This is a genomic window from Rhodoferax sp., assembly GCF_034519335.1.
Taxonomy (GTDB): domain Bacteria; phylum Pseudomonadota; class Gammaproteobacteria; order Burkholderiales; family Burkholderiaceae_C; genus Allorhodoferax.
Map to the genome: position 1 here is coordinate 57,672 of NZ_JAXHOL010000030.1, position 57,367 is coordinate 115,038.

53 protein-coding genes and 1 pseudogene (2 of these 54 only partly in view) are annotated in these 57,367 nt (G+C 60.3%); 19 read left to right on the forward strand and 35 right to left on the reverse strand.

The features are described 5' to 3' along the window. From U5O12_RS13195 to U5O12_RS13230, 8 genes are all read right to left on the reverse strand, one after another. Nucleotides 1-588, reverse strand: the 5' portion of a protein-coding gene (locus tag U5O12_RS13195; protein ID WP_322579083.1) for an L-fuculose kinase. It extends 843 nt beyond the left edge of the window; the window shows 588 of its 1,431 coding nt (coding positions 1-588); the start codon lies at nt 586-588; its stop codon lies beyond the left edge, outside the window. Nucleotides 589-592: 4 nt separating this feature from the next. Then, nucleotides 593-925 (reverse strand): L-rhamnose mutarotase, encoded by a 333-nt coding sequence (gene rhaM, locus U5O12_RS13200; RefSeq protein WP_322579084.1) that lies wholly within the window; start codon nt 923-925, stop codon nt 593-595. Further along, entirely contained in the window at nt 922-1,884 is a 963-nt protein-coding gene (locus tag U5O12_RS13205) for an ABC transporter permease (protein WP_322579085.1), read from the reverse strand. The genes rhaM and U5O12_RS13205 overlap by 4 nt, the downstream gene beginning before the upstream one ends. Next, a complete protein-coding gene (locus tag U5O12_RS13210; RefSeq protein ID WP_322579086.1) occupies nt 1,881-2,888 on the reverse strand; it encodes an ABC transporter permease in 1,008 nt (335 codons plus the stop codon). Before U5O12_RS13210 ends, U5O12_RS13205 begins: the two co-directional genes overlap by 4 nt. Further along, nucleotides 2,885-4,429 (reverse strand): sugar ABC transporter ATP-binding protein, encoded by a 1,545-nt coding sequence (locus U5O12_RS13215; RefSeq protein WP_322579087.1) that lies wholly within the window; start codon nt 4,427-4,429, stop codon nt 2,885-2,887. The genes U5O12_RS13210 and U5O12_RS13215 overlap by 4 nt, the downstream gene beginning before the upstream one ends. Nucleotides 4,430-4,622: 193 nt before the next feature. Next, entirely contained in the window at nt 4,623-5,615 is a 993-nt protein-coding gene (gene rhaS, locus U5O12_RS13220) for a rhamnose ABC transporter substrate-binding protein (RefSeq protein ID WP_322579088.1), read from the reverse strand. A gap of 130 nt (nt 5,616-5,745) precedes the next feature. After that, nucleotides 5,746-7,035, reverse strand: a complete 1,290-nt coding sequence (rhaI, locus tag U5O12_RS13225) for an L-rhamnose catabolism isomerase (RefSeq protein WP_322579089.1) — start codon at nt 7,033-7,035, stop codon at nt 5,746-5,748. Between the two features lie 24 nt (nt 7,036-7,059). Further along, entirely contained in the window at nt 7,060-9,165 is a 2,106-nt protein-coding gene (locus U5O12_RS13230; protein WP_322579090.1) for a bifunctional rhamnulose-1-phosphate aldolase/short-chain dehydrogenase, read from the reverse strand. Between the two features lie 188 nt (nt 9,166-9,353). Here U5O12_RS13230 and U5O12_RS13235 point away from each other — a divergent pair, with 188 nt between their 5' ends. Beyond that, a complete protein-coding gene (locus U5O12_RS13235) occupies nt 9,354-10,382 on the forward strand; it encodes a LysR family transcriptional regulator (protein WP_322579091.1) in 1,029 nt (342 codons plus the stop codon). Nucleotides 10,383-10,446: 64 nt separating this feature from the next. On the opposite strand, the gene U5O12_RS13240 is transcribed toward U5O12_RS13235, so the two are convergent. Beyond that, nucleotides 10,447-11,400 (reverse strand): chemotaxis protein, encoded by a 954-nt coding sequence (locus U5O12_RS13240; protein WP_322579092.1) that lies wholly within the window; start codon nt 11,398-11,400, stop codon nt 10,447-10,449. A gap of 59 nt (nt 11,401-11,459) precedes the next feature. Continuing rightward, a complete protein-coding gene (locus tag U5O12_RS13245; RefSeq protein ID WP_322579093.1) occupies nt 11,460-12,659 on the reverse strand; it encodes a murein transglycosylase A in 1,200 nt (399 codons plus the stop codon). Between U5O12_RS13245 and U5O12_RS13250 the strand changes: the two genes are divergently transcribed. After that, nucleotides 12,592-12,732, forward strand: coding sequence for a hypothetical protein (locus U5O12_RS13250; RefSeq protein WP_322579094.1), 141 nt, complete (start codon nt 12,592-12,594; stop codon nt 12,730-12,732). The two genes, U5O12_RS13245 and U5O12_RS13250, sit on opposite strands and share 68 nt — an antisense overlap. Nucleotides 12,733-12,799: 67 nt before the next feature. On the opposite strand, the gene U5O12_RS13255 is transcribed toward U5O12_RS13250, so the two are convergent. Then, nucleotides 12,800-13,618 carry a carbon-nitrogen hydrolase family protein gene (locus tag U5O12_RS13255; protein WP_322579095.1) on the reverse strand — a complete coding sequence of 273 codons (819 nt, stop codon included), beginning with the start codon at nt 13,616-13,618 and terminating at the stop codon, nt 12,800-12,802. Between the two features lie 22 nt (nt 13,619-13,640). Continuing rightward, the gene (locus U5O12_RS13260) at nt 13,641-17,609 is read right to left on the reverse strand and encodes a YhdP family protein (protein ID WP_322579096.1); all 3,969 of its coding nucleotides are present in this window, start codon (nt 17,607-17,609) and stop codon (nt 13,641-13,643) included. 63 nt (nt 17,610-17,672) lie between these two features. Between U5O12_RS13260 and glnE the strand changes: the two are divergent. Continuing rightward, nucleotides 17,673-20,397 (forward strand): annotated as a pseudogene (glnE, locus tag U5O12_RS13265) (bifunctional [glutamate--ammonia ligase]-adenylyl-L-tyrosine phosphorylase/[glutamate--ammonia-ligase] adenylyltransferase). 131 nt (nt 20,398-20,528) lie between these two features. On the opposite strand, the gene U5O12_RS13270 reads toward glnE, so the two are convergent. Further along, the gene (locus U5O12_RS13270; RefSeq protein ID WP_322579097.1) at nt 20,529-21,023 is read right to left on the reverse strand and encodes an adenylyltransferase/cytidyltransferase family protein; all 495 of its coding nucleotides are present in this window, start codon (nt 21,021-21,023) and stop codon (nt 20,529-20,531) included. Nucleotides 21,024-21,087: 64 nt separating this feature from the next. On the opposite strand from U5O12_RS13270, the gene U5O12_RS13275 reads away from it, so the two are divergent. Continuing rightward, on the forward strand, nt 21,088-22,317 hold the full coding sequence (locus tag U5O12_RS13275; RefSeq protein ID WP_322579098.1) for a hypothetical protein: 1,230 nt from the start codon (nt 21,088-21,090) through the stop codon (nt 22,315-22,317). Here U5O12_RS13275 and U5O12_RS13280 read toward each other — a convergent pair. Then, a complete protein-coding gene (locus tag U5O12_RS13280; RefSeq protein WP_322579099.1) occupies nt 22,300-23,166 on the reverse strand; it encodes a ferritin-like domain-containing protein in 867 nt (288 codons plus the stop codon). The genes U5O12_RS13275 and U5O12_RS13280 overlap by 18 nt on opposite strands. Nucleotides 23,167-23,377: 211 nt before the next feature. Here U5O12_RS13280 and U5O12_RS13285 point away from each other — a divergent pair, with 211 nt between their 5' ends. From U5O12_RS13285 to U5O12_RS13320, 8 genes are all read left to right on the forward strand, one after another. Further along, a complete protein-coding gene (locus U5O12_RS13285) occupies nt 23,378-24,673 on the forward strand; it encodes an NAD(P)/FAD-dependent oxidoreductase (RefSeq protein WP_322579100.1) in 1,296 nt (431 codons plus the stop codon). A gap of 4 nt (nt 24,674-24,677) precedes the next feature. After that, nucleotides 24,678-25,469 (forward strand): DUF1365 domain-containing protein, encoded by a 792-nt coding sequence (locus U5O12_RS13290; RefSeq protein WP_322579101.1) that lies wholly within the window; start codon nt 24,678-24,680, stop codon nt 25,467-25,469. A gap of 32 nt (nt 25,470-25,501) precedes the next feature. Beyond that, nucleotides 25,502-26,737, forward strand: a complete 1,236-nt coding sequence (locus tag U5O12_RS13295) for a cyclopropane-fatty-acyl-phospholipid synthase family protein (protein WP_322579102.1) — start codon at nt 25,502-25,504, stop codon at nt 26,735-26,737. A gap of 34 nt (nt 26,738-26,771) precedes the next feature. Further along, nucleotides 26,772-27,350, forward strand: a complete 579-nt coding sequence (locus U5O12_RS13300) for a chalcone isomerase family protein (protein WP_322579103.1) — start codon at nt 26,772-26,774, stop codon at nt 27,348-27,350. Continuing rightward, entirely contained in the window at nt 27,347-28,642 is a 1,296-nt protein-coding gene (locus tag U5O12_RS13305; RefSeq protein ID WP_322579104.1) for an MFS transporter, read from the forward strand. Before U5O12_RS13300 ends, U5O12_RS13305 begins: the two co-directional genes overlap by 4 nt. Then, entirely contained in the window at nt 28,639-29,178 is a 540-nt protein-coding gene (locus U5O12_RS13310; protein WP_322579105.1) for a DUF3833 domain-containing protein, read from the forward strand. Before U5O12_RS13305 ends, U5O12_RS13310 begins: the two co-directional genes overlap by 4 nt. A 79-nt stretch (nt 29,179-29,257) precedes the next feature. Then, the gene (locus tag U5O12_RS13315; RefSeq protein ID WP_322579106.1) at nt 29,258-30,037 is read left to right on the forward strand and encodes an SDR family NAD(P)-dependent oxidoreductase; all 780 of its coding nucleotides are present in this window, start codon (nt 29,258-29,260) and stop codon (nt 30,035-30,037) included. Beyond that, complete coding sequence (locus tag U5O12_RS13320) at nt 30,034-30,483, forward strand: nuclear transport factor 2 family protein (RefSeq protein ID WP_322579107.1); 450 nt, start codon at nt 30,034-30,036, stop codon at nt 30,481-30,483. Before U5O12_RS13315 ends, U5O12_RS13320 begins: the two co-directional genes overlap by 4 nt. 7 nt (nt 30,484-30,490) lie before the next feature. Here U5O12_RS13320 and U5O12_RS13325 read toward each other — a convergent pair whose 3' ends face one another. Both U5O12_RS13325 and U5O12_RS13330 read right to left on the reverse strand, forming a co-directional pair. Then, nucleotides 30,491-30,724 (reverse strand): hypothetical protein, encoded by a 234-nt coding sequence (locus U5O12_RS13325; RefSeq protein WP_322579108.1) that lies wholly within the window; start codon nt 30,722-30,724, stop codon nt 30,491-30,493. A gap of 107 nt (nt 30,725-30,831) precedes the next feature. Beyond that, nucleotides 30,832-31,446, reverse strand: coding sequence for a glutathione S-transferase N-terminal domain-containing protein (locus U5O12_RS13330; RefSeq protein WP_322579109.1), 615 nt, complete (start codon nt 31,444-31,446; stop codon nt 30,832-30,834). A gap of 96 nt (nt 31,447-31,542) precedes the next feature. On the opposite strand from U5O12_RS13330, the gene purB reads away from it, so the two are divergent. Both purB and U5O12_RS13340 read left to right on the forward strand, forming a co-directional pair. Next, complete coding sequence (purB, locus tag U5O12_RS13335) at nt 31,543-32,922, forward strand: adenylosuccinate lyase (protein ID WP_322579110.1); 1,380 nt, start codon at nt 31,543-31,545, stop codon at nt 32,920-32,922. Further along, nucleotides 32,922-33,482 (forward strand): YaeQ family protein, encoded by a 561-nt coding sequence (locus U5O12_RS13340; RefSeq protein WP_322579111.1) that lies wholly within the window; start codon nt 32,922-32,924, stop codon nt 33,480-33,482. Before purB ends, U5O12_RS13340 begins: the two co-directional genes overlap by 1 nt. Before the next feature lie 73 nt (nt 33,483-33,555). Here the strand turns inward: U5O12_RS13340 and U5O12_RS13345 are convergent, their stop codons facing one another. Next, complete coding sequence (locus U5O12_RS13345) at nt 33,556-33,996, reverse strand: DUF3717 domain-containing protein (protein ID WP_322579112.1); 441 nt, start codon at nt 33,994-33,996, stop codon at nt 33,556-33,558. A 344-nt stretch (nt 33,997-34,340) separates the two neighbouring features. On the opposite strand from U5O12_RS13345, the gene U5O12_RS13350 reads away from it, so the two are divergent. Together U5O12_RS13350 and U5O12_RS13355 are read left to right on the forward strand one after the other, a co-directional pair. Continuing rightward, a complete protein-coding gene (locus U5O12_RS13350) occupies nt 34,341-35,051 on the forward strand; it encodes a TerC family protein (protein ID WP_322579113.1) in 711 nt (236 codons plus the stop codon). A gap of 72 nt (nt 35,052-35,123) precedes the next feature. Then, entirely contained in the window at nt 35,124-35,474 is a 351-nt protein-coding gene (locus U5O12_RS13355) for a phage holin family protein (RefSeq protein ID WP_322579114.1), read from the forward strand. Here the strand turns inward: U5O12_RS13355 and U5O12_RS13360 are convergent. The 16 genes from U5O12_RS13360 to sucC form a co-directional block, all read right to left on the reverse strand. Continuing rightward, nucleotides 35,445-36,131 carry a hypothetical protein gene (locus U5O12_RS13360; protein ID WP_322579115.1) on the reverse strand — a complete coding sequence of 229 codons (687 nt, stop codon included), beginning with the start codon at nt 36,129-36,131 and terminating at the stop codon, nt 35,445-35,447. The genes U5O12_RS13355 and U5O12_RS13360 overlap by 30 nt on opposite strands. Continuing rightward, nucleotides 36,124-36,930, reverse strand: coding sequence for a M48 family metalloprotease (locus U5O12_RS13365; RefSeq protein ID WP_322579116.1), 807 nt, complete (start codon nt 36,928-36,930; stop codon nt 36,124-36,126). Before U5O12_RS13365 ends, U5O12_RS13360 begins: the two co-directional genes overlap by 8 nt. A 71-nt stretch (nt 36,931-37,001) precedes the next feature. Beyond that, nucleotides 37,002-37,706, reverse strand: a complete 705-nt coding sequence (gene tfpZ, locus U5O12_RS13370) for a TfpX/TfpZ family type IV pilin accessory protein (RefSeq protein WP_322579117.1) — start codon at nt 37,704-37,706, stop codon at nt 37,002-37,004. Nucleotides 37,707-37,849: 143 nt separating this feature from the next. Then, entirely contained in the window at nt 37,850-38,971 is a 1,122-nt protein-coding gene (locus U5O12_RS13375) for a PglL family O-oligosaccharyltransferase (protein ID WP_322579118.1), read from the reverse strand. Nucleotides 38,972-39,205: 234 nt separating this feature from the next. Then, on the reverse strand, nt 39,206-39,538 hold the full coding sequence (locus U5O12_RS13380; protein ID WP_322579119.1) for a hypothetical protein: 333 nt from the start codon (nt 39,536-39,538) through the stop codon (nt 39,206-39,208). 60 nt (nt 39,539-39,598) lie between these two features. Beyond that, nucleotides 39,599-40,195: a pilin gene (locus U5O12_RS13385; protein WP_416221489.1), complete on the reverse strand. Its 597-nt coding sequence runs from the start codon at nt 40,193-40,195 to the stop codon at nt 39,599-39,601. Nucleotides 40,196-40,260: 65 nt separating this feature from the next. After that, the gene (locus U5O12_RS13390) at nt 40,261-41,352 is read right to left on the reverse strand and encodes a GspE/PulE family protein (protein WP_322579120.1); all 1,092 of its coding nucleotides are present in this window, start codon (nt 41,350-41,352) and stop codon (nt 40,261-40,263) included. Then, entirely contained in the window at nt 41,345-42,703 is a 1,359-nt protein-coding gene (locus U5O12_RS13395; protein ID WP_322579121.1) for a GAF domain-containing protein, read from the reverse strand. Before U5O12_RS13395 ends, U5O12_RS13390 begins: the two co-directional genes overlap by 8 nt. Next, nucleotides 42,700-43,491 carry a 3',5'-cyclic-nucleotide phosphodiesterase gene (locus U5O12_RS13400; RefSeq protein WP_322579122.1) on the reverse strand — a complete coding sequence of 264 codons (792 nt, stop codon included), beginning with the start codon at nt 43,489-43,491 and terminating at the stop codon, nt 42,700-42,702. Before U5O12_RS13400 ends, U5O12_RS13395 begins: the two co-directional genes overlap by 4 nt. A gap of 10 nt (nt 43,492-43,501) precedes the next feature. Next, nucleotides 43,502-45,751, reverse strand: coding sequence for an adenylate/guanylate cyclase domain-containing protein (locus U5O12_RS13405; RefSeq protein ID WP_322579123.1), 2,250 nt, complete (start codon nt 45,749-45,751; stop codon nt 43,502-43,504). Nucleotides 45,752-45,808: 57 nt separating this feature from the next. Continuing rightward, the gene (locus tag U5O12_RS13410) at nt 45,809-46,474 is read right to left on the reverse strand and encodes an FHA domain-containing protein (RefSeq protein ID WP_322579124.1); all 666 of its coding nucleotides are present in this window, start codon (nt 46,472-46,474) and stop codon (nt 45,809-45,811) included. 46 nt (nt 46,475-46,520) lie between these two features. Beyond that, a complete protein-coding gene (locus U5O12_RS13415) occupies nt 46,521-47,306 on the reverse strand; it encodes a Stp1/IreP family PP2C-type Ser/Thr phosphatase (RefSeq protein WP_322579125.1) in 786 nt (261 codons plus the stop codon). An 8-nt stretch (nt 47,307-47,314) separates the two neighbouring features. After that, a complete protein-coding gene (locus tag U5O12_RS13420; protein ID WP_322579126.1) occupies nt 47,315-49,993 on the reverse strand; it encodes a serine/threonine-protein kinase in 2,679 nt (892 codons plus the stop codon). Between the two features lie 183 nt (nt 49,994-50,176). Next, nucleotides 50,177-50,878 carry a TerC family protein gene (locus U5O12_RS13425; protein ID WP_322579127.1) on the reverse strand — a complete coding sequence of 234 codons (702 nt, stop codon included), beginning with the start codon at nt 50,876-50,878 and terminating at the stop codon, nt 50,177-50,179. A gap of 110 nt (nt 50,879-50,988) precedes the next feature. Beyond that, entirely contained in the window at nt 50,989-51,882 is an 894-nt protein-coding gene (gene sucD / locus U5O12_RS13430; protein ID WP_094481373.1) for a succinate--CoA ligase subunit alpha, read from the reverse strand. A 9-nt stretch (nt 51,883-51,891) separates the two neighbouring features. Then, nucleotides 51,892-53,055, reverse strand: coding sequence for an ADP-forming succinate--CoA ligase subunit beta (gene sucC, locus U5O12_RS13435; RefSeq protein ID WP_322579128.1), 1,164 nt, complete (start codon nt 53,053-53,055; stop codon nt 51,892-51,894). A gap of 199 nt (nt 53,056-53,254) precedes the next feature. On the opposite strand from sucC, the gene argC reads away from it, so the two are divergent. Continuing rightward, entirely contained in the window at nt 53,255-54,190 is a 936-nt protein-coding gene (gene argC, locus U5O12_RS13440; protein ID WP_322579129.1) for an N-acetyl-gamma-glutamyl-phosphate reductase, read from the forward strand. Between the two features lie 105 nt (nt 54,191-54,295). On the opposite strand, the gene recX is transcribed toward argC, so the two are convergent. Together recX and recA are read right to left on the reverse strand one after the other, a co-directional pair. Continuing rightward, nucleotides 54,296-54,754 (reverse strand): recombination regulator RecX, encoded by a 459-nt coding sequence (recX, locus tag U5O12_RS13445; RefSeq protein WP_322579130.1) that lies wholly within the window; start codon nt 54,752-54,754, stop codon nt 54,296-54,298. Nucleotides 54,755-54,792: 38 nt separating this feature from the next. After that, a complete protein-coding gene (recA, locus tag U5O12_RS13450; RefSeq protein WP_322579131.1) occupies nt 54,793-55,893 on the reverse strand; it encodes a recombinase RecA in 1,101 nt (366 codons plus the stop codon). Between the two features lie 145 nt (nt 55,894-56,038). Here recA and U5O12_RS13455 point away from each other — a divergent pair, with 145 nt between their 5' ends. Together U5O12_RS13455 and U5O12_RS13460 are read left to right on the forward strand one after the other, a co-directional pair. Then, the gene (locus U5O12_RS13455) at nt 56,039-56,518 is read left to right on the forward strand and encodes a helix-turn-helix domain-containing protein (RefSeq protein ID WP_322579132.1); all 480 of its coding nucleotides are present in this window, start codon (nt 56,039-56,041) and stop codon (nt 56,516-56,518) included. A 186-nt stretch (nt 56,519-56,704) separates the two neighbouring features. Beyond that, on the forward strand, nt 56,705-57,367 hold the 5' portion of the coding sequence (locus U5O12_RS13460; RefSeq protein ID WP_094481361.1) for a response regulator transcription factor. It continues 12 nt past the right edge of the window; 663 of the gene's 675 nt are visible here — the first part of the coding sequence; the start codon lies at nt 56,705-56,707; its stop codon lies off the right edge, out of view.

Sequence of the window (57,367 nt, forward strand, 5' to 3'; positions counted from 1 at the left end):
CTGCGCCAGCGCCGAGAAGCCGCCCTCTTGCGGGCACCACAAATGGGTGTGACAGCCGAGGGAAGACACCTCACTGGCCGCCACGCCGCTCAGAAGCCAGGCCCAGTACTGCGCGTAGGGCAGCAGGCAGCGTGTGCGCCGCCAGGCTTCAGGGTGCAGGTGTTGCACCTGGAACAGCTGGCGCGCCGCATTCAGGCCGGCTGGCAGGTCCGGAGACAAGGTGTGGGCAAAGCCGTCCGCCGCCGCCTCAAACGCCTGGGCCAACAGCGGGTGCTGCGCCAGTCCTTCAAATTCGTAATCCACCGGGTCCCATGCCAGACCCTCGTCCCCCAGCGCTACCAATGCAGCGCCGTGGGTGGAGGTGATGACACGGCCGCAATGCGCAGTGTGCGCGCTGCTGCGCAGGGTCTGCGCCATCCAGTCTTCCAAGCCCTGCACGTCGAGCGCGGGGTAGCCCAAGGGCGAAGGCACACTGGCGTTGGCACGCCCATGGCGCTCCACCACCGCACCCTGAGCGTCCACCATCAACAGCTTGGCGTGGCTTTTGCCGATGTCAATCACCAGCGTCAGTTCGTCATTCACCGCCACGCCCTCAGTCCATGTGAAACATGCACGGCAACGGCTCGGCCACGGGCGAACCATCGGGGTTGGCACGCATGATGTCGGCCATATAGGCCCACCAGCGCTGCATCACCGGGTGCTGCGGCAGTGCGTCCATGGTGTGGCCCGCCTTGCGACGCAGCACGGCGAAGAGCACATGGTGCTCCTCGTCGAGGTAGATGCTGTAGTCGCGCACGCCGGACTCGGTCAACAGGGTGCTGAGTTCCGGCCAGATCTCGTCATGGCGCTTTTTGTACTCCGCCACGCAGCCCGGATTCAGGAACATGCGGAAGGCGTATTTTTCGGTGTGTTCAACAGCGCTCATGCACGGGCTCCCTGGCGGCGGAAGAATCGGGGCAAGACCATGGACACGATGAGCAGCGCGCCGATCACCATACTCATGACGATGCCGGTGACATTGGCCATGCCCATGGCGAAGGTGAACAGGCCCAGCAACAACACGGCCAGCATGGTGCCGACGATGCTGCCACGCCCGCCTTCAATCGCCACGCCACCCAGGATCACCATGGTGATGGCATCCAGCTCCCAGCCCATCGCAATGTTGGGGCGGGTGCTGCCGATGCGGCCGGTCAGCATGAGCGCTGCGAGCGCGGCCATGAGGCCAGCAAACACGAACAGTGCCATGCGGTAACGGTCTACCTCGATGCCCGAGAAGCGCGCCGCGACGGGGTTGGCGCCAATGGCATACAGGCGTCGGCCAGCCACCGTGCGGTGCAGCACCACGCCCACCGCAATGGCAGCCACCAGCAAGATGGCGAACTCGATGGGCACCGTGAGCCAGCGCACGCCAATCACTTCACCCACGTAGCTGTTGCCCAGCGTCGAGAACACCTCGGGGTAGCCCGAGATGGCTTGGTCACCCAGCGCCACCAGCGCCAGGCCGCGGTACAGCGACAGAGTGCCGATGGTGACCACGATGGACGGCAGCTTGTAGCGCGTGACCAGAATGCCGTTGATGGCGCCAGCCACACCACCGGTGGCAAAGGCTGCCAAGGTCATCCCCAGGGGACCAGCACCCGCCTTCATCGCATAGCCCATGGCCAGCGAGCACAGAGCCAGGATGGCCGCAATCGACAGATCAATCTCGCCCGTGATGATGAGCAACGCCAAGGCCAGCGCGAGGATGCCTTTTTCGCTGAAGTTGAAGGTGCTGTCTGCCAGCGCGTCGGGCGTCATGAAGCCCGGCTGCGCAATGCCAAACACCACCAGCAGTAAAACCAGCAGGGCCAGCAGCACCCGCTCCCATGTGTTCCAGGCCTTCATGCTGCCGCTCCTTGTGCAGCGCCCGACGGCGCTGCCTTGTGTTCCAGAATCTGGCGCCCTGCGCGCCGCTCGGCACGGGCGTTCACCGTCACCGAAATCAATATCACGGCACCGGCAATCGCCTGCTGCCAGAACGGTGACACCTGGATCACCGGCAGTGCGCCGTTGACCACGCCGATGAAGAGCACGCCCAGTGCTGCGCCCAGCACGCTGCCCACACCGCCACCAATGCTCACCCCGCCAATCACGCAGGCGGCCACCACGGTGAGTTCATAGCCCGCGGCCAGCTCGGTGTAGGCAATGGAGTAGCGCCCCACCCACAGCAGACCGGCGAGGCCCGCCAGCATGCCGGAAAGGGTGTAGACCATCATGAGGCGCTTGTTGGCGGAGATGCCCACATAGGCTGCTGCATGCGGGTTGCCGCCCAGCGCATAAATTTCGCGGCCTTCCCGGCGCAGCTTCAAAAACACCGCCGTCAAGGCCAGCACGGCCAGTGCAAACCACACCAGCGCGGGCAAGCCCAGCCACTCCTGGCGCGGCAGGCCCTTGATCACTTCATGGATGTCTTGGTCCGACACCCAGGCGCCCTTACTCGCCACAAAGATGGCACCGCGGTAGGCCGACAGCGTGCCCAGCGTCACCACAATGGGCGGCAGCTCGAAGCGCGTGATGAGCCAGCCGTTCACCGCGCCCAGCAGGGCGCCCACCCCCAGGGCCAGCACCAGCAGCACAGGCACCGAAGCACCGGGCCAGGCCTTGCCGATGAGCGCACACACCATGCCGGTCAGCGCCAGGTTGGAGGCTACGGACAGGTCAATGCCGCGCGTGAGCAGCACCAGCATCTGGCCCATCACCAGAATGGCGAGGATGGCCGAGTCGTTGGCGATGTCCAGGCCGTTGCGCCAGGTCAAGAACACGGGCGCGCGAGCACCCACGGCCAGCGCAATGGCCACGATGATGGCCAAGAGCAGCCACTCCCGGCGTATGGATTTCAAAGCGTTCATGCTGCCAACTCCTCCTGCGCGGGCGCTGGTTCGGCCGCACGGGGCGCGGGCACGGTGACCAGGCCCGAGGCCGCGGCCACGATCTGTTCTGCGTGCGCATTCGCACGGTCAAATTCCGCCACCTGCACGCCGCGGCGCATCACGATGGTGCGGTGCGCGAGGTGCATCACCTCGGGCAATTCGCTGGACACGAGGATCACGGCCAAGCCCTGCTCCACCATCTCGGCAATCAGCTGGTAAACCGCCTGCTTGGCACCTACGTCGATGCCCTTGGTGGGTTCGTCCAGAATCACAATGCGCGGATCCAGCCCCAGCCACTTGGCGATCACCACCTTCTGCTGGTTGCCGCCCGACAGGCCCGACAACAGCGTGTCGCTTGAGTGGGTCTTGATGCGCAGGCGCTCAATCATGCGCTGGCACAGCGCGGACTCCCGCACCTTGGACAGCCACACACCGCGCGCAAAGCGCGAGAGGCCGGCCAGGCTGATGTTGTGCTCCACCGAGAAGCCCAGAATGCCGCCTTGGCGCTGGCGCTCTTCGGGCACATAGGCAATACCGGCCGCAATCGCGTCACCGGGACGGCGCGCATGCAGCGTCTGGCCACACACCACGAACTCGCCCTGAGCGGCAGGGTTCAGGCCCATGATGGCCAGCATGGCCTCGCTGCGGCCCGAGCCCACCAGGCCGTAGAAGCCCAGGATCTCGCCACGGCGCAGCTCAAAGGCCACGTTGTTGAATTCGGTGGGGTGCGACAGGTTCTTCACCGTCATCACCACCTCGCCGGGTGTGGAGGCAATGTGCGGGTAGATCTGATCAATGGCACGCCCGGCCATGAGCTTGACCAGCTCCTGTTCGGTGGCGTCGGCAATCGCACCGTTGCCCACCGCAGCGCCGTCGCGCAGCACCACATAGCGGTCGGCCACGGCAAAGATCTCATCGAACTTGTGGGTAATGAAGATGACACCCACGCCTTGGTCGCGCAGCTGGCGCACGATGCCATAGAAGTCGCGGATCTCGGCCTGCGACAGCGCGGCCGTGGGTTCATCCAGGATGACCACCAGCGCTTTTTGTGACAACGCGCGTGCAATCTCCACCAGGTGGCGCTCGGCCAGGCTCAGGTCCTTGACCAGCGTGGTGGCCTTGAAGCGCGCGCCGATCTGGTCCAGCACGGCCTGGGCCTGCGTGTTCATCGCTTTCCAGTCGATGAAGGGGCCGCGCATGAGGTGGCGACCCACGTAAATGTTTTCGGCCACGCTGAGTTCTTCGAACATCACCGTTTCCTGGTGCACGGCCAGGATGCCTGCGGCCTGCGAGGCCTGTGCATTGGCGAAGGTCTGCACCTTGCCATTGAGCGTGATCACGCCCTCGTCCACCGGCACCACGCCGGTGAGCATCTTGACCAGCGTGGACTTGCCCGCGCCGTTTTCGCCCACCAGGGCCAGCACTTCCCCGGCCCGCAAATCCAGATCCACCCCGCGCAGCGCGTGGGTTGCGCCATAGCGCTTGTGGATGGTCCGCAGACTCAGCAATACATCAGACATGATGAGAATCCAACATTCCAAAAAAGAGGGGCATCTACCCGAGAGCGATGCCCCACGAACTTACCCACTGAAGGAGCTGTCAGCTGGAGCGCACCCTCACCAGAAACACCGCAGAGCCGGCTATGCCGGGCTGCTGGTGTTGCCCCCTGCAAGGGGGAAGGCGAAAGTGCGCAGCACTACAGCCACGGGGGTGTTAGAAAAACTTGGCGAACTTCTCGACGTTGGAGGCATCGTACGTGAAAGGCTCGGCCATGGCGGCTTCGCCATTGGCGTCCAGGGTCACAGTGCCCACGCGGCCCAAGGAGACCTTGTCACCGGCCTTGCCGGTTACCTTGCCGGAGATGAATTGGCTGGCTGCCATGATGGAGGAGTAGCCCAGGTCGATGGGGTTCCAGATGGCGAAGGACTTGACGGCACCGCTCTTGACGTGACCGGCCATCTCAGAGGGTAGACCCAAACCGGTCACGAAGATTTTCCCGACCTTCTTTTCATCCTGCACGGCCTTAGCCGCTGCGGCCACACCCACGGTGGTGGGAGCGATGATGGCCTTCAGGTTGGGGTAGCTCTTGAACAGGCCTTGGGCTTCGCGGTAGCTCTTGTCGGTCTGGTCGTCACCGTAGACCACGCTCACCAGCTTCAGGCCCTTGTAGGCGGGCTGTGCCAGCACCTTCTTGGCTTCCTCGATCCAGATGTTCTGGTTGGTCGCTTGTGCGGTCGCGGACAGCACGGCCACTTCGCCGGTGGCGCCAATGGCGTCCGCCGTCATCTTCACCAGCTTCTCGCCGATCAAGGGGTTGCTGGAGGGGTTCAGGTGCATCATGCGGCCATCTTTGCGCACGCCGGAGTCAAACGACAGCACCTTGATGCCGCGGTCCATGGCGCGCTTGAGCACAGGGGCCAGGGCGTCCGGGTCGTTGGCAGAGATGACGATGGCGGAGACCTTTTGCGCGATCAGGGAGTTGACGATTTCGATCTGGCCTTCGGCAGTCGCCTTGGCGGGGCCGGTGTAGATGATTTCGACGTTCTTGAGCTCCTTGGCGGCTTCCTGGGCGCCTTGGTTGGCAGCGTCAAAGAAGCCGTTACCCAGGCTCTTCACCACAAGGGCGATCTTGTCGGCCGCAAAGGCGGGGCTGACCAACGCTGCGCTCAAGGCCACAGTGAGCAGGGTTTTGAGGTGTTTTTTCATGCGTGTCTCCTGGAATTGTTAGTAGGGAAAATTGGCCCTAAGGCCGGTCTCGATACCGAATGCACACACCAAGGCTTGGTGGCGTGAACCGGGGTCGAAGGGGAGTGCGACATTGCTGATGCAAGTTCGCTCAAACAATGCCGCTGCTTGGGCCGCTGGCCGGGCGGATCGCCGCCATCTGCTTGCGGTAGCCGCTGGCGCGGTAGGCCTGCACCGGGTCGGCAGCGCCGCCCGCGTCCATGCGGATCTTTTGCAGCAGGGGCGTCACATCGGTGTGGAAGGCCTGCTTCAGGGTTTGCGCAGCCATCAGCACATCGTTACTGTCCTGGTAGGCGGTGAGCGCCTTGCGGTCCACCAGCAGGGCCTGGGCATAACAGCGCTGCACGGTCACGGCGCTGGTCATCAGGCTCTCGATGGGGTCGGTCACGTTGTGCGATTGGTCCAGCATGTAGGCGGGATCAAAATTGGCGGCTTGGCTTTGCGCAGCGTCCACCAGTTCGTTGAACACCAGAAACAGCTGGTAGGGGTTGATGCTGCCGCTGTCCAGATCGTCGTCACCGTACTTGCTGTCGTTGAAGTGGAAGCCAGCCAACTTTTGCGCATGCACCAGGCGCGCCACGATCAATTCGATGTTGGTGTTGGGCGCATGGTGGCCCAGGTCCACCAGGCAGCGCGCCTTGGGACCCAGGGTTTGCGCGGCCAGCAGGCTGCTGCCCCAGTCCTGGATGACGGTGGCGTAAAACGCGGGCTCGAACATCTTGTGTTCCAGGAACATGCGCCAGTCGGCCGGCAGCGCGGCGTAGATCTGGCGGTTGCTGTCCAGATAGCGTTCGAACTGGCGGCGGAAGTGGCTTTGGCCGGGGAAGTTGGAGCCGTCGCCAATCCACACGGTCAGCGCCTTGCTGCCCAGCTGCTTGCCAATTTCAATGCACTCCAGGTTGTGCGCCACGGCTTGGGCACGCACGCTGGCGTCGGCATGGGTCAGGCTGCCGAACTTGTAGGACAGCGGCTGGTCTTTCTGGTCGGAGAAGGTGTTGGAATTGACTGCGTCAAAAGCCACGCCATTGGCTTCGGCGTGCTGGCGCAGCTCCTTGTAGTCGCTCACCTTGTCCCAGGGGAAATGGGGGGACACGGTGGGCGTGCAGCGCACCAGTTGCTGGATCACGCCGCAGTCCTGGATCTTGTCGAACACATGGCGCGGCTCACCCAGACCGGGGAAGCGCGCAAAGCGGGTGCCGCCGGTGCCCACACCCCAGCTGGGCACGGCCACAGCAAACTTGGCCACCTGCGCCTGTAGCACGGCAATGTCCACACCGCGGCGGGCCAGTTGCTCGCCCAGGTTTTCGTAGTCCAGGTTGACGCGCGCAGCGGCTTGGGCGTTATGTTCCGCAATCAGGGCGGCGTTGATCAGTTGTGTCATGGTGTGTCTCGGATGCGTGTTGTCTTAGCGCGGGAAGGCGGCCAAGTTGCCCGCATCCACGTTGAGGATGTTGCCGGTGGACTTGGCGGCCAGCTCGCTGGCGAGGAAGTAGGTCGCCTCGGCAATGTCTTCGGGGAAGACGCTGCGCTTGAGCATGGAGCGGTCGCGGTAAAAGGCTTCGAGTTCTTGCTCGCTCACCTTGTTGGCCGCAGCGCGCTCCTGGCTCCAGGTGCCCGTCCAGATTTTGCTTCCACGGATCACGGCGTCAGGGTTGACCACGTTGCAGCGGATGCCCAGCGGTGCGCCTTCCAGCGCAAAGCTGCGGGACAGCTGAATCTCGGCCGCCTTGGCCGCGCAGTAGGCCACCGCCTGGTTGCTGGCCACCATCCCGTTTTTGCTGGCGATGAAGACCATGGAGCCGCCCACGGCCTGCGCCTTCATGAGGCGGAAGGCTTCGCGGCCCACCAAGAAGTAGCCCGTAGCCAGAATGCTCTGGTTGCGGTTCCACAGCGCCAGCGTGGTGTCCTCCAGCGGCGAGGCGGACGCAATGCCAGCATTGGAGACCAGAATGTCCACACCCCCGTACTCGATGGCGGCACGGGCATAGGCGGCGATGACGGACTCTTCGCTGGTCACGTCGCACACCACACCACGCACCACGTCCTTGCCGTATTTCTTGGACAGTTCGGCCACGGTCGTGTTCAGGGCTTCGGCGTCGATGTCCAGCAGCACGGCGCACACGCCCTCCTGCAGCTGGCGCTCCACAATCGCGCGGCCAATGCCGCCGGCGCCGCCGGTGACCAGGGCCACCTTGCCCACCAAAGGCTTGGCCTTGGGCATGCGCTGCAGCTTGGCTTCTTCGAGCAACCAGTACTCGATGTCAAACGCCTCCTGCTCGGGCAGGCCCACATAGGTGTCGATGGCGTTGGCATCGCGCATCACGTTGATGGCGTTCACATAAAACTCGCCGGCAATGCGGGCCGTGGCCTTGTCCTTGGCAATGGACACCATGCCAATGCGCGGCAGCAGGATGATGACGGGGTTGGGGTCGCGCAGCGCCGGGCTGTTGGCGCGCTTGCAGCGCTCGTAGTAGGCGGTGTAGTCAGCGCGGTAGTCGGCCAGTTTGGTGGCAATGGCCTTGGACAGCTCGGCACCGCCCAGGTTGTAGACCGATTCGTCCAGGATCAGCGGCTTGATCTTGGTACGCAGGAAGTGGTCGGGGCAGGAGGTCCCCAAGGCCGCCAAGGCTTCGAGCTGTTGGCTGTTCACAAATTCCATCACCACGGCTTGGCGGTCCACATGCAAGAGCTTGTGCCCGCTTTGCGAGGCCTGACCGCGAAGTACGGGCAGCACGCGGGCCAACACCTCGTCTTGAGCGGCTGCATCCAACACGTTGACTTTGGCGCCACCAAACGGCACGGCCTTGCGGGCCAGTGCTTGTGCGGCCAACCAGGTTTGGGCTTGTTCAATCACGGCCACGGTGTTCTCGTAGCAGCTGCGGGAATCGTCACCCCAGGTGAACAGGCCATGGCCGCCCAGCACCAAGCCTTTGAGGCCGGGGTGCGCTGCCACATAGCGTTGCAGTTGCAGGCCCAGTTCGTAGCCGGGACGGCGCCAGGGCAGCCAGCCGATGGTGCCGCCGAAAGCTTCCTTGGTAATCGCTTCGCTGTTGGCCATGGCCGCGATGGCGATGACCGAGTCGGGGTGCATATGGTCCACATGCGCAAACGGCAGGTAGGCATGCAGGGGGGTGTCGATGCTGGCAGCGCGCGGATTCAGGTTGAAGGTGCAGTGCGGCAGATAGCCCACCATGTCGTCTTCATGCTCGGGGCCGCGGTAGATGCCTTGCAGGGCGTTGAGCTTGTCCATGTAGAGGGTGGAGAAGCCATCGAGCTTCATGGAGCCCACATCACCGCCCGAGCCTTTGACCCACAGCACCTGCACATCCTGACCGGTGAGCGGATCCTTCTGGGTAATCTTGGCAGAGGTGTTGCCACCGCCGTAGTTGGTGATGCGCAGGTCGGAACCCAGCAGGTTGGAGCGGTACAGCAAGAGGTTGGGCTGGTCCAGCTTGGCGGCGTGGTCCTGGTTCCAGACAGGGAACGGGACGGGTTGGGAGCGAGTAGTCATGGGCAATGCAGTTACGAAGAATTGGTGTCACTGTAGACAGGCAGAGCTATAGGCACAACGCAGACTTTTTTATGAAATTGATCAGAAATTCTGATAGATCACTAGAATGCGATCCACACGCCGCGTAAGCGCCCAGCCCACCTCGCAGCGCCCGGCTGCGGCATGCTGAATCCCTAGGGAAAACACCGATGAAACGCCGCATCACTGCCCCGACGCACACACACCAAGCCCTAGGGAAATCCCGCAGATCCCCAGCAGCAAGCCCCGAGCTGCAAAGCGGCAAACGCGAGCTTCGACTCAAAAACCTCACGCTGCGCCAGCTGCGCCTGTTCGAGGCCGTGGCCACGCAGCTGAGCTACTCGCGCGCGGCCGAACAGATGAACGTGACACAGCCCGCCGTGTCCATGCAGGTGCAACAACTGGAGGCCGAGTTGGGCCTGCAGCTGCTGGTGAAAGCGGGCAAGAAGGTGAGCCTGAGCCAGGCCGGCGAAGAGATGTTGCGCCAGGCGCGGCGCATCCTCAACCAGGTGACGATCGCGGAGGAAGCGATTGGTGCCTTCCACGATGCCGCCGGCGGCCACGGGGGCCTGCTCCACCTGGGGGTGGTGTCCTCCGCCCACTACTTTGCGCCCGCCCTCTTGATGGCCTTTGCCGAACATTGGCCGGGCGTGAAGTTCAAGCTCACGGTAGACCGGCGCGAGACCATTTTGGCCATGCTGCAGGACCACCAATTGGATGTGGCGATTGCAGGCTACCCGCCGTCCGAGGCCGATGTGGAGGCCGAGACCTTTGCGCAGAACCCGCACTGCGTAGTGGCCGCCGCCAACCACCCGTTGGCCAAAAAGCGCCGTATCCACTGGGATGCATTGCGCGACGAGCCCTTCATCTTCCGCGAACCCGGCTCGGCCACGCGGCAATTCTTCGACCACCTGCTGCAGGCCCAATCGCTGCCGGTGCGGGTGACCATGGAACTGTCGGGTAACGAAACGATCAAGCAGGCGGTGATGGCGGGCATGGGCATCAGCTTTTTGTCGGCCCACACCTTCCAGGTGGAGATTGAGGCCGGCAAGCTGGCGGTGCTGCACATGGAAGACATGCCCAAGATGCTGGACTGGTGCCTGCTGCACCGGCGGGACTCAGCCCTGAGCGGGGTGAATGGCGCCTTCCGCGAATTTGTACTGGAACACGGCTCCAAGCTCGTGAAATGCCGAATGTAAAAAGGGGCCCCATAAGGCCCCCACGCTCCGCCGCGACGCAGATCGCCACCCGCCGCGCACAGCGCTAGCGGTGCAGCACGTCGCGTATCGTCGCAGCCAGTTCTTCTTCCACAAACTTGGCGATATAGGCATCAGCCCCCACGCTCTTCACGTGGCCCTCGTTGGTCGACCCCGTGAGTGAGGAGTGGATGATGACCGGGATCTGGTTGAAGCGGCCATCCTGCTTGATGTTGCGCGTCAGCGTGAAGCCATCCATCTCGGGCATTTCCAGATCGGTCAGCACCAAGGCCACCTTGTCTTTGATGGACTTGCCCTCTGCCGTCGCCGTGGCATGCATGGCCTGCAGGCGCTCCCAAGCTTCTTTGCCGGTTTTGGTCATGACATAGGGCACGTCCATGGACTTGAAGCCCTTTTCAATCATCATGCGGGCCACGGCAGAATCGTCGGCAGCCAGGATGATCTGACCCGGCTCCAGCCGCAGCTTGGGGATGCCCTTGGACTCCTCGGACTTCACTTCCTGCGGCATCACATTGCGCAGGATCTGCTCCACGTCCAGCACTTGGGCCAGACGAGTGTCTTCGGCAGCGCCATCCAGGCGCGCAATGCTTGTGACCAGCCCGCCACCCGAATTTTCGGCCGACAAGACATGCTTCCATTCCAGGCGGACGATCTCGTTCACCTCTTCCACGGCAAAAGCCTGTGTGGTGCGGGCAAACTCGGTGACCAGCAAGATACCCAGCCCCTTGGTGGGCTTGCAGCCCACCACCATGGGCAGATTGATCACGGTGATCATCTGGCCGCGGATATTGGCCACGCCCATCACTTCAGGGGGGGAGTTCACCATGGCCGTGATTTCGGGCATCACCAAAATTTCACGCACCTTGAAGACATTGATACCGAAAAGTTCACGGCGGTCTGCACTGTTGGCAGCCTCCCCCAATCGAAACAGCAGCAGTTCAAACATGCTGTTGGCGGCCAGGTTGGTCCGCTCATCAATCTCGCGCATCTCTTTGCTCATGGGGTCCGTCCTTTAGAAGGCTTCAAGGTTGCTGTGCTGCCATGGTAACGCTATCTAGGCTATTTCGGCCAGATCGCCCACATCTGCAGTGGTTGGCGCAGGCGGCCTGCCAAGTCACCGGCCTCGGCGCCCCAGCCAGCAAAATAGTCTGCGCGCACGGCGCCCGTGATGGCACTCCCCGTGTCTTGCGCCAGCACCAGCTTTTGCAGGCTGGTTTGGGGCCCGGGAGATACCAGCCACACCGGCGTGCCATAGGGAACACTGCCGGGGTCCACCGCAATCGAGCGGCCCGGTGTCAACGCCACACCCTGCGCGCCGCGCGGGCCAAACGCGGACTCCAGCTCGGACAGGGTTTCCTCTTTGAAGAACACCACGCGCGGGTTGGCCCACAACAGCTCCTGCTGGCGGCCCGGGTTTTGCGCCAGCCAGGCCTTGATACCGGGCCACGACGCATCTTTCACCAAACCTTGGTCCAGCAGCCAGCGGCCCACACTGCGGTAGGGTTGGTCGTTGGTACCGGCGTAGGCTAGGCGCACCCAGCGCTGGCTGCCATCAGCCTGCGCCATGCGCACCCGGCCCGAGCCCTGGATTTGGAGAATCAACGCATCCACGGGATCCGCCATGTAGGCAATGGCGCGACCTTTGAGCACGGCCTGTGCTTCGGGCAAGGTGTCCATTTCCTGCCGTGTGTACCAAGGCTTGCGCTGGGCCATACCAGGGGGCGGGCCATAGAGGGGGACGGTGAACCCAGGCGCAGGCACCCGACTGGCCTCGATCACGGGCTCGAAATAACTGGTGAGCAGGCCGATGGACTCACCAGGCGCCGCTTCGATGCGGTAGGCCTGCAAACGCGACTGCATCCAGGCCAACTGCTCTTGGGCGTTGCCAATGCTCAGGCGCCGCACCTCGGGGCACAAGGCGGCCCACGGTGGCGCAACTTTTTCACAGCTTTTGAGCCAAGCATTCCAGGCTTCGAACAGGTTGTCAGTGCCCCAGCCTGGCAGTTCGGACCAAGGTACGGGTACCCAGGTACTACGAGCCTGAGACAGGCTCCCCTCTGGGGGAGCAGCGGGTGCGGGGCGGGAAGGTACAGCAACCGGGCTGGCCACGGGGGCAAGCACGGGCACACTCCCGCAACCGGCCAGCGTTCCTACAATCAGCAGCGTTGCCACCACTGCCCCATAACGCCCCATGACACTGCTGCTGCTCGAAGCCCTCGGGGCCGGACTGATTTTTGTTGCCATCATTTGGTGGACCATGTTTGCCGGCCGCAAGGGGGGGGAGCTGCCGTCACAGGACGCCACCAACGACACGCCGCAAAAAGAAGATTGAGATTTAAGGCATTAGTAGCCAGAAAGCCCATGGATATTGCGCCAATAGCTACTTTTTTCATAGCAAGTTAAGCCAGCACACGGTGTTGTAGAGATGGCAACTGACTGCGCAATTGCAGCAGACGGGCTGCATCGCAGTCGGCCAGCACCACACCCGCGCCTTGCGCCTGCTGGGCCAGCACCTGGCCCCAGGGGTCCACCACCAGCGACTGGCCCCAGGTGCGCCGCCCGCTGGGATGCACCCCGCCTTGGGCCGCAGCGGCCACAAACGACAGGTTTTCGATCGCGCGGGCGCGCAGCAGCACCTCCCAGTGCGCCTGGCCCGTGATGTGGGTGAAGGCGCTTGGCGCCAGAATCAGATCCACCCCTTGCTCGGCATAGGCGCGGTAAAGCTCGGGAAAGCGCATGTCGTAGCAAATGCTCATGCCCACATGCCAGGTGTGGCCGTCGCGCGAGGGCAGCGCAAACACGGTGGGCGTGTGGCCGCGCTCCAGCACACGCGATTCGTCGTAGCTCTCGCTGCCATTGTCAAAGCGGAACAGGTGGATCTTGTCGTACCGCGCCACACATTCACCCTGCGGGTTGTACGCCAGCGAGCTGTTGAAGACGCGGTCTTTCTGGTCAGCGGTGATCGGCAAGGTACCGGCCACGATCCACAGACCCAAGCGACGCGCGGTAGCAGCCAGAAAATCCTGCATGGGCCCGCTGCCAAAGGGCTCCTGAATGGCCAGTTTGTCTGCGTCGCGTTGGCCAATGAGGCAAAAGTACTCGGGCAGCACGGCCAGCTCAGCGCCGGCCTGGGCCGCTTGTTCCAGCAGGGTCTGGGCTTGTTGGAGGTTGTCCGACAGTTGGTCGGTGGACACCATCTGGAGGGCGGCAACACGCATGGCGATAACTCCTGAAGAATGATTAACGGCGCTCGACTTTGGTGACCTTGGGGTCCACCCAGGTACCGTCGATCGTAAATTCCTGCGTGGCGGCGTTGACCAGCGGCCCCCGCAAGATCAACTGGGCCAAGAAGGTGCTCAAGCCCACCACCGGGTTGATGGCCGCCGCGATCAGCGAGGCGCTACCGGCATTGATTTCGGGCACCACTACCACGCGCAGGTTTTGCGTCTCCTTGGCAATGTCGGCTTGGCCATCCATCAGCACTGCCGCGTTCACACCTTTCATTTGCAAGTTGCTGGTTTTGGCAATCCCTTGCTCCACCGCAATGTCGCCACGGAAATAGTCAAAGGCAAACCCTTCGCTGAACACATCGCGAAAATCGAGCGTGAGACGGCGCGGCAGCGACTGCAGGCTCAGCACCCCCAGCAATTTGGCAATGCCCGGGTCGGCCTTGAGAAACTGCCCGGTCTCCACATTCACATTGAAGTTGCCGCCCATGCTGGCGTAGTCCACTGTGATGGGAGAACCCAGCCAGGCGACTTGGCCTTCGACCTTGCCCTTGCCATTGCGCACGACGCCGGGCATACCAAACCGCGTCAGCAATTCACCCGAGTTATTGATATCGAGCTTGAAGTTGAGCACCGTGCGGCGCCGCTCCTTGAGGCTGCGGCCTGCCGTTGCACCGCCCAGATTGGCCCAGTTGCCACTGGCCGTGAGGGTTGCCTCGGGGGTTTGAATGTTGAAGCGGTTGAGCCGCCATTCGCGTGCACCGGTCGGCCCGAGGTTCACCGCCTCCAAATCCACCCGCCCCAGCTTTTTGCCACGCAGCTCAAAGTCTTCTACTTCGATATCCAGCGCAGGGATGGTGCTGGGCTGGTCGTCCAGCAAGCTCTCCACATCTTGCGCCGTGCTTTGTCCCACCGCAAGACGAGCCAAGCGGGCGTACACACGCCCAGCATTCGGCCCCGAAGGCTGGCGGTATTCGAGGTAGCCACTGAGCTCGGTCGCATCCAGGTTGGCACGCCAGACCATGCCATCACGTCCACCACCCACCACCATGTTGTGCAACTTGCGTCCGCCTACGGTGAGCTCCTTGGTGCGGACAGCCAACACCGTAGGCAAATACCCCATGGTGGCCGAGGTCCCGGAAGTCGGCACGTTGCCCACCGGCACGCCTTCACCGGCCACGCGCTCCAACACCTTGCTCCACGCATCAGCGTCCAGCACCGCCACGCTGACGTTGGCCACCACGCCTTCGTCTGGCAGCGGTGCCGACTCGTCATCGGCCAGCCCCAGGGCTATGGCTCCGCGCACCACACGCGCCTGCGTACCAGACAGATCCCGCACATACACGGCCGAGGCCAAACGTCCCAGTTCCAAGCGCAGCTGCTCCAAGGGCTGCGGACTCGCCATCCCTGGGGCGGGGCGCACCGCTGTGTTGTCCAGCCGCAAAGGCAGGGGCTGCTCGGCTGGTTTGGCAAATGGGGCTGGCAAGGCCAGTGCCATGCCCACCAGGCTGGAGTTGAGCTGCCATTCCAGAGTGCCGGAGCGCAAGCCCAGCACCAAGTTGTAGGCAGCTGTGCCCCGCATATCGCCAGCCAGGCGGGCCAGTGGGCCGAGCTCCTTGGCTTGGCGGAGGCCTTCGGCGGTCGCGGTACCCTGGACACGCAAAGTGGCCGGCACCACGGTGCGGTTGGCCGGCGTAGCGGCTTGCAAGCTCAATCCGCCATCTATACGTACATCGCCGCCCACGGCACGCGCGGCAACACCGGCAACGGTAAAGCTGGACTCGTTGAAGGCCACCGTACCCCTGGCCCGCTGCAATCGGGGGGTATCCGAGGTAATTTGCAGGTCATTGCCGGAAAGTGCGATGGATCCCGACACCGTGGCGCGGTCCACATCGGCAATGGGGAAGCCCAGCTTGAGCTTGTACTCTGCGCCCCCCGTAGCACTGGCGGTCGCCAGCACGTTGTCCAGCAGCCCCCCCAGCGGGGAACGGTTGACCACAGCCAGCACATCGGCCAGCGGGCCTTTGGCATCGGCCGCGACCTGTAGTTGCGCACCGTCGTAAATATTTGTGATCAAGCCTTCGGCCTTGCCTAGCTGGATGGCTGTGCCGGCGAGTAGGCCCCGGTCCACCCTGGCCTGCAAAGTGGCGTGGTCAATGATGAGCTCGCCGTTGAGTTGTTCCAGCGCCGGCCAAGGCAAGCTGTTTTTCGGCAGCAAGGACGGCGGCACATACGCGAGGCTGGCATTCTGCACATTCGCAGAAATGCGGAAATCGCCTTGCTTCGCATCCGTAAACGGGAAGCGTGCCAAGTCGCCCTTGAGCTTGAACTTGACTCCCGTCGCGGTGCCCGCCAGCACCGCTCCCCGCACATAGTCACGCACCTCTTTGTCCAACTCCAACGGCAGATAGCGGTGTACACGCGTGCCTTCGGCCCGCGCCAAACTGCCCTGCAAATCGAGTACGCCAGGGCCATTGGCTGCAGACTGCCACTTGAACAACAACTCACCTTGGGCGTCGGCATTTGCAAAGCGCACGTTGCTGCCGGACACCGTCAAGGCCTCGCCCTGACGCTGCCATGCCACATCGGCTCGCAGTTGCTCAAAGAACACGGGGCCGTCTTCGAGAATGCCGAGTGCGTCGAACACGCCTTTGTCCAACACCAGCTGGACCTTGCCGCCGGCCTGGTTCAGGTCAAAGTCGGCGTCCAGTCCCTGAAAGCCTGGGCGCAACACCTTGTTGTGGTTTTGCGCCGGGATCGTGAGTTGGCTGACACGCCCTTTGAGCGCATAGTTTTCAGGTTGTTCCAGGGGGCCGCGCCAACTTCCATCAAGTTGCTCCACCAGCCCGCGCGCACCCAACTGTTTCAGTTCGGCGTGCAGCGCATCGCCCAAGGGGAGGCGCTGGGCAATGTCGCCGATCGCGGCCAAGTCCAGCCGGTCAGCCACTACTTCGCCACGGGCGGGAGTGTTCCCCGCAGCGTCCCAGCGGCGCAGCAGCACATTGCCGCCGGGCCAACGCACGCCGTCCTCCGTTTCAAACTGCAGGGCCTGGGTGAATACTTCCGAACCACCCTCCAAGCGCTGTGCGCCCACGCGGCCCGACACCGTGCGCAAGCTCAATGCGGGAAGCTTCGCTCCAGCGGTGAGCTGCACACTTGCCATCTGGACATCAGCCGTGGCACCAATGACCTGACCCTTCTTCACATCCACCCAGGCCCGCAAAGCGCCTTGACCTTGCACCAGGTCCACTCCAAGGTCTACGTAACGGCGCAGGTGTGACAGATCTACCTGCGGAAAACTCGCGTACACCTGACCGTCCCAGGTTTGCCACTGGCCCGAACGGCGCGCGAGCAAGGGCTCCCGAAAAACGCCAGACACGCTAAACCGGTCACCCCACGCAACCGGGGCTTGGGCATCAAGTCGCACCGCGTGCGAGAGAAGGCGGTTGCGCAACACGAGATTGACTTCCTGCAGAAGCAACGCCGGCGCGCCGCGCAGCTCGTCCGTCCACTGCACGGTGCCACCCACAATGGCCAGCTCCGACTGCGCAAACAACCAGTCGAGTGCGGGGCTGTCGTCGCCACCGCCTTCAGGCAATGGCATGCCGGCAATCCAGAAGCGCCCATCCGGCGTGCGACGGATATCGAGAACCGGCTTGGCGATGTAGAGCTGCTCCACGCCCATACGCAAGAGCGAGTGGGGGGAAAGTGCCGCTTGGACGGAAGGCAGCACCAGGGCATCTCGACCTTGAGGGTCCAGCAGGCGCACCTGGGTCAACTCAACAGAGGGGATCAGCCCGTTGGAAATGGCGGCGATGCCACCGATCTGGACGGGGGTTCCCAGCGCCGCGGAGGCCCGTTGCTCCAGCCACGGGCGAAGTTCGCCGATTCGGGGCACAATCCAAAAATGCAGTCCCGCCCACGCCAAACCCAGCACCAGCCAAGCCACTAACAACAAACGAAGGGCCCACTTTGCGCTCACAGCAGACGCTTTGAGCCAGATCGAGGGGGCGGGAGTCAAATCATTCATCGTGCTATCGGGACTATGTCAGGAATTATGACCCGCAATGAGCAGCCACCTCGCTCCGAGGGTTCACGCTTTGGCCAGCGTATCCGCCGCCGTTATGCCGAGCAGCTACCCCTGTGCCACAACAGCGCGCTGACGCGTACCCAATTGCAGGGCTTGCTACAGGGCCTGCTGACCCAGGGATTTGACATCGGTGCGGCGCTGCGGATGACCCGCCAACTGGCCATGGAGCGACTGCTTCGCCTGGACTGCGATGAGCAGGGCTCGCTTGGCGAGGTGACCCGGGTGATGACCGAACTGGCCGAACTGGCGCTGGACCAGGCCTACCAACACAGCTATGCAGTGCTGGAGCAGCAGCACGGGAGCCCCTGCACGCCGCAGGGGGATTTGTGCCAACTGTGCATCATCGGCATGGGCAAACTGGGGGCGCGTGAGCTCAATGTGTCCAGCGACATTGACCTGATCTACGTCTACGACCAGGACGGCGAAACCAGCGGTAACGCAGAAGGCCGTGGCCGCATTTCCAACCAGGAGTTTTTTGCCAAGATGGTCAAGGCCATCTATGCGCTGGTGGGCGACACCACGGAGCACGGCATGGTGTTCCGCGTGGACTTGGCCTTGCGGCCCAACGGCAACTCGGGTCCACCGGCCGTTTCGCTGGGTGCGCTGGAAGAGTATTTCCATGTGCAAGGGCGGGAGTGGGAGCGTTTTGCCTGGCTCAAGAGCCGGGTGGTCGCGCCGGCACAGGCCATTGGCTCTGCGTGTGCGCAGCAGCTGCGCAGCGTGGTGGTGCCGTTTGTTTTCCGTCGCTACCTGGACTACAACGTGTTCGACTCCCTGCGCGGCCTGCACCGCCAGATCCGCGACCATGCGGCCAAGCGCAGCGCCGGGCGGCCCGAACGCAGCAACGATGTGAAGCTGTCGCGCGGCGGCATCCGCGAAATTGAATTCACCGTGCAGCTGCTGCAGGTGGTGCGTGGCGGCCAGTACCCCGAGCTGCGCACCCGCCCTACCGTGAGCGCACTCCAGCGCCTGGTGCGCGCCGGTCTCATGCCCCAGGACACGGCCGATGCGCTGACCCGGGCCTACATCTTTCTGCGCCAGGTGGAGCACCGCATCCAGTACCTGGACGACCAGCAAACCCATGTACTGCCCACCGACGAGGCCGATCTGCACTGGATCGCCCGGACCCTGGACTTGCCCGACAGCACCGCCTTGCTGCAAGAGCTGGACAAACACCGCGAGCTGGTGGCACAGGAGTTTGACGCGCTGCTGGGCGGCGCCCAACCCGAATGCCGCGGCTGCACCAAAGGCGGCAGCAAGCACCACGAGCTCCGATCTGGACGGTGTGCTGGAGCATCTGGACGGCCGCTTCAAAGAGCGCATCACGTTATGGCGTGAGCACCCACGGGTGCAGGCGCTCAAAGACGAATCACGCGCGCGGTTGGGCCGGCTGGTGCAGCGCACGGCGCTGTGGCTGCGCGAAGGCCGGGTGAACGAAGAGGCCTGCGTGCGCCTGGCCGACTGGATGGAGCCGCTGCTGCGCCGCGAAAGCTACCTGGCCATGCTGCTGGAGCGCCCCAAGGTGCACGAGCGCCTGTTGCGCATGCTGGGCACCGCCCGCTGGCCCGCACGTTACCTGCTCAAGCACCCCGGCGTCATTGACGAGCTGGCCAGCAACGCCATTCTGGAAGAACGCTTTGACCCGGTAGCGTTCGAGGATGACTTGGAGCGCCGCCTGCGTGCCCTGCAAGGCAGCGCCGAAGACGACGACGAAGCGCTGCTGAACCTGCTGCGCCGCGCCCACCATGCCGAGGTGTTCCGCATCCTCACGCGCGATGTGGAAGGCCGACTCACCGTCGAGCAAGTGGCCGATGACCTGAGCGCGCTGGCCGAAGCCGTGCTGCGCACCACCACGCGCTGGTGCTGGAGCCGCCTGAAAACCCGCCACCGCGAGGACCCGCAATTCGCCATCATTGCCTACGGCAAGCTGGGCGGCAAAGAGCTGGGCTATGGCTCCGACCTGGACATCGTGTTCCTCTACGACGATGAGGACGAACGCGCCGGCGAAATCTACGCCGCCTTGGTGCGCAAGCTCATCAACTGGCTGACCGTGAAGACCGGCGAAGGCGACTTGTACGAGATCGACACCGCGCTGCGCCCCAATGGCAATTCGGGCCTGCTGGTGACCAGCTTCACCGCCTATGCCAATTACCAGGAGCAGCGCGGCAGCAACACCGCCTGGACCTGGGAGCACCAGGCCATGACGCGCGCACGCTGTGTGCTGGGCCCGGCCAGCCTGCAGCAGCGCTTTGACACCGTGCGCGACAACGTGATCCGCACCCCACGCGACGCGAATGCCCTGCGACTAGAGATTGAAACCATGCGCGCCAAGGTGCGCAGCGCCCATCCCGACAAGGGTGGGCAGTTTGACGTCAAGCACAGCCTGGGCGGTATGGTGGACATCGAGTTTGCCGTGCAGTACCTGTTGCTGGCACATGGCCAGCACCATGCCGAGCTGCTGCCCAATGTGGGCAATATTGCGCTGCTGCAACGCGCGCAAGCCTGCGGCCTGCTGCCCGCACCGGTGGGAGACGACGCGGCCCAGGCCTACCGCCAGTTGCGCCAGCTGCAACACCGGGCCCGGCTCAATGAGGAGCCCACCGAGGTGGAGCCGGACACCGTGGCTCGCGAACGCAGCGCGGGACAGGCGCTCTGGCACGCAGTATTTGGCGCAAGCTAGATTTTGGGTGTTTTAGGCCTCAAGCCCTCGTGCAATCTGCGCGAGCAGCTATACATTTAATAGCGAATTTACCCGGAGCAGTCCGCAAGGGTTGCATTCAGGCGGCGCGGTAAACGTCTGTTCGCGTGGGTTTAGCTGGCCCGAATCCGCTGCACCAGTTTGGTGGTGGAGTAGCCGGCCACAAAAGGCAGCGCCAGCGCGCGGCCGCCCCAAGACTCGACCAGTGCGGTCTCGGGCAGCTTGGCCATGTCGTAGTCCCCGCCTTTCACGAGTATGTCGGGGCGGATGCGCGCGATGATCTCCACCGGCGTGTCCTCGCCAAACCAGGTCACCAGGCTCACAGCCTCTTGGCTGGCCATGACGATGGCGCGATCGGCCTCGGCGTTCAGGGGGCGATCATCGCCCTTGCCCAAGCGCTTGACCGAGGCATCTGTATTGAGTGCCACGATCAGGCTGCCGCCCAGCGCGCGTGCTTGGGCCAGGTACATCACATGGCCCCGGTGCAGCACGTCAAACACCCCGTTGGTGAACACCCAAGGACGCGGCAAACTGGCAAGGCCAGCCTCCAGCGTGCTGGAATCCACAATTTTCTGAAGAAATGCCGGAGCTTGGTCGATAGAAGACATGCGGGCAATGCTAGCAGCATGGCGCTGCGTCTTTCGGCGGGCATTGCATAATCCGCCGACTTCTATGCACCTTGTTCCCGTCAACGTTGAGTCCATCCGCATTGGCCAGCCTTTGCCCTTCCCCTTGGTGGACAAGGACGGCACCCTGCTGGCCAAAAAATCGTTTGTCATCCCCTCACGCCGGGAGTTGGACGAAATTTCCCAACGTGGCGGAGGTCTGTTCATTGACGTGGCTGACTCGGAGGCTCACCACCGAGCCTATGTCGAACGTCTGTATGACCTGGTGCGTGAAGACAAACCGCTGGGGGAAATTGCCGGCGCCAAAATTTCGGGCGACTCTGCCAGCGACCGGATTGCCGAGCAGGACGACCGCATGGACTGGCTGGACCTGCAGGAAACAGCCAACACCTTGCTGCGTGATACCCACGCCATCTCGTTTGCGGACCGCTTGACGCGGCTTCTGCGGCAGCTGCAACGCCACAGCCAGCGCAACCCCGATGGCACCCTGTTTGCCCTGATTTACCTCTCCGCCACCGACACCCACATGTACAGCGCAACCCACGCCATGCTGGTCAGTGTGATGTGTGGACTTGCGGCCAAGGATGTACTGAACTGGTCAACCGAGGACCAAGCGCTGGTGGTGCGCGCCGCCCTGACCATGAATGTGGCCATGACTGAACTGCAAGACCGACTGGCGTTGCAAGTCGAGCCGCCCAACGCGCCCCAACGGGCAGCCATCGATAGCCATGCCCAGCGCTCAGCCGAACAGTTGCGCGGCATGGGCATTGGAGACCACGACTGGCTGGAGGCTGTGCGCGGCCACCATATCCAGGCACCGGGGCCACTGGCCGCGCGCGACCGGCCCCAACGGATCGCCCGCTTGATCCAGCGCGCCGACATGTTTGCCGCGCGCTTGGCCCCGCGCGCAGCGCGCGCGCCCATCTCACCGGCAGCGGCCATGCAAGCGTGTTATTTTGATGAGAAAAAGGCGATTGACGAAGCCGGTGCAGCCCTGATCAAAGCCGTCGGAATCTACCAGCCGGGATCATTTGTGCGTTTGGCCACCGCCGAAGTGGCTGTGGTGATCAAGCGCGGCGCCAATACGACCACACCACGGGTCGCTGTCCTGATCAACCGCGCGGGCCTTCCCACCGTAGAACCCACCATCCGTGACACCAGCGTGCGCGAACACCGGATCGTGGCCAGCGTACCGCACCGTGATGTGAAGGTGCAAATCAATTTGGAGCGGCTGCTGCCGCTCACTGCAGCACCCGCCTCAGACCGCCCGTGGTGAGGCGCTGTCGAGGTTGGTACCGAGGTCGCGGGCCAGCTCTTTGCGGAACTTGTTGAGCTCTTGCACCGTGGTGAAGCTGCGCTCCATGAGCAAGCTCATGTTGTGCAGGATGCGCTCGACCACTTTGGTCTCCCACACGGCATCAAAATTGATCTGCTTGTCCAGCCAGTGCTCCAGCCACTCCGGGTTGGGCAAGCGGCTCTGGATCGTATCGCGCGGGAACAAGGCTTTGTTCACGTGCAGGTTGGTTGGGTGCAGGGCTTGTGCAGTGCGGCGGGCCGATGCCATCAGCACCCCGACCTTGGCAAACGCACTCTTGGCTTCCAAACCGAAGTTGCTGATCGCACGCTTCATATAGCGCAGATAGGCACCGCCGTGGCGGGCCTCGTCCTGGCTGAGCTTGGTGTAGATGGCCTTGATGACGGGTTCGGTATGCCATTCGCTGGCGCGGCGGTACCAGTGGTTCAGGCGAATCTCCCCGCAGAAGTGCAGCATGAGAGTCTCCAGCACAGGTGCCGGGTCGAACTCGAAGCGCACCGCGTGCAGCTCTTCCTCGGTAGGCGCCATGTCGGGGCGGAAACGGCGCAAGTACTCCATCAGCACCAGCGAGTGCTTCTGCTCTTCAAAAAACCAGATGGACATAAAGGCGGAGAAGTCGCTGTCACCCCGGTTGTCGCGCAGGAACATCTCGGTGGCCGGCAGGGCCGCCCACTCGGTGATGGCATTCATCTTGATGGTGGCGGCCTGCTCGTCGGAGAGCTTGTCTCCCTCAAATGCAGCCCAGGGAATGTCTTTGTCCATGTCCCAGCGGACGGATTCCAGCTGTTTGAAGAGTTCAGGGTAAAGCATGGCGACCTTTCAGTTCCAATTTCGCGGGATTCTAGACGGGCTGTGTGTCAGGACGTTGACAGAGCCGTGACGCTTCCCCGCAAGCAGCAAGGTTTTTCATGCAGCTCCGCAGCGCAAAACCCATTCTATTAAAAAATTACCAAGCAGTCACAAAAATACCTTATAGTTCATTCATCGTTTGTTCCGAAGCCCTCCCCGGCCCCCCGCTGTCATGAAAATCGCCATCGTTGGTTCCGGCATCTCCGGCCTTGCCGTCGCCCATACCTTGCGCGGCCAGGCCGACATCACGCTGTTCGAGGCCGGCAGCTACTTTGGTGGTCACACCCACACGGTGGATGTCACCCTGCCGGGCCCGCGCGGAGAAACCGTCACCCATGGCGTCGACACGGGCTTTCTGGTTTTCAACGAACGTACGTACCCGCATTTGATTGCGCTGCTGGCCGAACTGGGCGTGGACACTGCCAAATCGGACATGTCCTTCTCGGTCCAAGTCCCCGGTGCAAAAGGCGGTGGCCCTTTGGAGTGGAACGGTTCTACCCTGAGCACGGTGTTTGCCCAGCGCAGCAATCTGGTGAACCCGCGCTTTTTGCGCATGTTGCGCGATGTGCTGCGCTTCAACCAACTTGCCACCGACATTGCGGTGCGCAACGCCGAGACGGAGTTGATGCAGCCGCTGTCAGAGTTTTTGCAACAGCACCGCCTGAGTGCTGAATTCCGCGACTGGTATTTCCTGCCCATGCTGGGCTGCATCTGGAGCTGCCCGACCGACCAGATGCTGCAGTTTCCCGTGGCCACCATGATCCGTTTCTGCCACAACCACGGCCTGATCCAGGTCAGCAACCGGCCCCAGTGGTGGACCGTGACCGGCGGCGCCAAGCACTATGTAGAAAAGATCGTGGCGCAGGTGGCGGACAAACGCTTGAACACCCCGGTACAACAGGTTAAGCGCACACCAGACGGTGTCCTCATCACCTCCAAGGGGCAGACGGAGCGTTTTGACAAAGTGGTGTTGGCCAGCCACTCCGACCAGTCGCTTGCCTTGCTGGCCGACGCCACAGCCCAGGAGCGGGCGACGCTGGGAGCCATCCGCTACCAGGCCAACCGGGCGGTGCTGCACACCGACACATCGGTGCTGCCGCAGTCGCGGCGCGCGTGGGCGGCCTGGAACTACGAACGCAGCGCCGATGGTGCACAGGACGCGACGCGGGTGTGCCTGCACTACCTGCTCAATATGTTGCAGCCGCTGCCGTTTACCCAAAGCGTGGTGGTGTCACTGAACCCGGTGCGCGAGATCGCGCCCGAACATGTGCATGGCAGCTATGACTACGCCCACCCCGTGTTTGACTTGGCGGCCATTCGTGCGCAAGGCGAAGTGGGCGGCTTGCAAGGCCAGCACCACACCTATTTTTGCGGCGCCTGGACCGGTTATGGGTTTCATGAAGATGGCCTGAAATCGGGCTTGAACGTGGCCAAACGCCTGCAAGCTGTGCTGGCGGCGGAGTCCTGAAGCCATGAACGGCAGCGCGCACCCCACACCGTCCCCCACGGCGGCGCTGCTGGGCTTTGGCCAGGTGCGCCACACGCGCTTGCGCCCGGTGCGCAATGCGTTTGCCTACGGCACCTATTTTCTGATGCTGCCCATGCGCAGCCTGCAGGCGCAGGGCCCGGGCCATCTGGCGCGCAACCGCTGGTCGCCCCTGAGCTTTTACGACCGCGACCATGGCGACGGGCGCGGGCCCGAACAGGGCGGCGCCTTGGCGTGGCTCGATGCACTCTTGTTGGCGGAAGGTATTGCAGACGCCGATGGCGAAGTCTGGCTGCACTGCTACCCGCGCGTGCTGGGCTTCACCTTCAAACCCGTGAGCTTCTGGTACTGCCACCGCGCGGATGGCAGCTTGCGCGCCATTGTGGTGGAAGTGAACAACACCTTTGGCGAGCGCCATTGCTACCTGCTGGACCAGCCGCGTTATGGCGCCGAACTGCGCGCGGACAAGGTGTTCCATGTGTCGCCGTTCTGCCCGGTCGAGGGTGGCTACCGCTTCCGCTTCATGCTGACACCCGACCTGCAGCGCACCGTGGCGCGCATTGACTACGACGACACCCATGGCCCGCTGATCGAGACCAGCGTGAGCGGCACCTTGGAACCCCTGAGCCCACAGAGTGCGCGCCGCGCACTGTGGACCTACCCGGCCATGACGCTGGGCGTGGTGGCACGTATCCACTGGCAAGCGCTGAAACTCTGGCTCAAAAAAGTCCGGTTCTTCCACAAACCAGCGCCACCTGCCCACCTAACCAGCCGCTAACCCTTTTTTTGCATGACCGCGTGAGACGCCCCATGAACACCAACAGCATTACCTCTGGCGCACCCGCGTTTGCGCTACCGCGCGGCACGCCAGCTGCCGCACGCACTGTCTTGAAACTGCTGCAAGGCTTGCGCCACGGCAGTCTGACCGTGCAACTGCCCGATGGCAGCACCCAACGTTTTGGCGGCGAGGCCTTGCCCCACGCCAGCATCCAGCTGCACAACTGGAATGTGTGCAGGGCCGCCATCAAGTCGGGCGACATCGGTTTTGCCGAGAGTTTTATTGCCGGCGACTGGAGCACCCCCAACCTGACCGAACTGCTGCGCGTGTTGGTGAAAAACCGCGCCGAGGTGGAGGGCGTGATCTACGGCACCTGGGTCGGGCGGCTGTTCTACCGCATCAAACACCTGCTCAACCGCAACACCAAGGCCAACAGCCAAAAGAACATCCACGCCCACTACGACCTGGGCAATGCCTTCTACACCCTGTGGCTGGACGAGACCATGAACTACTCGTCTGCCATCTTCGCTGGCAACACAGAGCAGCCCATGGCTGAGGCACAAAAGGCCAAGGTGCGGCGGGCGCTCTCCATGGCCGGCGTACAGGCCGGGGATCGCGTGCTGGAGATTGGCTGCGGCTGGGGTGCGCTGGCCGAGATGGCCACCACGGAGTTCAATGCGTCCATTACTGGCGTCACCCTGAGCACCGAGCAGCTGGCCTTTGCGCGGGAGCGCATGCAGCGCTTTGGCGTACAAGAGAAGGCGGACCTTCGCTTGCAGGACTACCGCGACATTGCGGACGAACCCTTCGATGCCATCTGCTCCATCGAGATGGTGGAAGCCGTGGGCCGTGAATACTGGCCCACCTACTTCGCCAGTGTGTCCAAACTGCTCAAGCCAGGCGGCCGGGCCTGTGTGCAAAGCATCGTGATTGACGACGCTTTGTTCGAGCGTTATGTGGCATCGACTGACTTCATCCAGCAGTACATCTTCCCCGGCGGCTGCCTGCCCTGCCCGCGCGAGTTCCGCGCCCAGGCCCATGCGGCGGGCCTGGAGGTGGTGGACGAGTACGCCTTTGGCCCCGACTACGCCGAAACCCTGCGCCGCTGGCGCGATGCTTTCCTGGCGGAGCGCGAGCGCGTCATGGCCGCCGGCTTCGACCAACGCTTTATGTTGATCTGGGAGTTCTACCTGGCCTACTGCGAAGCTGCTTTTGACGAACGCAACATCGACGTGGTGCAGTACACGCTGCAAAAACGCGCGGCGTAAGCCACACGCACGGCAACCACTCCTGCGCCCTGCCATGCAGCACCCGCCCACCCGCCGCCACCTCTTGCGCAGCAGCTTGCAGCTCGGCGCGGGTGTGGCTGCCTTGGCCCACATGGGCCGCGCCTTCGCGCAGAACAATGCCCCGCCCGAGGTGCAGGCCCAGCTGCCGCAGGCAGGGCGCGCGGGCGGTACACGCATGCGGTTTTTGGGCCTGTCCATTTACGACGCCAGCCTGTGGGTGGCACCCGGCTTTGAGGCTGCGCAGTACGCGGCCCACCCCATCGCGCTGGAGCTGCGTTACCTGCGCTCGCTCAGCGGCAAGTCCATCGCAGAACGCTCGCTGCAAGAGATGCGCCGCGGCGGTCCGCTGGATGCCGTTACCGAACAAGCCTGGCTGCAGGCCATGGTGGAGGCCTTCCCCGATGTGAAAGACGGCGACCGCATCACAGGCCTGCACATGCCAGGCGCGGGCACCCGCTTTGTCTACAACGGCGCACTGCGCGCCACCGTGGCCGACCCGGCCTTTGGGCCCCGCTTCTTTGGCATCTGGCTGGCTCCCTGGACCAGCGAACCACGCCTGCGCAGCGAATTACTTGCGGGGCTGAGCCCATGAGCCAGCGCCCGGCCCCCACTGCAGCCTTCGACTGGCATGCCGGTTGGCGCTACGGCCTCATGGGCCTGCCGCTGGCGTTTGTGGCGCTGCCGCTGTATGTGACGCTGCCCAACCACTACGCCACCGCCTTTGGCGTGCCCCTGGCCACGCTGGGCGCGGTGCTGCTGGCTGCGCGCCTGTTTGACGCACTGATCGATCCGCTGCTGGGCCGCTGGAGCGACCGCTTGTTCGCCCAGTCGCTGCGCGCGGTGCTGGCCTGGGCCGCGCTCGCCTGTGGGGTGCTGGGTGCGGGCTTTGCCTTGCTGTTTTTCCCGCCGGTGCGGGGGCCGGGCGCCTTGGTAGCGTGGGCCACGGCTTGCCTGGTAGTGACCTACGCCGCTTACAGCGCGCTGAGCATCCTGCACCAGTCGTGGGGCGCGCGGCTAGGGGGTGACGAGGCCCAGCGCAGCCGCGTGGTGGCCTGGCGTGAAGGGCTGGGGCTGCTGGGCGTCGTTTTGGCATCGATTGCGCCGCTAGCCCTCGGTCTGCCTGCGACAGCAGCTCTGTTTTTGATAGCACTCTGCGCAGGCTGGGTGGCTTGGCGGGTGGCGCGCCAGCCCCCAGCAGGCGCTGCGGCGGCCCGCGAGGCGGGCTTCTCGGCAGGCCAGCCCGCGTCGGTGTGGCTGCCCTTCACGCGGCCTGCGTTTCGCGCGCTGCTGGCGGTGTTTGTGGTCAACGGCATTGCCAGCGCTGTACCTGCCACGCTGATTCTGTTTTTCGTGCAAGACCGGCTGCAGGCGCCACCGGGCATGGAAGCGGTCTTCCTGGGCAGCTACTTTGTGTGCGCGGCCCTGGCTCTGCCGCTGTGGCTGCGCGTGGTGCCGCGCCTGGGCCTGGCGCGCACCTGGCTGGTGGGCATGCTGCTATCCATGGCGGTGTTTATCTTCGCCACCCAGTTGGGCGCGGGGGACACGGTGGGTTTTGTGGCGGTGTGTGTGCTGTCAGGCATTGCGTTGGGCACCGACCTGGCCCTGCCGGGCGCCCTGCTGGCTGGCACCATTGCCGCCGCTGGCGACCGAGGGCGAACCGAGGGCGCCTACTTTGGATGGTGGAACTTCGCCACCAAGCTCAATTTGGCACTGGCAGCCGGTGTAGCGCTGCCGCTACTGGGCCTGCTAGGCTACACACCCGGCACCCGCGCTCCCGAAGCGTTGCAGGTCCTCACCATCGCCTACTGCCTGTTGCCCTGCGTGCTCAAAGCCGCGGCGGCCGCGTTGCTTTATTTCCTTGTCATCCGAAAGACCCCATCATGAAACGACGCCTGCTCCTCAGCGCCGCCACCGCAGCCAGCGCCCTCGCACTGGGCGGCTGCGGCACCCAACGGATTGACCAATACAGCCAAGAAAAACCGGTGCTGGATTTGCCGCAGTATTTCAATGGCGTGCTGGATGCCTACGGCGTTTTCACCGACCGGTCAGGCGCCGTGGTCAAACGCTTCACGGTAGTGATGCGCTGCAGCTGGCAAGGCGACGAGGGTGTGCTGGACGAAGACTTCACCTACTCCGATGGCACGAAGCAAAAACGCATCTGGCGCCTGAAGAAGCTGCCTGATGGCCGCTACACCGGCACCGCCGACGACGTGGTGGGCACTGCCCAAGGCCAAGCGCGTGGCAATGCGTTCTACTGGACCTACACGCTCAGCCTGCCAGTGGACGGCACGGTGTATGACGTGCGGTTTGATGACTGGATGTACCTGATGACCGACACCGTGATGCTGAACAAGGCCACGATGAGCAAGCTGGGCGTGCGCTTGGGAGAAGTCACGCTGTCGTTCACCAAACGCCCATAAATTCGAGCCAAATTGGCACCTAGCACCCGTGGATATTGCGCGAGCAGCTATCAAAAATAGAGCATAGAAGGTTGTTCCCATGCCCCTCTTTCAGCCCCTTAACCCTCCGCTGCGCGATTGGCGCGGCAAAACGGTGTGGATTGTTGGTGCCTCCAGTGGCATTGGCGAGGCCACCGCATCAGCCCTGCATGCGCAGGGCGCGCAGGTCGTCGTGTCCGCACGCAAGGCGGCCGATCTGGAGGCCTTTGCGTCGGCCCACCCGGGCAGCACAGCGCTACCGCTGGATGCCACCGATGCCGCAGCGGTGCATGCTGCGGCCGACGGATTGTTGGCGCAGGGGCCGCTGGACTGTGTGCTGTATTGCGCAGGGCACTACACCGCCATGCGCGCCACGACGCTGGACCTGAGCGACATGCAACGCCATACCGCCGTAAATTACACCGGCGCCTTGTACGTGCTCAGTGCAGTGCTGCCCGCTTTGCTGGCGCGCGGCGAGGGCCATATCGGTTTGGTGGGCAGTGTGGCGGGCTACCGGGGCTTGCCCAACAGCTTGGCCTACGGGCCGACCAAGGCCGCGTTGATCAACCTGGCGGAGACTTTGTACCTGGACTTGCATGACAAAGGCATTGGCGTGTCGCTGATCAACCCCGGCTTTGTGCAGACTCCGCTGACGGCGCAAAACGACTTTGCCATGCCCGCGCTCTTGACTCCCGCGCAGGCCGCACAGGCCATCCTGAAAGGCTGGGCAAAGGGGCGCTTTGAGATCCACTTCCCCAAACGATTCACACTGTGGCTCAAAGCCCTGCGCATGGCGCCGAACCGGGCCTACTTCTACCTTGTCAGCCGCGCTACCTTATGACTTCGCCGCATTCCTTGACCGATAACGCGGTGACCCGCGTGGTGACATTTTTTGAAACCCTCACGCCCACATCATTGGCAAGCCTGCCTGCGCTGTACGCGCGGGATGCGCGTTTCAAAGACCCGTTCAACGACGTCACCGGACTGCCCGCGATCACCCAGATTTTTGGGCATATGTTCGAAGCGCTGGAATCCCCCCGTTTTGTGGTGCGCGAGCGCATCGTGCAGGGCTCGCAGTGTTTTCTGACCTGGGAGTTTCGCTTTCGCTTCCGGCGCTTCAAGCGGGACGAGGAGCAGGTCATTTTGGGCGGCTCGCACCTGGTGTTTGACGAAGCGGGGCTGGTGACGCTGCACCGCGACTACTGGGATGCGGCGGAAGAGCTGTACGAGAAATTACCCGTAGTGGGCGGTGTGATGCGCTGGCTCAAACGCAGAGCCAACAGCTAGGCGGCAATCAGCGCCCGGCGGCGTTGGCTTGGCTGCCAAATTTGCTGCCTTGGAAGTCCTGAAAATCGACCGAACGGCGTGGCTCCCACCAAGCGCGCAAGCTGGCAAACACATTGCGGCATCCCGTGCATTTGTATTCGCCGGTGGGTTTGAGCGCTCCATTGGCGGCGCGGTCAATCACCGGCTGGTAGCTGGTGGCACCGCATTCGCGGCACTTGTAAACGGTCTTGTAAGTCGCCATGGTGGGCAGACTGTAAGCACTGGCGCGGCTTTTGGCCAGTGTTTTTATGTAATGCCGTGTAAAAACAGGCCTTCCAGCCACTTTTGGCTCGGCAGGCCGCGCCAAATCTAGGCTGGCAGGGTGTCAGAAAAGCTGGGCCGTTGTGCCAGTTTTTCGGCCAGTTTGGCCAAATTGGGGTGGTCGGTCCGCCAATCGATCTGGGGAAAACGGAAGTCCAAGTAGCCCAGCGCACAGCCCACGGCAATATCGGCCAAACTCAAATGGATGCCGGCACAAAAGGGTTTGTCGCCCAGGCCGCGGGCCATGGCTTTCACCGCATCATTGACCTTGACCATTTGGCGGTCGATCCAGGCTTGGCTGCGTTGCGCCTTGGTACGCCCGGTCCAGGTGGCCTCCAGGCGCGCCAGGATGGCTGCGTCCATCAGACCATCGGCCAAGGCCTCCCAAGTTTTAATTTCAGCACGCTCGCGGCCCACCGACGGAATCAACTTGCCCACGGGCGAGAGCGTGTCCAAGTACTCGACGATGACGCGGGAGTCAAACAAGGCCTCTGCGCCTTCCATGATCAGGCAGGGCACTTTGCCCAGCGGGTTCGACTCTGCAATCGTCGTGTCAGCGCTCCAGACGTCTTCCGTGACGAAGGCGTAATCGAGTTTCTTCTCGGCCATCACGACGCGGACTTTGCGAACATAGGGGCTGGAAGTGGATCCGAGTAATTTCATGGAGTCTCAACAGTTGCTTGGGGACCAATTCTATCCAGCGGGGTTTGCCTGAACGGGCCATGGGGTCGGGCGTGGCGCACAACCTACAATTCGGGCATGACTTTCTCCGCCATTTCCGCCCTTTCCCCGCTCGACGGCCGCTACGCCCCCAAGCTCGCCACCCTGCGCCCTCTCACCAGCGAACTGGGCTACATGCATCGGCGCGTGCAAGTGGAGGTGGCCTGGTTCATCTCGCTGAGCGACGCGGGCTTTGCCGAGTTCAAACCGCTGACACCCGGAGCGCGTACTTACTTGCTCGGGCTGGTCAAAAACTTCTCGGAAGCCGATGGCGAAGCCATCAAGACGATTGAAAAAACCACCAACCATGATGTCAAGGCGGTGGAGTACTGGATCAAGTCCAAGTTCGAGGCGCGCCCAGAACTGGAAAAGGCCGGCGAGTTTGTCCACTTTGCCTGCACCAGCGAAGACATCAACAACACCAGCCACGGCTTGCAACTGCGTTCGGCCCGCGACGTGGTGGTGCTGCCGGCGCTGGACAAGATTGTGCTCAAACTGCGCGACATGGCCCATGCCTACGCCGACGTACCCATGCTGAGTCGCACCCACGGCCAAACTGCCAGCCCCACCACCGTGGGCAAAGAAATGGCCAACGTGGTGGTTCGCCTGCAAGCTGCCTGCGACCGCATTGCGAGCGTCAAAATTCTAGCCAAGATGAATGGCGCCGTGGGCAACTACAACGCCCACCTCTCTGCCTGGCCCGAGTTCGACTGGGAAGCCTTTAGCCGCAAGGTCATCGAAACACCAGAGCCTCTGGGCCTGGGCCTGACCTTCCAGCCCTACAGCATCCAGATCGAGCCACACGACTACATGGCCGAGCTGTTTGACGCCGTGGCGCGCACCAACACCATCCTGATCGACCTGAGCCGCGACATTTGGGGTTATGTGAGCCTGGGCTACTTCAAGCAACGCCTGAAGGACGGCGAAGTGGGTTCCAGCACCATGCCGCACAAGGTCAATCCGATTGACTTTGAAAACGCCGAAGGCAACCTGGGCCTGGCCAACGCCGTGCTGCGCCACCTGAGCGAAAAACTGCCCATCAGCCGCTGGCAGCGCGACCTGACCGACAGCACCGTATTGCGCAATATGGGCGTGGCCCTGGGCTACGCCGTGCTGGCCTACAGCTCGCTGATGACAGGACTGAACAAGCTGGAAATCAACGAGGCCGCCATTGCCGACGACCTGGACGCGTCGTGGGAAGTGCTGGCCGAGCCCATCCAGACCGTGATGCGCCGCTTTGGCCTGCCCCAGCCTTACGAACAACTCAAAAAGTTCACGCGAGGTGAGGCTATGACACGCGAACTGATGCAAGGCTTTATTGCCGGGCTGGCGATTCCGGAAGAAGAAAAGGCGCGCCTGCTGGCGATGACACCGGGCAGCTATACGGGCAAGGCCTCGGAACTCGCGAAACGCGTCTGATGGCACTCAAATCCACCATCTACAAAGCCAATCTGCAGATTGCCGACATTGAGAACAGCTACTACGCCGACCACGCGCTGACGCTGGCGCGCCACCCCAGCGAGACCGATGAACGCATGATGGTGCGGCTGGCCGCGCTGGCCTTCAACGCCTACAAGCTGCACAGCGTGTGCAATGGCGACGGCACGCTGGCGTTTGGCGCGGGCTTGTCGGATGTGGAAGACCCCGACGTGTCGCTGACCGACTTCACGGGCCACAAGCGCCTGTGGATTGAGGTGGGCCAGCCCGAAGACAAACCCATCTCCAAGGCCTGCAACAAGGCCGACGCGGTGCTGCTCTACCCCTTTGCCCACTCCGCCGACATCTGGTGGAAGGGCATGGAAAGCAAGCTCAGTCGGCTGGACAGGCTGCAGGTGTGGCGCATTCCGTCGGTCACCTCGCAGGCCCTGGCCAAGCTGGCACAGCGCAGCATGCAGCTGCAGGCAACGGTGCAGGAAGGTGTGTTGATGCTGGGCGACGGCGTGAACACCGTGGACATCGAACCGATTCGCTGGAAGTAACGACAGGCGGCGTCAGCCCGCAATTTCAAGAAAAATCGGCCTCTAGCCCGCGTCAACATTGCGCAAGCAGCTACTATTTTGGTAGCGAATCGGCAGCAGAGGTGTTGCGACCCTCGGCCGCACGCTCGGAATATTTGTTGAAGCGCCAGGAGGTTGCGTCCAGCGTGATGCGCCGCCAGGTGGCGCGTTTGGCGGCCGGGCCCATCTCGGGCCAACGCTGCACCTCTTTAAAGGTGCGGCCACAGCCCTTGCACAGGTCGTCACCCTGGCTGGTGGAACAAATGGCGATACAGGGCGTATCGGGCGTGCTCTCGTACCAGGCCAGCCAGGCGGCCCGCGCCTTGGGCGGCATGCTGGCCTCGTCCGCTTCCGTCTCGTGGTAGTAGACCAGCAGGGCATACACCTCGGCCAAGGCGCGCGTAGGCGCTGGCAGGGCCACCCCATCGGGCGACGGTTCGCGCGCACGCCAATAGTTGATGGCCGACTCGATGTCGGTGATGTGAATGCCTGCCATAGATTCCCGTAGAAGGGGGCGGATCATATACCGGGCATCAACAACGCCCCACGGCTCACGCGTAATCCGTAAAAACCCCGGACACTTGCGGGTTATTGGCGCCCAGCGCGTACACTGCGCGGCCGAAGGGGAGTAGCTCCCTGGCGTTGCCCCGCAGCGCTTATCAGCAAGTCGTCAATACGAAGCGTCGCTTCCGGCTTGTTGGGCCAGGTGCATCACCTGGCCGAGCAAGACCTTCGATTACAGCCCACCGCGGCTGGATCGAAGTGCGTTGGTGGCCCCTCCATCCTTGCTCCCCCGTCCAGTCTGCGATGTGCCCCCATCGACTTGAACCTGGATTTGACATGGAATTTCTCTCTGCCCCTTGGTGGTCCGCGCTGCTGGCCATTGTGCTCATCGACCTCGTCCTGGCTGGTGACAACGCCATCGTGATCGCGCTGGCCGCGCGCAACCTGCCGCCACAACTCAAACGCAAAGCCATTCTGTGGGGAACCGTGGGCGCCATCGTCGTGCGTTCGATCATGACCTTGTGTGTGGTCTGGCTGCTCAAGGTTCCAGGACTGATGCTGGTGGGTGGCCTGGGGCTGCTGTGGATCGCCTACCAGTTGCTGGCGGACCAAAGTGATGGGGAACACGATGGCCCTTCGGCCAGCACCTTCTGGGGCGCCATGAAAACCATTGTGGTGGCCGATGCGCTCATGGGCATCGACAACGTCTTGGGCGTTGCCGGTGCTGCCCACGGCGCCATGGACCTGGTGGTGATCGGCCTGCTGATCAGCGTGCCGATTGTGGTGTTTGGCAGCAGCGTGGTGCTGAAGCTGGTGGAGCGCTTTCCCATCATCATTCAGTTTGGCGCCGCCGTACTGGCTTTTACTGCCGCAAAAATGGTGGTCGGTGAAGGCTTGTTGCGCGGGGTGTTTGGCGACGCCGGCACCACCGACAGCATGCAGCTGGCTGCACGCTGGACGGTGTATGCGGTAGCGATATTGGGCGTGCTGACTGCTGGCTGGTGGGGCCAAAAGCGCTCTCAAGCTGCCCTGGCCCAAAAGGCCTGATCACTCCGCCAGGCCCCGTTCGGTGGCCCAACCTGTGGGCTGCGGCTGAGGCCGGTGCTATGCTGGCGCATCATGAAGCTACTCATCAAATGGATTCTGAGCGCAACCGCCTTGCTGGCCGTTGCGCATCTTTACAGCGGCGTGGAAGTGAAGAGCTTTACCGCCGCGTTAATCGCCGCATTTGTAATTGGTTTGCTCAACACGGTGGTGCGCCCCCTGCTGGTGGTGCTGACATTGCCCTTCACGGTGCTGACACTGGGCCTGTTTCTGTTTGTCATTAACGCACTGATGTTCTGGTCTGCCGCCGGCGTGCTGGACGGCTTCCATGTGCAGGGGTTTACAGCGGCACTGATAGGCTCACTGATCTACACCCTGCTGGGCATGGTGATTGAATCAGCGCTCGAGCGCCTGTTCTCGAAGTAACTGCTCCACTTGGCGCGCCCGGGTGTCCACAATGGACGCTTCAAAGTGGTCGCCTGCTTGGGAGTCATTGCGGGCCATGTCTTGCGCGGCTTTGAGACGGGCCAACGCAGCGGCGTAATCCAATTGCGCGATATTCACTTCGGCCTCAGCCCTGATGGAGGCGACAGTGCGACCTTGTGCGGCGGCGCTGCGGGCCAGCCATTGCCAAGCTTGGGCATCGCCCACGTTATCCGCGAGCCAGGTTTGCAAATTTTGGGATGCGGTGTCTGCGCGTCCCAGCGCCAGCTGCGCCTGTACCTTCAAAAACAATTCAGCACGGCTGTTGCTTGTTGATTGCGGCCCCAACTCCTCCAAGGCCTGCGCGGCATTGCCTCGGGCCAAGGCTACTTCTGCCAACAAGAGGCGAACTTGGCGAGCCGCCAGTCGCATCATTGCCAACGGCCTGACGCAGGCGCTGGTCCAAAACTTCCGCTTGATCGAAAGATCGCAAACGGGAAGCAGCAAGGGTGGCGGCATACAAAACGGCAGCCCGCTGGGCAACTCCGCTGGCGTTCCAGTCGGGCTGGCGCCGCCTCCTGCAATCCAGTAGCGCAAAGCATCGACCGCGGGATTGGACAGCACACGCGCCCGGGCAGCAATCAAGGCGTGTTCAGCCATCGAGGGAGCTGCGGAAGTTGCAACTGATTGGGCTGGGGATGCGGGCTTGCATGTCCGCCATGCGCTCCGTGCTCAAGGGGTGACTGCGCAGATAGGGAAAACCACCAGAATCGTTCAAGCGGGTGGACTGCTGCAGTTTTTCGAACATCGACACAAATCCCTGCGGCGCAAACCCGGCCTGGCCCGCAATGCCAAAGCCGACCCGATCCGCCTCACGCTCCATGTCGCGCGAAAAATTAAGCTGGGTTTGTGCCGCCACTGCTTGCCCCCCCACAATCACCGCATTCGCTCCACCAGGGTTCTTGCTGGCGGCCATTGCCCCCAGAATCATGGCGCCAATCAACCAAGGCGTCTGCTCATTCTGGCGGGTGATCAATCGGGCAATGTGACGCTGTGTCACGTGGCTCAGCTCATGGGCCAGCACAGCGGCCAGCTCGTCTTTGCTGGAGACGACGCCCACCAGCCCAAGATGGACCCCGAAGTAGGCGCCAGGCAAAGCGAATGCGTTGACGGAACGGTCTCGTCCCAGCAGCACCTTCCACGCGTACTGCGCATCCAACTCAGGCGGCAACTCACCTCGCGCTCGCGCAGCGGCCATCAATGGCAACCAGATGCCCTGCACATACTCGCCGATCACTGCATCGTCGAGGTAATCCGGGTCACGGTACAGCTCGCGGGCAATACGGTCACCCAGGCGGCGCTCGGCGGCGGGGGTGATGGAGGCGGTGTCGCCGAGGTTGGGGAGGGAACTTGCACTCAGAGCAGATACCTGTTGCGCCAAGGCATTGGGAACAAGCAAAGCTCCTAAGCAAAGTAATACGACGTGAGAATATTTCACTTGAAAAATGGTGATTTTCCTGCCGTATGGGACTAAAAGGAGTCAAGCGGCATGGTCGTCAGGACCTGAGCTGTCACAGGATCCAAAAATACGGTCCAGAATGATTTTCTCCCCACCAAAGGCAAGTAAACAACATTGCTGGGTTTCCGACCAACTTTTTCTAAGACCAATTCAATCTCTGCAACGTTCGCCGGAAATCGCGTCAGTAAATGAATCGCAGGCTTTGCCTCTTTCAGAACGTCGGCAGTCGCCTCTTCATAAGGTCGCCAGAGATCTGGACGAGATGCTAAGGACACTCCTTGCAACGCGGCGAGGGTAGCTTCCATACGCTCTTTATCGTCTTTGAAATGGCGTACAGCAAGCAACGTCGGACCCGCAACTGGAAGGGCTTGGACCGACTTTGGCGTTTGCGACAACAAGGTTTCATCCACATCAATCGCCTGCACCACTCGAAATCGATCGATTTCAAACACCATATGCACAGGGCGGGCGACAGCGACGGTCCACAGACCATAGCCCAACGCGGCCAACTGAAGGAGACCAGTCACGGTCAAATCTCGCCTAAGTTCGATAGGCGATTTCCGGCGATTGAACACAGCCAAAGTTATTAACGGCCCAAGGAATATGTCGACAGTTACTACAAGCACGAACAACTCACGCCCGCCAGAAATCTCGCGATAAGGGTACGGATACCAAAAATGCCAAACACTAGTAATGCAGCCATTGCAGCAATACAAAAGCTCAAGCCCAGATGGATCGCGCTAGCAATGCATCGATCACGCCAATATTCTGGCGAATCAGAAAAAAAAGACATTGGGCTCATAAGGATATTTCAAACAAAACGACGCGAAGAGGCAGTAGGACGACACACTTTACAACTTCAAGGAATTGATACACTCACGAGTTCCGGATATTTATCGTCTCGTAACTGTTTGAAGTTCTCACTAGCCTCCGCATATATATCGTCATGAAAAAGGCTTTTAATTACTTGCAACCGTTCATTTGCCTCAATTGGCCTACCGTTGAGTCCAAGCGCCAATGCAGCACGAAATTGAACAGGCGCCCATGTATACCGTTCGGCCATTCTGAGTAACAAGTCCACATCTCCGTTCGACATTCCAGGCTCCGCACGTAAGCGCATAACGCGCAGAATTCCATCCAACTGTGTTAGCAAATAAAGCCGTGGAACTTCATACTCTACTGGAGTCACTCCTATTCTTCGATTTTCAAATCGGTTAATACGAAAATCCTCCTCTGCCTTCGAGTACTCGTACCCCATAGCAAGCAAAAATGGAATCCACGAACATAAAAATGCCGGAATCGCCCAGTTAGAAATTTTGATTGCCAGTATTGACTTATCGACATTGGCTTCGGCTTCGGCATCAATAGCACCAAACAATACTGCAGCGACAACTAAAAAATAAGCGTAAGTGTGAGGAAGCTCCAATTGCGCATGTGTGGCAAGTGGAATCAATAGAAATAATCCACATTTCGCCGTTACCTTACCATTGCTCTGCTGGGCCCTATTCCATACCCACCAGCCAGTAAGCGCAAGCATCACAACTCCGATCGGCATCCCGACAAACAACATTAGATCAAGCACGATATTGTGCGCATAATTCGTTTGCTCAGCTCCCGGAAACGCCAGCGCTCCGAATTGCAAGGCAGCCGCCACCTGCAGCCAGCCCCAACCTACCCAAGGGTGTTGAATCAAGGCTGTTGTCAGTTGCCTCCAAATCAACGGCCGAGTGCCTGCACTGACCATCCGATCATGACCTATTGCGCTAACACTCTGGCTCTCAGCCCAATATGGAAATGACCATGCTGTAATTAGCAGTAAAATCAACCAGCGCCACACGACGCGACGATTCAAGCCGTTATTTTGCGGAGGACCGCTTAACAAGTGATAAGCAATCGTCAAAAAAAGAGCAGCCAGCAAAGCAGTTCGCGATTGGGTCAAGGTTATGCCTAAGCCCAATACCGCCAAGATACTCCATGCCACGCACCCTCCAACTCTTGCGCGTTGCAACAATACACCTACCCCCACTGACCCCATGAGGAGCAATGTTGCAGCTTGATTGGGTTGACCGACATTCGCTCGCGGACGGCTCGGGTGGGTAGCCCCTCCAATACCCAGTCATTCATCGCAGACTCTACTTGGAGCCATTGCGACAATATCTGAAAAGTACTGATCAACCCGGCAAAAATCAACAGCAAACACAGCGACTCCAAGACCTCAGCACGCGAGTTTTTTTTTCTGCCATTGAAAGCCCCACAACCAAGCGCAAGCCATAGTACCCAGGTACGCAATCACAACAAGCACATCACCCAGAAAAACCGATTGAAAGGTTACACCTTGCACGACTGCTGTTAATGCAAGAAGAAGAAGCACACCAACGCCTGCTGGCAAGGTGTCAGCTAATGGCTTCTTGCGCCAGTTGCCCATTACTCCAATTACAGCGGCAGCAAAGGCCGGCACCTCCGTATGGAATGAGGTCCATGGCGGAAAATGATCCGGGATGACCCAAGACAAAAACAATATGAAGAGGGCCAATGCATTTGCAACCAAATCGAACTCCCAAAGTAAAAGGGGCTCGAAGAGCCCCTTGGTTACATTCAGCCGATGCGCTTACGGAGCAAATGTACCACCACCATACGTGCCTGCAACCGTCGTATCGCGGCAAGAACCTGGCAGGTACTTCGGGTTGATGCCGGCGGAGCCAGTCGCATTTACAGCAGTTGCAACAGTCGCGGAAGCAGGACCACAAATCCAAGCTGGCACAGTACCAACAGCGTTGAGCGGCGTGGCCGGGGCAAGAATTAAGGCGCCCGGACCCGACGCAAGGTTACTATTCACCCGAATGGCGCCAGTGGCACTGGTCTGAATACGTGCAACGTTACCGGCAGCTTGAGATGTCTCACAACCCCAGTTGCCAGCAACAAACTGCGAAGTGGGATTAGTAGCCGTCTGCGCAATTTCAGAGATGCTGGTTCGGCATTGCGACGCAGCCAAGATAACCTCGGAAATCTTAGCGCGCACTGTGTAGTCTTGGTATGCAGGCAAAGCAACAGCTGCCAAAATACCAATGATTGCAACGACAATCATCAGTTCGATTAGGGTAAAACCCTTCTGCAAAGCACGTTTCATGTTGAACTCCAGTAATAAGAACAGGCTTGCAAAGCAAGCACACTTCATGCCAACCTTAAAGGCGACAAAAGCAGGCAAAAAAGAACAATATTGTCAATCAACGGCATAACAAAAGGCGCACGAAGTCATCCATGTCTTTTTCGCTACATTTTGGTCGTTCTTAGCGTATCAATTACTTGATACACACCTGCCTGACCATCTTGAGATCCGTCAGCCCCATCATGACCTTCTCCATGCCATCCATCTTCAGGGTGCGCATACCGCCCTCCACGGCAGCGGAAAACAGCTCCGCCACGCGCGCGCGCTCCTGAATAAGCTTCTTTACAGCGTCGTCCGCCACCATCAGCTCGTGCAAGCCAACCCGGCCTTTGTAGCCCGTCTTGTTGCACTTGTCGCAGCCCACTGCTTTGTACAACTTGAGCTGGCCGCCTTCTCCATAGGTTTGCAGCCATTTGTCCATCATCTTTTGGGATTCGCCAGCGTAGTCTGCTTTCCATGCTTGGGAGTGGCGTAAGTTCTTCGGCGTATTCGGCCGCGAACAACCGTAATTCCTCGGCATCTGGAACATACGCTTGTTTGCAGTCACACAACTTCTTTGCAAGTCGCTGTGCCAAGATACCCAGCAATGCATCGGCGAAGTTGAAGGGGTCCATGCCCATGTCCAGCAAGCGGGTGATGGATTCTGGGGCGGAGTTGGTGTGCAACGTAGAAAACACCATATGGCCGGTCAAAGATGCCTCCACCCCCATGGACACCGTTTCTTTGTCCCGGGACTCACCCACCATGATGATGTCCGGGTCAGCGCGCAAGAAGGCTCGCATCACCAGGGCAAAGTCAATTCCCGCCTTTTTGTTGATTTGCACCTGCCGCAACCCTTTTTGGGTAATTTCGACCGGGTCTTCTGCGGTCCATATTTTGGTGTCTGGCGTATTCAAAAACTTGAGGATCGAGTGCAGCGTGGTTGTTTTGCCTGAGCCTGTGGGGCCGCATACATAAAACAAGCCATAGGGTTTGCTGACTGTGGCCTCTAGCCGCGCTTTGTTGTGCGCCGTGAGGCCAAGTTTTTCCAGCGGAATGGGCTCTCCCGCCGCCAAGATCCGCATCACCACATCTTCCACACCACCGGCAGACGGGATAGTTGCGACACGCAACTCAATATCCAGCGGGCCATATTTCTTGAACTTGATTTTTCCGTCTTGGGGTTTGCGACGCTCCGAAATGTCCAGGTCACACATGATCTTGAGGCGCGTGACCATGGCCTGACGGAAAGTGTGCGGGCACTTCTACATAGGGCACAAGAGTTCCATCAATGCGAAACCGTATTCCGGTTTTGAGTTTGCCAGGCATGGGCTCAATGTGAATATCAGAAACCTTCTGGTTATAGGCGTCGATGATCACTTTGTTGACAAACTTAACTAGCTCATTGTCGGCCGCTGCAGACTCCAGTGAGTCATCATTGGAACCATCATCAATCGGCGCGCCATCCATATCGGCCAAAAGCTGGTCAATGGTGCTGCTGTCTACCGAGGCACCAAACAATTGGGCTAAGGTGTCTTTGAATTCTGTTTGTGTCGTGACCCGATAAGCAAATTTGCTTGATCGAGGAAAGACCTGAGGGACCACCCGAGAGCCTCTTACGGCCTCGGGATCCAGACACATAATTACCAGCCCCTCGGGCGACTCCTCCAACGGAATCCACCCTTGCTCGACAATGAACTCTCGCTTGAGCGCGCCGTGCAACATTTCAGACCGGATACGGCCCGCATTAAAAGGCTCGTAAGCGACGCCAAAGAATTTGGCGAGCGCAGCGCCCAGCAGCGCGGGACTGAGCCCGAAGCCAGATATCAGCGCCGCTTCAATGGACAAACCCTCGGCTCGCGCCTCTTCAATCGTGGTGCGCAACTCTGGTTCGGTCAACAACCCATCTGCGACAAGTCCGTCAAACTTGCTTGCCTTCTTGACACCACCACTATCGGAAGCCTTTTTGAGGCGTTGGCGAATCGCGGTGGCCAGCGTCTTGCATAGCTCAGTGACTCCGTCAACCTCCAGATCCCCAAATGGTTCGTCATTCTTGTTATTGATGACCTGCAACACCCCATGCAAATTGGGGCCATCCATGATGGGTGCAACCAGCATTTGCTTGGTCCGGTAGCCGGAGCGTTTGTCTACTTCTTTCAGAAACGACAACGAAGGGTGAATGCGCCGCAAGGCTTCTTCGTCGTATACATCATTCAAATTGAGCGCAGCTTTGCTATACGCAGCGTAACCAGCCAAGCTTTGAGGTGAGATAGGCAGTTTTAAGTCTCTGCTGCTGTTCAAGCCTGTTTTTATCTTGGACACGATAGAGGTCTGATCCTCGCTCACGGCGTACAAGGTCAGCCGATCTGCATTCAAGAGCTTGCATATCTCCTGGCTGGTTTCGAGCATGATTTGCTCGACATTTTCTGTTTCATGAATCCGCGCGGTCACTTGATGGAGTTGACGGTAGAACAACGCCTCAAATGTCATGCCTCTCTTTTTGGAAGGTAGCTTTTGCGATTCAAAAAAGGCTAGCTCTGCCCCAGCGGGCTGTATGACTGAACTCATATGTCGAACTCCTGCCCTGCACGCAGCCAACGAATGTCATGGGTGACATCGGGGCCGAAAGGTTGTGTTTGATCAAAGCGCTGTATCTCGGCCATGATCAACTCCGTTTCAGCAGGTTTGGTGTGGGTAATAAAAATAGGAAAACGCACACCCTTGGCAATGCAATCCAGCTCTTGTGACAAGGAATGTGGCGAAAGGTGCAAACTTTTTTTCGCCAGCTCTTTTTCACGGTTACTGAAAGCGGTCTCGATAACCAGCATAGACACAGGCAATTGGTTAATACGTGCCCACAACGCTGGATTGCGCTCGGTATCGCCCGTAAATATCCAGTTGCCCGCTCCAGCATTCACCGCGAATCCTGCTGCGGGCACAGTATGGGTTGCAGGTAACACCTCGACGGTCTTTCCAAACAAGCGTACGCGTTCGCCCACAGAAACCTCAACAAACCGAATAAATGGGGCAGACAAGCTGGGAATGCGCGAAAAATCTGGCCAGATTACATCATTGAAAATATGTGCTTTGAGCGCCGCGATAGTCCCAGCCAGAGCGTAAATATTGAGTGGGCGGGTCCGCTGGGACGCGACTGCGTCCACCATCAACGGCAGCGCGGCCACGTGGTCTAAATGGGAGTGTGACAAAAAGACTCCGTCAATAGCCACCATTTCTTGCAGCGTCAGGTCTCCCACCCCAGTTCCTGCATCGACAAGAATTTGACCGTCGATCAAAAAGGACGTGGTCTTGCAGTCTCTGGCAATGGCTCCGGAACATCCCAGCACTCGGACTTTCACAGGTGACGCCTTATTTGGTTTCGAAGTTGGTTGCACCATCCCACTCGGGATCGAATGGCAGCAATCGCATAGAGGCTACTCTTTCAGAATACAGTTGGTAAAGGTATTTTTTGGCATTCATGCGCATTAAGTTGATCAGTAGCACGTCGGCGTGATCCCAGCTCTGCGCTCTGTAAGCACGCAAAAACGCAGTCCACGTTTTGACTTCGTCAGCGACCTCCGGAGTGATGCGTGCCAAGGGCGCCAAAGGCCAATAGATCGACACAGCCTGCTCCTTGCCTTTCACGCGCACCTTGTCCAGTTCTTGCCAGGCAAAGTCGGGGGCCATTTTTTTAGCACCCTCACTCACTACGATGTCCACACCGTAGACCTTGGAGAGCCCTTCAAGCCTGGAGCCCAGGTTTACAGCATCACCAATGACGGTATAGCTACGCCGAATATTCGAGCCCATGTCGCCTACACACATCGTGCCCGTATTCAAGCCAATGCCAATACCAATCTCTGGCAGTCCATTCGCCCGGTGCTCGGCGTTGATTTCCCGGACTGCATTTGCCATTTCCATTGCTGACTTCACCGCCAAATGGGCGTGCTCAGCCGTTTCCACTGGCGCCCCCCAAAAAGCCATGACGCAGTCCCCCATGTACTTGTCGATAGTCCCTCGATTGGCGCGGATCAAGGTAGTTAAACGACTGAACACACCGGTTAACAAAGCCTGTAACTGCGTAGGCTCCATTTGCTCGGACATTTTGGTGAAGCCGCGCATATCGCAAAACATTACTGTCATCTCGCGGTTGGTCGCCTGCATGCTGTAACTGTCTGGGTCCTTCACCATCTCGTCCACCAGCTCCGGAGGCACATAGGTCCCAAACAAATTAGCCAATTCTCGCTTGGAGCGGCTTTCAACAAAGTAGCCGTAACTCATGTTCAAGCCAAATGCAGTGATTGCCATTACCAAAACCGACGCCAAGGGCAGAACCAGCCCATACCCCAAATAAAGCCACAGATTCATCGCCACCAGCACGGTGAGGACGGTCACGCTGAGCAGCACAGCCCGGGGCGCTGACAAGAGGGGCAGCCCAATGGCCAGCAACAAGCCGGACAGCAAAACCATAACGACCTCATAACCCACCGCATAGTCTGGTTTCACCAACACACTGCCGTCCAGCAGCGCCGAAATAATGTTGGCGTGCGTCTCAACCCCAGGATAAGTCTCCCCGACAGGAGTAACTCGCAGATCGAGTAGGCCGGGCGCTGTTGTACCTAGCAGCACAACTTTCCCCCGGAGAGAGGACGTTGGCAATCGCTTATTGACGATATCTGCCGCAGATATGTAACGAAAAGATCCACCGGCCACGCCACCGTATCCGCGATATGGCACCAACGTGGCAACACGTTCATCCACGGGAATTGCAAGCGCTTTCTCCCCCTGTTTCAGCAGTACCCGATCCATCCCCTGGTAAGTTTTTGCCAGAAATCGCTCGTTGGAAAAACCGGGAGTTACCGTTGGCAAGCCAGTGATGACGCGAAACATGGCCAATGCTATGGACTCGTAGTACTCGCCCCTGTATTCGGCCAACAGAGGCAAAGACCGAACAACCCCATCCCCGTCCGTGATGGAATTGAAAAAGCCTGCCATGGGTGCCGCGCGTGCCAATTGCTCGATGTTGGCGCCATAACCTGTCCAAGAAGTCGCCTTGATGGAGCGACCTTGCAAAGCAGCTTGCGGCAATGCTGGCGCGGGAAGTACGCCACTTGAACGCCCTTCCTTATCACTGGTCAGGTAGTACCCCATAACGACAGGACGATTGGCAATGGACCTTGCAAACGCTGCATCAAAGTCCAAATCCGGCTGCAGCTGCTTGAGACGTTCGGAGAACCCGGGGTAATCCTTCAATTCCTGGTTGGCCAGCTGGTTTAGCCGTGCCAAGCCTGAACTTTCATCGGATTCTGCAAACACTACATCGAAGCCAAGAATGGCGACCTGTTGATCCAGAAACAGGGTGTCGACAAGCTCCGCCAACTTATTGCGCCCCCAAGGCCATCGGCCAAGTTCCGCCAAACTTTTCTCGTCAATATCTACGATGACAATGCGATCGTCCAAGGTCCGGGGCATGGTGGCTTGGAGGCGCGTATCGTAGATGATGTCGTCCAAACGTTGCAGTACCCCCACTCGGGCAACACCAATGGCATGCAACAACGCGAACAGGACCGGTATAAGCGTGACCGCAATACGCCGCCAGTGTTTTGCGATGGATTTCATAAAAGGCCAGCCGATATCAGAGTTGGAAAGCTGTCTGGCCGACTGCTGGCCAGTCAATCAGGATTGCACAAACTGCATTTGTGTGCCGGCAAGCTCTACCAAATCACCGTTTTTCAAAGAAATAGGATCGGAGCCAATAGGCGCGCCATTCAAGGTTGGGTTGCCTGCACCCTCAACATGATGAACAACGTAGCCATGCTGCCGACGGGTGATCGCAGCGACAGCCACCCCCGGCTTGCCTATTGTCGTCACCACCTTGGTCAGAGGAACCTCACGCCCAGACGCAGCACCCGACAGAACTTTGATCGCAGCATGAAATGCGCCCAAACCCATGGAATCGCCAGCAGCTGTTGGGTAACCAGATGCCGGAGCGCTCTGGGGTGTTACTGCGGGACGGGCCCGTACCACCATGGTTTTATCAAAGTTTTCAGCAGCTCCATCACCAACAAACTTGATTTTGTACTTGCCGATTTCAATGCCGTCGCCATTTTGCAACTGCTGCTTTTTCACGGCCTTACCGTTGATGTACGTCCCATTGGTGCTATTGAGGTCTTCCAAAAACACCTCACCACCGGTCATCAACAGTACGGCATGCTCACCGCTCACCGCCAAGTTATCAATGACAATGTCGTTGTAAGGACGGCGCCCTAGCGTTGTGCGGTCCTTGGTGAGCTGAACTTCCTTGATCACGACCTCATCGATCGAAACGATCATTTTCGGCATGATCGACTCCTTTTCCTGTAATTGGTTTGTGGAAAATCTCAGTACTCTACTTCCCTAGCAGCCTGGCAAATAAACCGCGCCGCTCTGTTGCCTCGCTCACCAAGACCATCAACACCGAAATATTGTCTCTCCCACCATTCTCATTGGCGGCAGAAATCAGTAGGTTTGCTTTTTGGTCCAAGCCCGCGTCCTCATTCACGATTCTAGCGATTAGTTCATCTGTGACCATATCCGAGAGACCGTCTGAGCACATAAGATACAAGTCGCCCGGTTCAACCACATGTTCGTTGACATCAAGCGCAACCACATCCTCTACACCCAATGCGCGGGTTACCAAGTTTTTGATGGAGGAGGTCGCAGCCTGCTCCGTAGTGATCAGGCCCGCATCAATTTGCTCCTGCAACAAAGAATGGTCCTTCGTAATTTGGCTCAGCGAACCGCCGCGCAACCGATAGCACCGGGAGTCACCAATATGCCCGAGCAGTAATCGGTCGTCCCGAAAAACGCCGACTACCAAGGTAGTGCCCATTCCCGCGTAGGCTGCATTGGAGTTGGCAGAGTTGAAAATCGCTAAATTTGCGTTGTCAACGCAGATCTCCATCGCACGGCGTACCTCTTTGGCCTGTGCTGTGGGCCCCGCTTCCACCAGCCAGCGACTGAGTTCAGACTTTATAAACGCGGTTGCCATTCCACTGGCGATTTCACCCGCGTTATATCCCCCCATGCCATCGGCTAACACGGCCACCCTAGCGCCTTCTTCAAAAGCAACGGAGTCTTCATTGTTATCTCTGGCACGACCCGGGTCCGTTTGGGCACAAAACTGGTACATCATTGGCGCAATCAAATTTCTATATCGGTAGACCCAGAAAGGGAAGAGCCATCAGCCCGCGCCGCTGTTTGTGTCACGGTGCGGTCAAATACTGCCGTTGAATTGGGATTGGTTGCGGCAAAGTCAGATTGTTTTGTTGTCATAGTATCTGGCTCCGGATTGGCTTGCGCGGACGAAAGCAGGGCTCCGCCAGGCATCGCGCTGCGCAGATCAATAGCCACGTGCGCTCCATCTTGGTACCGCAGCTCGGGCCGCTTGTTCAACATCAAAGCAACGATGCGAGCCAACTCTGCAGATAACTCTGGCCGAATAACACGCACATCTGGCGCCTCTTCATTGGCAATCTTGAACATCAACTCGGCCATGGAATCCCCTCGGAAAGGGAGCACTCCAGTCAACATCTGAAAAAGCATCACCCCCAAGGAATAGAGATCCGAACGCCCATCGACCTTCTTACCAGCCAGCTGCTCGGGAGACATGAAGCTTGGCGTGCCCAAAACCAAACCAGTTTTGGTCTTGCTGGAATCTGTAATACGGGCGATACCGAAGTCGGTTACCTTGACAGTGTCACTGTCCCGTTCGTACATGATGTTGGCTGGCTTGATGTCTCGGTGCACCACCATCTGTTTATGCGCGTAATCCAGCGCCTCAGCCACCCTTGCCACAATGCTGGCAACCAGAGGCACTGGCAGCAGACTGCCCGCCTTGCAGTAGTCAACCAAGTCGCGGCCCTTGAGAAACTCCATGGCAATGTAGGCCAGATCATGTTCCTCACCCGCATCAAAGATAGTGACGATATTTTGGTGCTGCAGACGCCCTGCGGTTTCCGCCTCACGGAAAAAACGCTCGCGCGCATCTGTGAGCTCCTCCCCGGCGAACTCCTGACTCAAGGCCATGGTCTTGATGGCAACGACCCGCCCAATCTTGGGATCTTTGCCCAAATAGACCACCCCCATCGCCCCCTTGCCAAGTTCTTTCTCTACTTGGTAGCGGCCCAGCATCGGCTTTTCAACGGCGCCTCCATCCAGAAGCATGGTTCCACCCGGATGACCGCCACTGCCCAGTATGACTGTTTCCGACAAGTTTTTGGCACGACTCAATTTGGTCTTGATGTCTTTGTAGGATGGGTCAAATGCCGCCATGTGTTCATAAACCGACTCCGCTTTGTTGAATTGCCGCTTGCGTTCAAAATCCAGCGCCAAGCTGTACAAATTCCCCATCACGGCATCGCCCATGGGCACACGGCGAAAGCGATCAAATGCCATATCGAGTTGACCCTGGCCCTGCAGGGCCAAGCCCATCATCCGGTTGGTTTCTGCCGACTCTTCATCCGCCTTTACCTTACCCGCTTCGGTTATCAGGAACCGTTTTGTGGTCAAGGCCAAGTGCCCCAGTACCAGCACTGCAGCGGGAAAAACCAGCTTGATCCAAGTGGCCGCACCAGACAGCAACCCGAACTCCAGTACGAGCAAGCCGACAAAAACACCAAGCGTCAGCGCAGCTGCAGTACCAGCCGTAATTTTGGGCAATACCCACACGATATAGGCAGCAACCAATAAAAAAGCTCCCAAACTGGCCCACACCCCCCAGCTCGGCTGAACAATAAAGTGCTCGCTCAAAATACTTGAAGTGATGTGCGCAATGGTCTCTGCGGGAGAGAGTGATGCATACCCGGGCACAGGGAACTGCACGCCAACCCCTGCAGCAGTCGCCCCAATAATCACAATCTTGTCCGTGTATTTACTGGCTGGAATTTTCCCGGTCAAAACGTCATAAAAAGAATCCACAGCAAACGCTGGTTTGCCGTCAACGCCCTTGTAGAACTGTGGAAGCATCAAGGCAGCTTCGTCTGTCTTGACCCGCAAACGGCCGATCTGAACGGATTCACCCAGATTGAGACGAACATCTTCCGTCTTTAAGTTCAAGCTGTTAACGGCGGCCAACAGCGCCATGGACGGAATCGCTTTCCCATAAAAATTCACCAGCAGGGGTTCTAGGCGCACTGCACCATCCACATCGGGAAATTGGTTCAAGTGTCCAACCCCTGCCGCGGCCTTGCCCAAAGCCTCCAGTGGTTGCTGGCCACGCTGCGCAAAGATGGAGTACCCACTGTTTTCATCCAATGCACTTTTCGCGGAATATGGCGGCAAAGGCTCATCGGGTCGCCCCTGCGGCTCCCCCAAAACGTATACCGAGGGCAAAAGGACATTGCCCGCAGCTTGCACACTGGCTGCCAACTTGGCATCTGTATCCAATGCCTGCTCAGCCTCAGAGATGAGTTGCACCAGTTGGGGGTTGGGAGCGCTGCCATCCGCAGGCGAATCAACCGCCATCTTCATTTTTCGGATGAACTGCAAACCCGGATCCACTTGCGGCTCAATAAAAAACGCAGTGTGTGCAATGGTTTTTGCCTTCGCAGCTGCCAACTGGTCAATCAGCTTGGCATGCACGTCTCTAGGCCAAGGCCAGCGACCAATGTTTGCGATGCTTTGGTCATCGATCGCAATGACGGCGATACGGTCCGATGGCTGACGCGAAGTGCTTGTACTGGCAAAGTCGTAAAAACGGCGCTCCAGGGTTCCAACAAAGTCGGTTGCCATATGCAGAACCACCGCGGCGAGCACCGCGGCGATGCCGGCAAACCAGTCGGAACGCCAAAACACCTGCGACTTTGAAGAACGTTTCGCCACTCGCCACCCCTCACCCTGTGTGAGGCCGATATTCATCGGCCACGTAAGCGTCGCGCATCCCCTGAACCGAGGTACCGCAAAGTTGTAACAGTATCAGACAGAACGCCCTTTCACAAGGCGATCAATCCGTTCGCAACTCGCTTTTTGACGAGAGGAAAACCAGCGCGATGAAAGGTGCGCTTGTTACGCAGCACCGGCTGCCGCACGCTTGCGGCTGAGATAGCCCAAGGAATACACGAGCAAAGCCCCAGCCACGCCCAAACCGTAGCTCCAGACCGCTGACTGCGGCAGAACATCCTTCATGGCCGGATCGCCATGGGCCATGGTGCCTGCAATCCAGCCCAAAAGCATGCCGCCCACGGTGATGATGAGGGGAAAGCGGTCCATCAATTTGAGGACCAACTGGCTACCCCAAATGATGATGGGAATACTCACCAACAAACCAAAGATCACCAATGGCAACTGATGATCACTACCAGCCCCTGTAGCAGCTCCTGCGATGGCAATCACGTTGTCCACACTCATCACCAAATCTGCCACGATGACCGTTTTAACCGCCGCCCAGAGCTTGTCACTCCCCTGGATATTGGAGTGCTCGTCTTCATCATGGGGTGCCAACAACTTGACGCCGATCCACAACAAAAGTGCTGCGCCAACCAGCTTCAGGAATGGGATTTGCAACAGGGTCAGGGCAAAGGCGATCAAAACGACGCGCAGCACGATGGCGCCAGCAGTTCCCCACAAAATACCCTTGAGTCGCTGGTGTGCAGGCAACTTGCGACACGCCAGAGCAATCACCACAGCGTTGTCACCACCCAACAAAATGTCAATCATGATGATTTGACCGACGGCAATCCAGAAATGTGCTGTGAGAAATTCTTCCACGGTAATCCTTGTACAGGGAGATGCAATCCAAAATACGAAAGCCGGATTGTCCCTCAGGACATCCGGCTTGTGTGAAGGTCAGCACGCCGACCTTGTCCATCGCACCACGCTTACAGCATGGCCTTCAGCAGCTTGGCCATTTCGGATGGGTTGCGTGTGACCTTGAAGCCACACTCTTCCATCACAGCCAGCTTGGCATCTGCAGTATCTGCACCACCAGAGATCAAGGCACCGGCATGGCCCATGCGCTTACCGGGAGGCGCAGTCACACCAGCGATAAAGCCCACGATGGGTTTCTTCATGTTCAGCTTGCACCAGCGGGCTGCTTCGGCTTCGTCCGGACCACCGATTTCACCAATCATGATGACGGCGTCGGTATCGGGATCGTCGTTGAACGCCTTCATCACGTCGATGTGCTTCAGGCCGTTGATGGGGTCACCACCAATGCCGACAGCAGACGATTGGCCCAGACCGATTTCGGTCAGTTGCGCCACGGCTTCATAGGTCAGCGTACCAGAGCGGGACACCACGCCAATGCGACCCTTGCGGTGGATGTGACCGGGCATGATGCCGATCTTGATTTCGTCAGGGGTGATGAGGCCAGGGCAGTTGGGGCCCAGCAGCAGAGTCTTCTTGCCGCCGGCGGCTTCTTTGGCCTTCATCTTGTTGCGCACTTCCAGCATGTCGCGCACAGGAATGCCTTCTGTAATGCAGATCGCCAGATCCAGATCGGCTTCCACGGCTTCCCAGATGGCAGCAGCAGCGCCTGCGGGTGGCACGTAGATCACGGACACCGTAGCACCGGTGTCGCTGGCGGCTTCCTTGACGGAGGCGTAAATCGGGATGTTGAAGATGGACTCACCCGCCTTCTTGGGGTTCACGCCGGCAACAAAGCAGTTCTTGCCGTTTGCGTATTCCTGGCACTTTTCAGTGTGGAACTGGCCCGTCTTGCCGGTAATGCCTTGGGTGATGACCTTGGTGTCTTTATTGATAAAGATCGACATGATGTTTCCTTAGCCTTTCACTGCTGCGACAACTTTTTGAGCCGCTTCAGCCATGCTGTCGGCGCTGATGATGGGCAGGCCGGATTCGGCCAGCATTTTCTTGCCCAGCTCTTCGTTCGTACCCTTCATGCGCACCACCAATGGCACGGACAGGTTCACCGCCTTGCAAGCTGTGATCACGCCGGTGGCGATGGTGTCGCACTTCATGATGCCGCCAAAGATGTTGACCAGAATGGCCTTGACCTTGTCGTTCTTCAACATGATCTTGAAAGCTTCGGTCACCTTCTCGGGGGTGGCACCGCCGCCCACGTCCAAGAAGTTGGCAGGCTCAGCGCCGAACAGCTTGATGGTGTCCATGGTAGCCATGGCCAGACCAGCACCGTTCACCAAGCAGCCGATATTGCCGTCCAGCGAGATGTAGGCCAGGTCGAACTTGGAAGCTTCCACTTCGGCCGCGTCTTCTTCGTCCAGATCGCGGTAAGCCACGATTTCGGGGTGGCGGAACAGCGCATTGGAGTCAAAGTTGAACTTGGCGTCCAAGGCCATCAAATTGCCCTTGGAGTCGCAGTTCAGCGGATTGATTTCCACCAGCGACGCGTCGGTGTCCATGTAGCACTTGTAGATCTTGGCGAAGATGTCTACGGCCTGGTCGATGGAAGCGCCGGTCAGACCAATGGCTGCGGCCACTTTTTTGCTCTGCTCGGTAGTGATGCCGGTCAGAGGATCGATCATTTCGGTCACGATCTTTTCGGGCGTGGAGTGGGCCACTTCCTCAATGTCCATGCCGCCTTCGCTCGACGCGATCAGGGCCACCTTCTGGGTCGCACGGTCGGTCACCAGCGACACATACAGTTCGTTCTTGATGTCAGCGCCGTCTTCAATGTAGAGGCGGCGGACCTTCTGGCCTTCAGGGCCGGTCTGGTGCGTCTTGAGCTGCATGCCCAAGATGTCGCCAGCGAGGCGTTTGACGTCGTCGATGGACTTGGCCACCTTCACGCCACCACCCTTGCCACGGCCACCGGCGTGGATTTGTGCCTTGACAACCCAGACTGGGCCACCAAGCTTTTGAGCGGCTTCCACCGCTTCTTGCACTGTGAAAGCGGGGATGCCGCGGGGCACCGGCACACCGAACTGGCGCAAGATTTCCTTGCCTTGGTACTCGTGAATCTTCATGACGTCTCTCTCTGGACTGGACAATTTTCACCATGCCGCAACATGAAATTGCGAGCGCATGGCACTGGACACATCAGCCTGCGACTGTATCATGGTGCGATGCACAATACTTGTGCGAGGCTTACAGCCTGTGGGTTTGCGAGGCACTGCCTATCTTGACTGCCCATCATCTTCCCCTAATTGACGAATGACAAATCGGATGAAAAAGATCTTTATTGATGGCGAAGCTGGCACCACCGGGCTGCAGATTCGGGAACGCCTGCAGGCCATGCCGCAGATCGAACTGCTCAGCATTGACCCCGCACTGCGCAAAGACCCGCAAGCCAAACGCGCCTTGGTGGCTCAGGCCGACCTCGTGGTTTTGTGCCTGCACGATGACGCCGCACTGGAAACCGTGGCCATGGTGGACGGACTGGAGAACGAGACCGGACGCCCCGGCCCGCGCATCATCGACGCATCCACCGCGCACCGCACGGCTGCCGGCTGGGTCTATGGCTTCCCCGAACTGGCCGCCGGTCAGCGCGATGCCGTGGTGAACGCCCGCCGCGTCAGCAACCCTGGCTGCTACGCCACCGGCGCCATTGCGTTGATTCGCCCGCTGGTGGATGCGGGCCTCTTGCCCGCCGACTTTCCCGTATGCCTGCCCTCAGTGAGCGGCTACTCGGGCGGGGGACGCACCATGATCGAAGCGTACGAACAAGGCACTGCCGCTCCCTACGAGCTGTATGCGCTGGGACTCAAGCACAAGCACATCCCCGAAATCATGAAATTCACGGGCCTGACACGGCGCCCGCTGTTTGTGCCCTCGGTGGGAAATTTCAAGCAGGGCATGCTGGTGCAGCTGCCACTGCACCTGGACACGCTGCCCGGCCAACCCACGGCACAGGACCTGCATACCGCGCTGGCCCAACACTACGCAGGCAGCACCTGGGTCACCGTGGAGCCTGTTACACCGGACCTGAAGCTGGACGCAGCAGCCCTGGCCGACACCAACAAGCTGGAACTGCGAGTATTTGCGAATGACGCCGCCAAAGACGGCTTTGCCCATGCCGTACTTGTGGCACGCCTGGACAACCTGGGCAAGGGAGCGAGTGGCGCCGCAGTGCAAAACCTGCAACTGATGCTCGGCTTGTAAACTTAGCCCCCACGCTCCGCCGCTGCGCGGGTCGCTGCCCCCTAAGGGGGCGCGTTTCAGCTTGGGGCGGCCCAGCGCTGAAACCGGGCCCTAGATTGCACGGCGTTAATCTTCTTCCGCGCCCGACACCACCTTGTGGATGATGTCGCCGCCAAAGCCGCGGCTGGCCAAAAACCGCATGTGCTTGCCACGCTCCGCCGCATCGGCGGGCGGCTTGCCGAACTTCTTGCGCCAGACCTCGCGGGCCCGCTCCAGCTCCGTGGCACGCAGGGCCTGCACCGCCTCGGCCACAGCCTCGGGCTCCAGCCCCTTGGCCTGCAGCTCCTGCTTGATGCGCGACGCTCCCAGCTTGCCCGCCCGCCGGTGCACCACCGACTCCAGCACCCGGGTCTCGTTGATGAAACCCTTGGCTTGCAAAGCATCCAGCACCTTGGCCACGGCGCCCTCTTCCTCTGCGTGCGGCGCCAGCTTGCGCTCCAGCTCAGCCCGGGAATGCTCCCGGGTGCTGAGCAGGCGCAAGGCCCGTCCGGTCAGAGACAGCGCAGGCTTTGCTCCTAAATTCATAGCTTTTTGCGCACTATTGGCGAGGGCCAGAGGCCAATTTATTCAGATTTATCGGCCTTATCGGCCTTTTTGCCCTTGGCCTTGACCTCGGGCTCAGCCAACGGCAGCAAGGGGATGCCCAGGCCTTCGCGCACCTTGTTCTCGATCTCCACCGACAGCGCAGGGTTCTCGCGCAGGAATTCACGGGCGTTGTCACGGCCTTGGCCGATCTTTTCGCCCTGGTAGGCGTACCAAGCGCCCGACTTTTCCAGGATGCCGGCGGTCACACCCATGTCGATGATTTCGCCATGGCGGCTGATGCCTTCGCCGAACAGGATGTCGAACTCCGCCGTCTTGAACGGGGGCGAGACCTTGTTCTTGACCACTTTGACCTTGGTTTCGTTGCCGATCGCGTCCTCGCCCTTCTTGATGGTGCCAGTGCGGCGGATGTCCAGGCGCACCGAGGCGTAGAACTTCAGCGCGTTGCCACCCGTGGTGGTTTCGGGTGAGCCGAACATCACACCAATCTTCATACGGATCTGGTTGATGAAGATGACCATGCAGTTAGTCTTCTTGATGTGGGCGGTGAGCTTGCGCAGCGCCTGGCTCATCAGGCGGGCCTGCAGGCCGGGCAGGCTGTCGCCCATCTCGCCTTCAAGCTCAGCCTTGGGGGTCAGCGCGGCGACCGAGTCGACGATGATCAGGTCGACCGCACCGGAGCGCACCAGGCTGTCCACAATTTCCAGCGCCTGCTCGCCGGTGTCGGGCTGGCTGATCAGCAGGTCTTGCAGGTTCACACCCAGCTTTTGGGCGTATTGAACGTCCAGCGCGTGTTCGGCGTCCACAAAGGCGCACTGGCCGCCCTGCTTTTGCATCTCGGCAATCACCTGCAGCGTCAGCGTGGTCTTGCCCGACGATTCCGGACCGTAGATTTCAACGACGCGACCACGGGGCAGGCCGCCCACGCCCAGTGCAATGTCCAGCCCCAAGGAGCCCGTGGAGACGACCTGGATGTCTTCGATCACCTCGCCTTCGCCCAGGCGCATGATGGTGCCCTTGCCGAATTGCTTTTCGATCTGGGCCAGGGCCACTTGCAGGGCCTTGGCTTTTTCGGCGTTGGCACCATTGGTGTTGTTGGGGTTCTTGACGGCTGCGTCCATGAGACATCTCCTTGAAAATCAACGGGTTGGTTCGGCACAGCCATCTGGATTTAACAACAGGCTGGATGCTTGAACAGTAGTTTAAGCGCGCTTGTTGCACGGCGTAAATACATTTATTGGTCAGTTTGTATTACTATATTTAGGCATGCCTGATTTGCCCTCCGTCCATACCGACACGTGGCGCCACAACCACCTGGGCCACTGGCTGCGCCTGGCACTGGAGCGCTTTGACGCACGGGTGCTGGAGCTCATGGCGCGCCACCCCGGTGTGCCGCTGGGCCTGTCGAACCTGGCTGAACGCGGACAAGTGGGGGCCGCCCACATTCACATCACGCGGCATTTGGCGGTGGAAGGCGCACGCTTGACCGACCTGGCCCAGCGCGCCGGCATGACCAAGCAGGCCATGGGCACGCTGGTCAGCCAGTGCGAAGCCTGGGGCATGGTGACACGGGAAGACGACCCGGCCGATGCGCGCGCGCGCCGCGTGCAGTTCACGGCCACGGGCCTGGCCTGGCTGGGCGCCTACCAAGAAGCGGTGGCGCAGGCCGAAGACGAGTTGCGCCACGCCATCAGCCCCGAAGTCGCCACGGTAGTGGCCTTGGGTCTGGAAGCGTACAGCGCCTGAGCATGCCCCCACGCTCCGCCGCTACGCAGGTCGCTGCCCCCAAGGGGGCCAACTTGCCTTGGGGCGGCCCTGCGGCAAACTGGCATGCCCCACGCGCCTCCTTTGGCGGGCAAGTCGGGCGCAAGGGCGCGCGCCTAGAATGGCAAAAACATTGCAGCAACGCGCCGCCCGAGCGAGGAGACACCCATGCGAATACTCATAGCCGAAGACGATCAGGTGCTGGCCGATGGCCTGCTGCGCGCCCTGCGCAGCGCCGGTGCAGCGGTCGACCACGTGGCCAGCGGCACCGAAGCCGATGCGGCCCTGATGACCAACACCGAGTTTGACCTGCTGATCCTGGACCTGGGCTTGCCCAAGATGCATGGCCTGGAGGTGCTCAAAAAACTGCGCGCGCGCGGCTCTTCGCTCCCCGTGCTCATCCTCACCGCGGCCGACAGCGTGGACGAACGCGTCAAGGGCCTGGACTACGGCGCTGACGACTACATGGCCAAGCCCTTCAGCCTGCAAGAGCTGGAAGCCCGCGTGCGCGCCCTGGTGCGCCGCGGCATGGGCGCCACCAGCGCCAGCATCAAGCACGGCCCACTGACCTACGACCAGGCCGGCCGCGTAGCGACGATTGACGGCAAGATGGTGGAACTGTCGGCGCGCGAACTGGGCCTGCTGGAAGTGCTGCTGCAGCGCGCCGGCCGCTTGGTGAGCAAAGACCAACTGGTGGAACGCCTGTGCGAATGGGGCGAAGAGGTGAGCAATAACGCCATCGAGGTCTACATCCACCGCCTGCGCAAGAAGATCGAGAAGGGGCCCATCCGCATCGCCACCGTGCGCGGCCTGGGCTACTGCCTGGAAAAG

Bases quoted from the DNA above. Each gene is read 5' to 3' on its own strand.
- rhaM (WP_322579084.1), bottom strand. From the start codon at position 925: ATGAGCGCTGTTGAACACACCGAAAAATACGCCTTCCGCATGTTCCTG.
- U5O12_RS13205 (WP_322579085.1), bottom strand. From the start codon at position 1,884: ATGAAGGCCTGGAACACATGGGAGCGGGTGCTGCTGGCCCTGCTGGTT.
- U5O12_RS13210 (WP_322579086.1), bottom strand. From the start codon at position 2,888: ATGAACGCTTTGAAATCCATACGCCGGGAGTGGCTGCTCTTGGCCATC.
- U5O12_RS13215 (WP_322579087.1), bottom strand. From the start codon at position 4,429: ATGTCTGATGTATTGCTGAGTCTGCGGACCATCCACAAGCGCTATGGC.
- rhaS (WP_322579088.1), bottom strand. From the start codon at position 5,615: ATGAAAAAACACCTCAAAACCCTGCTCACTGTGGCCTTGAGCGCAGCG.
- rhaI (WP_322579089.1), bottom strand. From the start codon at position 7,035: ATGACACAACTGATCAACGCCGCCCTGATTGCGGAACATAACGCCCAA.
- U5O12_RS13230 (WP_322579090.1), bottom strand. From the start codon at position 9,165: ATGACTACTCGCTCCCAACCCGTCCCGTTCCCTGTCTGGAACCAGGAC.
- U5O12_RS13235 (WP_322579091.1), top strand. From the start codon at position 9,354: ATGAAACGCCGCATCACTGCCCCGACGCACACACACCAAGCCCTAGGG.
- U5O12_RS13240 (WP_322579092.1), bottom strand. From the start codon at position 11,400: ATGAGCAAAGAGATGCGCGAGATTGATGAGCGGACCAACCTGGCCGCC.
- U5O12_RS13250 (WP_322579094.1), top strand. From the start codon at position 12,592: ATGACACTGCTGCTGCTCGAAGCCCTCGGGGCCGGACTGATTTTTGTT.
- U5O12_RS13245 (WP_322579093.1), bottom strand. From the start codon at position 12,659: ATGGTCCACCAAATGATGGCAACAAAAATCAGTCCGGCCCCGAGGGCT.
- U5O12_RS13255 (WP_322579095.1), bottom strand. From the start codon at position 13,618: ATGCGTGTTGCCGCCCTCCAGATGGTGTCCACCGACCAACTGTCGGAC.
- U5O12_RS13270 (WP_322579097.1), bottom strand. From the start codon at position 21,023: ATGTCTTCTATCGACCAAGCTCCGGCATTTCTTCAGAAAATTGTGGAT.
- U5O12_RS13275 (WP_322579098.1), top strand. From the start codon at position 21,088: ATGCACCTTGTTCCCGTCAACGTTGAGTCCATCCGCATTGGCCAGCCT.
- U5O12_RS13280 (WP_322579099.1), bottom strand. From the start codon at position 23,166: ATGCTTTACCCTGAACTCTTCAAACAGCTGGAATCCGTCCGCTGGGAC.
- U5O12_RS13285 (WP_322579100.1), top strand. From the start codon at position 23,378: ATGAAAATCGCCATCGTTGGTTCCGGCATCTCCGGCCTTGCCGTCGCC.
- U5O12_RS13290 (WP_322579101.1), top strand. From the start codon at position 24,678: ATGAACGGCAGCGCGCACCCCACACCGTCCCCCACGGCGGCGCTGCTG.
- U5O12_RS13295 (WP_322579102.1), top strand. From the start codon at position 25,502: ATGAACACCAACAGCATTACCTCTGGCGCACCCGCGTTTGCGCTACCG.
- U5O12_RS13300 (WP_322579103.1), top strand. From the start codon at position 26,772: ATGCAGCACCCGCCCACCCGCCGCCACCTCTTGCGCAGCAGCTTGCAG.
- U5O12_RS13305 (WP_322579104.1), top strand. From the start codon at position 27,347: ATGAGCCAGCGCCCGGCCCCCACTGCAGCCTTCGACTGGCATGCCGGT.
- U5O12_RS13310 (WP_322579105.1), top strand. From the start codon at position 28,639: ATGAAACGACGCCTGCTCCTCAGCGCCGCCACCGCAGCCAGCGCCCTC.
- U5O12_RS13315 (WP_322579106.1), top strand. From the start codon at position 29,258: ATGCCCCTCTTTCAGCCCCTTAACCCTCCGCTGCGCGATTGGCGCGGC.
- U5O12_RS13320 (WP_322579107.1), top strand. From the start codon at position 30,034: ATGACTTCGCCGCATTCCTTGACCGATAACGCGGTGACCCGCGTGGTG.
- U5O12_RS13325 (WP_322579108.1), bottom strand. From the start codon at position 30,724: ATGGCGACTTACAAGACCGTTTACAAGTGCCGCGAATGCGGTGCCACC.
- U5O12_RS13330 (WP_322579109.1), bottom strand. From the start codon at position 31,446: ATGAAATTACTCGGATCCACTTCCAGCCCCTATGTTCGCAAAGTCCGC.
- purB (WP_322579110.1), top strand. From the start codon at position 31,543: ATGACTTTCTCCGCCATTTCCGCCCTTTCCCCGCTCGACGGCCGCTAC.
- U5O12_RS13340 (WP_322579111.1), top strand. From the start codon at position 32,922: ATGGCACTCAAATCCACCATCTACAAAGCCAATCTGCAGATTGCCGAC.
- U5O12_RS13345 (WP_322579112.1), bottom strand. From the start codon at position 33,996: ATGGCAGGCATTCACATCACCGACATCGAGTCGGCCATCAACTATTGG.
- U5O12_RS13350 (WP_322579113.1), top strand. From the start codon at position 34,341: ATGGAATTTCTCTCTGCCCCTTGGTGGTCCGCGCTGCTGGCCATTGTG.
- U5O12_RS13355 (WP_322579114.1), top strand. From the start codon at position 35,124: ATGAAGCTACTCATCAAATGGATTCTGAGCGCAACCGCCTTGCTGGCC.
- U5O12_RS13360 (WP_322579115.1), bottom strand. From the start codon at position 36,131: ATGGCTGAACACGCCTTGATTGCTGCCCGGGCGCGTGTGCTGTCCAAT.
- U5O12_RS13390 (WP_322579120.1), bottom strand. From the start codon at position 41,352: ATGTGTGACCTGGACATTTCGGAGCGTCGCAAACCCCAAGACGGAAAA.
- U5O12_RS13395 (WP_322579121.1), bottom strand. From the start codon at position 42,703: ATGAGTTCAGTCATACAGCCCGCTGGGGCAGAGCTAGCCTTTTTTGAA.
- U5O12_RS13405 (WP_322579123.1), bottom strand. From the start codon at position 45,751: ATGAAATCCATCGCAAAACACTGGCGGCGTATTGCGGTCACGCTTATA.
- U5O12_RS13410 (WP_322579124.1), bottom strand. From the start codon at position 46,474: ATGCCGAAAATGATCGTTTCGATCGATGAGGTCGTGATCAAGGAAGTT.
- U5O12_RS13415 (WP_322579125.1), bottom strand. From the start codon at position 47,306: ATGATGTACCAGTTTTGTGCCCAAACGGACCCGGGTCGTGCCAGAGAT.
- sucD (WP_094481373.1), bottom strand. From the start codon at position 51,882: ATGTCGATCTTTATCAATAAAGACACCAAGGTCATCACCCAAGGCATT.
- sucC (WP_322579128.1), bottom strand. From the start codon at position 53,055: ATGAAGATTCACGAGTACCAAGGCAAGGAAATCTTGCGCCAGTTCGGT.
- argC (WP_322579129.1), top strand. From the start codon at position 53,255: ATGAAAAAGATCTTTATTGATGGCGAAGCTGGCACCACCGGGCTGCAG.
- recX (WP_322579130.1), bottom strand. From the start codon at position 54,754: ATGAATTTAGGAGCAAAGCCTGCGCTGTCTCTGACCGGACGGGCCTTG.
- recA (WP_322579131.1), bottom strand. From the start codon at position 55,893: ATGGACGCAGCCGTCAAGAACCCCAACAACACCAATGGTGCCAACGCC.
- U5O12_RS13455 (WP_322579132.1), top strand. From the start codon at position 56,039: ATGCCTGATTTGCCCTCCGTCCATACCGACACGTGGCGCCACAACCAC.